The organism is Paenibacillus barengoltzii G22 (assembly GCF_000403375.2).
GTDB lineage: Bacteria > Bacillota > Bacilli > Paenibacillales > Paenibacillaceae > Fontibacillus > Fontibacillus barengoltzii.
In genome coordinates this window covers 245,757-303,427 of sequence record NZ_KE159654.1, presented here as the reverse complement: position 1 = coordinate 303,427, position 57,671 = coordinate 245,757, and the positions used below count along the sequence as shown (strand labels likewise).

42 protein-coding genes and 1 riboswitch (1 of these 43 only partly in view) are annotated in these 57,671 nt (G+C 53.3%); of the genes, 31 read left to right on the top strand and 11 right to left on the bottom strand.

Going from position 1 to position 57,671, the window contains the following annotated elements; translation table 11 throughout:
• Positions 1 to 18: 18 nt before the first annotated feature.
• Positions 19 to 879, top strand: coding sequence for a helix-turn-helix domain-containing protein (locus tag C812_RS16330; protein WP_016313755.1), 861 nt, complete (start codon positions 19 to 21; stop codon positions 877 to 879).
• A 46-nt stretch (positions 880 to 925) separates the two neighbouring features.
• On the top strand, positions 926 to 2,851 hold the full coding sequence (locus tag C812_RS16325; protein WP_016313754.1) for a beta-N-acetylhexosaminidase: 1,926 nt from the start codon (positions 926 to 928) through the stop codon (positions 2,849 to 2,851).
• An 8-nt stretch (positions 2,852 to 2,859) separates the two neighbouring features.
• Here C812_RS16325 and C812_RS16320 read toward each other — a convergent pair whose 3' ends face one another.
• The gene (locus C812_RS16320) at positions 2,860 to 3,819 is read right to left on the bottom strand and encodes a helix-turn-helix transcriptional regulator (RefSeq protein WP_016313753.1); all 960 of its coding nucleotides are present in this window, start codon (positions 3,817 to 3,819) and stop codon (positions 2,860 to 2,862) included.
• A 149-nt stretch (positions 3,820 to 3,968) separates the two neighbouring features.
• Between C812_RS16320 and C812_RS16315 the strand changes: the two genes are divergently transcribed.
• The 4 genes from C812_RS16315 to C812_RS16300 all read left to right on the top strand — a co-directional run bounded on the left by C812_RS16315 (position 3,969) and on the right by C812_RS16300 (position 7,011).
• Positions 3,969 to 4,391 carry a VOC family protein gene (locus tag C812_RS16315; protein ID WP_016313752.1) on the top strand — a complete coding sequence of 141 codons (423 nt, stop codon included), beginning with the start codon at positions 3,969 to 3,971 and terminating at the stop codon, positions 4,389 to 4,391.
• A gap of 121 nt (positions 4,392 to 4,512) precedes the next feature.
• Positions 4,513 to 4,857, top strand: coding sequence for a thioredoxin family protein (locus tag C812_RS16310; RefSeq protein ID WP_016313751.1), 345 nt, complete (start codon positions 4,513 to 4,515; stop codon positions 4,855 to 4,857).
• Positions 4,858 to 4,950: 93 nt separating this feature from the next.
• Positions 4,951 to 5,928: an AAA family ATPase gene (locus C812_RS16305; protein ID WP_016313750.1), complete on the top strand. Its 978-nt coding sequence runs from the start codon at positions 4,951 to 4,953 to the stop codon at positions 5,926 to 5,928.
• A gap of 3 nt (positions 5,929 to 5,931) precedes the next feature.
• Positions 5,932 to 7,011: a DUF58 domain-containing protein gene (locus C812_RS16300; RefSeq protein WP_016313749.1), complete on the top strand. Its 1,080-nt coding sequence runs from the start codon at positions 5,932 to 5,934 to the stop codon at positions 7,009 to 7,011.
• A gap of 80 nt (positions 7,012 to 7,091) precedes the next feature.
• Here C812_RS16300 and C812_RS16295 read toward each other — a convergent pair whose 3' ends face one another.
• On the bottom strand, positions 7,092 to 7,877 hold the full coding sequence (locus C812_RS16295) for a GNAT family N-acetyltransferase (RefSeq protein ID WP_208855764.1): 786 nt from the start codon (positions 7,875 to 7,877) through the stop codon (positions 7,092 to 7,094).
• A gap of 597 nt (positions 7,878 to 8,474) precedes the next feature.
• Here C812_RS16295 and C812_RS16290 point away from each other — a divergent pair.
• The 7 genes from C812_RS16290 (at position 8,475) to C812_RS16260 (ending at position 16,951) form a co-directional block, all read left to right on the top strand.
• A complete protein-coding gene (locus C812_RS16290; protein ID WP_016313747.1) occupies positions 8,475 to 9,746 on the top strand; it encodes a glycosyl hydrolase family 28-related protein in 1,272 nt (423 codons plus the stop codon).
• Positions 9,747 to 9,882: 136 nt separating this feature from the next.
• Positions 9,883 to 10,941 (top strand): polysaccharide deacetylase family protein, encoded by a 1,059-nt coding sequence (locus tag C812_RS16285; protein WP_051134999.1) that lies wholly within the window; start codon positions 9,883 to 9,885, stop codon positions 10,939 to 10,941.
• Between the two features lie 11 nt (positions 10,942 to 10,952).
• Positions 10,953 to 11,639, top strand: coding sequence for a YveK family protein (locus C812_RS16280; RefSeq protein WP_016313745.1), 687 nt, complete (start codon positions 10,953 to 10,955; stop codon positions 11,637 to 11,639).
• Between the two features lie 33 nt (positions 11,640 to 11,672).
• On the top strand, positions 11,673 to 13,088 hold the full coding sequence (locus C812_RS16275; RefSeq protein WP_167669327.1) for a lipopolysaccharide biosynthesis protein: 1,416 nt from the start codon (positions 11,673 to 11,675) through the stop codon (positions 13,086 to 13,088).
• Positions 13,085 to 14,326, top strand: a complete 1,242-nt coding sequence (locus C812_RS16270) for a glycosyltransferase (protein ID WP_016313743.1) — start codon at positions 13,085 to 13,087, stop codon at positions 14,324 to 14,326. The genes C812_RS16275 and C812_RS16270 overlap by 4 nt, the downstream gene beginning before the upstream one ends.
• Positions 14,323 to 15,549: a glycosyltransferase family 4 protein gene (locus C812_RS16265; protein ID WP_016313742.1), complete on the top strand. Its 1,227-nt coding sequence runs from the start codon at positions 14,323 to 14,325 to the stop codon at positions 15,547 to 15,549. The genes C812_RS16270 and C812_RS16265 overlap by 4 nt, the downstream gene beginning before the upstream one ends.
• Entirely contained in the window at positions 15,527 to 16,951 is a 1,425-nt protein-coding gene (locus tag C812_RS16260) for a sugar transferase (protein ID WP_016313741.1), read from the top strand. The genes C812_RS16265 and C812_RS16260 overlap by 23 nt, the downstream gene beginning before the upstream one ends.
• A 1-nt stretch (position 16,952) precedes the next feature.
• Here C812_RS16260 and C812_RS16255 read toward each other — a convergent pair whose 3' ends face one another.
• Positions 16,953 to 18,260, bottom strand: coding sequence for a glycosyl hydrolase family 28-related protein (locus C812_RS16255; RefSeq protein ID WP_016313740.1), 1,308 nt, complete (start codon positions 18,258 to 18,260; stop codon positions 16,953 to 16,955).
• Positions 18,253 to 19,329, bottom strand: coding sequence for an LCP family protein (locus C812_RS21615; RefSeq protein WP_016313739.1), 1,077 nt, complete (start codon positions 19,327 to 19,329; stop codon positions 18,253 to 18,255). The genes C812_RS16255 and C812_RS21615 overlap by 8 nt, the downstream gene beginning before the upstream one ends.
• A 250-nt stretch (positions 19,330 to 19,579) precedes the next feature.
• On the opposite strand from C812_RS21615, the gene C812_RS16245 reads away from it, so the two are divergent.
• From C812_RS16245 to C812_RS16230, 3 genes are all read left to right on the top strand, one after another.
• Positions 19,580 to 20,548: an NAD-dependent epimerase/dehydratase family protein gene (locus C812_RS16245; protein ID WP_016313738.1), complete on the top strand. Its 969-nt coding sequence runs from the start codon at positions 19,580 to 19,582 to the stop codon at positions 20,546 to 20,548.
• A 218-nt stretch (positions 20,549 to 20,766) separates the two neighbouring features.
• The gene (locus C812_RS16240) at positions 20,767 to 22,266 is read left to right on the top strand and encodes a DUF4129 domain-containing protein (protein ID WP_016313737.1); all 1,500 of its coding nucleotides are present in this window, start codon (positions 20,767 to 20,769) and stop codon (positions 22,264 to 22,266) included.
• Between the two features lie 151 nt (positions 22,267 to 22,417).
• Positions 22,418 to 23,562, top strand: a protein-coding gene (locus C812_RS16230; protein WP_157274712.1) for an IS3 family transposase whose coding sequence is annotated in 2 segments (ribosomal slippage) — positions 22,418 to 22,691 and positions 22,691 to 23,562 — 1,146 coding nt in all. Because the reading frame shifts where the segments join, the coding sequence is not laid out codon by codon here.
• A gap of 75 nt (positions 23,563 to 23,637) precedes the next feature.
• Here C812_RS16230 and C812_RS16225 read toward each other — a convergent pair.
• Positions 23,638 to 24,942, bottom strand: a complete 1,305-nt coding sequence (locus C812_RS16225) for a hemolysin family protein (protein ID WP_016313736.1) — start codon at positions 24,940 to 24,942, stop codon at positions 23,638 to 23,640.
• Positions 24,943 to 25,197: 255 nt separating this feature from the next.
• Positions 25,198 to 25,297, top strand: a riboswitch (purine riboswitch).
• 67 nt (positions 25,298 to 25,364) lie between these two features.
• Here C812_RS16225 and C812_RS16220 point away from each other — a divergent pair.
• The 8 genes from C812_RS16220 to pulA all read left to right on the top strand — a co-directional run bounded on the left by C812_RS16220 (position 25,365) and on the right by pulA (position 38,781).
• Positions 25,365 to 26,801 carry an NAD(P)/FAD-dependent oxidoreductase gene (locus C812_RS16220; protein WP_016313735.1) on the top strand — a complete coding sequence of 479 codons (1,437 nt, stop codon included), beginning with the start codon at positions 25,365 to 25,367 and terminating at the stop codon, positions 26,799 to 26,801.
• Between the two features lie 199 nt (positions 26,802 to 27,000).
• Entirely contained in the window at positions 27,001 to 30,441 is a 3,441-nt protein-coding gene (locus C812_RS16215; protein WP_016313734.1) for a DUF6359 domain-containing protein, read from the top strand.
• A 147-nt stretch (positions 30,442 to 30,588) separates the two neighbouring features.
• On the top strand, positions 30,589 to 31,581 hold the full coding sequence (locus tag C812_RS21610) for a LacI family DNA-binding transcriptional regulator (RefSeq protein WP_016313733.1): 993 nt from the start codon (positions 30,589 to 30,591) through the stop codon (positions 31,579 to 31,581).
• A gap of 34 nt (positions 31,582 to 31,615) precedes the next feature.
• The gene (locus C812_RS16205; RefSeq protein WP_016313732.1) at positions 31,616 to 33,343 is read left to right on the top strand and encodes a glycoside hydrolase family 13 protein; all 1,728 of its coding nucleotides are present in this window, start codon (positions 31,616 to 31,618) and stop codon (positions 33,341 to 33,343) included.
• Positions 33,344 to 33,355: 12 nt separating this feature from the next.
• On the top strand, positions 33,356 to 34,639 hold the full coding sequence (locus tag C812_RS16200) for an extracellular solute-binding protein (RefSeq protein ID WP_016313731.1): 1,284 nt from the start codon (positions 33,356 to 33,358) through the stop codon (positions 34,637 to 34,639).
• A 64-nt stretch (positions 34,640 to 34,703) separates the two neighbouring features.
• Positions 34,704 to 35,573 carry a carbohydrate ABC transporter permease gene (locus C812_RS16195; RefSeq protein ID WP_016313730.1) on the top strand — a complete coding sequence of 290 codons (870 nt, stop codon included), beginning with the start codon at positions 34,704 to 34,706 and terminating at the stop codon, positions 35,571 to 35,573.
• Positions 35,574 to 35,585: 12 nt separating this feature from the next.
• Positions 35,586 to 36,410: a carbohydrate ABC transporter permease gene (locus C812_RS16190; protein ID WP_016313729.1), complete on the top strand. Its 825-nt coding sequence runs from the start codon at positions 35,586 to 35,588 to the stop codon at positions 36,408 to 36,410.
• A 346-nt stretch (positions 36,411 to 36,756) separates the two neighbouring features.
• Positions 36,757 to 38,781, top strand: a complete 2,025-nt coding sequence (pulA, locus tag C812_RS16185; protein WP_084770809.1) for a type I pullulanase — start codon at positions 36,757 to 36,759, stop codon at positions 38,779 to 38,781.
• Between the two features lie 388 nt (positions 38,782 to 39,169).
• On the opposite strand, the gene C812_RS16180 is transcribed toward pulA, so the two are convergent.
• The 4 genes from C812_RS16180 to C812_RS16165 form a co-directional block, all read right to left on the bottom strand.
• Positions 39,170 to 41,476 (bottom strand): glycoside hydrolase family 65 protein, encoded by a 2,307-nt coding sequence (locus C812_RS16180; RefSeq protein WP_016313727.1) that lies wholly within the window; start codon positions 41,474 to 41,476, stop codon positions 39,170 to 39,172.
• Between the two features lie 73 nt (positions 41,477 to 41,549).
• Positions 41,550 to 42,215, bottom strand: a complete 666-nt coding sequence (gene pgmB, locus C812_RS16175; protein WP_016313726.1) for a beta-phosphoglucomutase — start codon at positions 42,213 to 42,215, stop codon at positions 41,550 to 41,552.
• A 117-nt stretch (positions 42,216 to 42,332) separates the two neighbouring features.
• Complete coding sequence (locus tag C812_RS16170) at positions 42,333 to 43,370, bottom strand: LacI family DNA-binding transcriptional regulator (protein WP_016313725.1); 1,038 nt, start codon at positions 43,368 to 43,370, stop codon at positions 42,333 to 42,335.
• 255 nt (positions 43,371 to 43,625) lie between these two features.
• Positions 43,626 to 45,368, bottom strand: coding sequence for an alpha-glycosidase (locus C812_RS16165; protein WP_016313724.1), 1,743 nt, complete (start codon positions 45,366 to 45,368; stop codon positions 43,626 to 43,628).
• Positions 45,369 to 45,965: 597 nt separating this feature from the next.
• On the opposite strand from C812_RS16165, the gene C812_RS16160 reads away from it, so the two are divergent.
• The 4 genes from C812_RS16160 to C812_RS16145 all read left to right on the top strand — a co-directional run bounded on the left by C812_RS16160 (position 45,966) and on the right by C812_RS16145 (position 51,730).
• Entirely contained in the window at positions 45,966 to 47,291 is a 1,326-nt protein-coding gene (locus C812_RS16160; RefSeq protein ID WP_016313723.1) for a sugar ABC transporter substrate-binding protein, read from the top strand.
• Positions 47,292 to 47,388: 97 nt separating this feature from the next.
• Entirely contained in the window at positions 47,389 to 48,693 is a 1,305-nt protein-coding gene (locus C812_RS16155; RefSeq protein ID WP_016313722.1) for a carbohydrate ABC transporter permease, read from the top strand.
• On the top strand, positions 48,690 to 49,535 hold the full coding sequence (locus tag C812_RS16150) for a sugar ABC transporter permease (RefSeq protein ID WP_016313721.1): 846 nt from the start codon (positions 48,690 to 48,692) through the stop codon (positions 49,533 to 49,535). The genes C812_RS16155 and C812_RS16150 overlap by 4 nt, the downstream gene beginning before the upstream one ends.
• 119 nt (positions 49,536 to 49,654) lie before the next feature.
• On the top strand, positions 49,655 to 51,730 hold the full coding sequence (locus C812_RS16145) for a methyl-accepting chemotaxis protein (protein ID WP_016313720.1): 2,076 nt from the start codon (positions 49,655 to 49,657) through the stop codon (positions 51,728 to 51,730).
• Between the two features lie 357 nt (positions 51,731 to 52,087).
• Here the strand turns inward: C812_RS16145 and C812_RS16140 are convergent, their stop codons facing one another.
• Positions 52,088 to 53,794 (bottom strand): alpha-amylase family glycosyl hydrolase, encoded by a 1,707-nt coding sequence (locus C812_RS16140; RefSeq protein WP_036625658.1) that lies wholly within the window; start codon positions 53,792 to 53,794, stop codon positions 52,088 to 52,090.
• 541 nt (positions 53,795 to 54,335) lie between these two features.
• On the opposite strand from C812_RS16140, the gene C812_RS16135 reads away from it, so the two are divergent.
• The 3 genes from C812_RS16135 (at position 54,336) to C812_RS16125 (ending at position 57,444) form a co-directional block, all read left to right on the top strand.
• On the top strand, positions 54,336 to 55,727 hold the full coding sequence (locus C812_RS16135; RefSeq protein WP_016313718.1) for an L-cystine transporter: 1,392 nt from the start codon (positions 54,336 to 54,338) through the stop codon (positions 55,725 to 55,727).
• A gap of 347 nt (positions 55,728 to 56,074) precedes the next feature.
• Positions 56,075 to 56,509: an NfeD family protein gene (locus C812_RS16130; protein WP_036625656.1), complete on the top strand. Its 435-nt coding sequence runs from the start codon at positions 56,075 to 56,077 to the stop codon at positions 56,507 to 56,509.
• Complete coding sequence (locus tag C812_RS16125; RefSeq protein WP_016313716.1) at positions 56,509 to 57,444, top strand: SPFH domain-containing protein; 936 nt, start codon at positions 56,509 to 56,511, stop codon at positions 57,442 to 57,444. The genes C812_RS16130 and C812_RS16125 overlap by 1 nt, the downstream gene beginning before the upstream one ends.
• Positions 57,445 to 57,587: 143 nt before the next feature.
• Here C812_RS16125 and C812_RS16120 read toward each other — a convergent pair whose 3' ends face one another.
• A protein-coding gene (locus C812_RS16120; RefSeq protein ID WP_016313715.1) for a PspA/IM30 family protein crosses the window boundary here: on the bottom strand, positions 57,588 to 57,671 show its end. The gene runs 591 nt beyond the window's last position; only the last 84 of its 675 coding nucleotides appear in the window; the start codon falls outside the window, past its right edge; it ends in the stop codon at positions 57,588 to 57,590.

Below are 57,671 nucleotides of genomic sequence, written 5' to 3'. Positions count from 1 at the left end.
AAAGGGAGAATGTTCAGGATGACAAAATATCTGGATTATATGATCAGTCCTGAGCCAATTCGTTTGTTTAATCCCGCGGTGGATGCGAGCCGGCGCAAAATCCAATCGTTATCCGTCGTGAACGCCGGTCATCTGCCCGGGCGTACGATGCAGCGTGCGGACGCGAGGTTCCGGTACTGGGCATTTGTGGTGATCACGGGCGGGAGCGGGTACTACCAAGCTGGCAACGCGGAAAGGCAGGAGGTTACGGCAGGCTCCTGGTTCTGTCTGTATCCGAACGAAACGTTTCAGTACGGTCCACACGCGGAAGGGCATTGGGACGAATATTATTTCACGGTGGAAGGTTCAAGGGTGGAGGAATGGCTGGGCAGCTGGTTGCAGCACCCCGAGCAGGTGAAAAAAGCAACGATCGATGAATCCCTCATTAACCGGATGGAGCTCATGTTCATGTTGATTGACAGCGGCGTGCCAAGCAATCTTGACCGGGCTTCCCTCATGCTGGAGTCGTTCCTGTACGAGCTGGTATCGCAGGCGGATCAAGCGGAAGCGGGAAACCGGGGACGGTTCGTGATGAAAGTCATCGAGGACATTGCCGCTTCCCTGTATGCCGGTCCAACACCGGAGGAGCTGGCGGCGCGGCATCATATTTCGATGTCCACGCTTCGGCGGATCGTGCACGAATATTCGGGTTATCCGCTGAATGAATTCATTCACCGGCTGAAGGTGGCTGAGGCCAAGAACGTCCTGATGAACACGGAGAAAAGCGTCAAGGAAATCGGCGAATCGCTGGGGTATCAGGATACGTTTTATTTCTCGCGTGTGTTCAAGCGAATTACCGGATGTTCGCCGCGAAGTTATCGGCGCGAAGGTGGACAGTGAGTCTCTGGGCGCAGGGGTTTACACATTTGAGGAGGAGGTTCACGGGATGAAGCTTTTTTTTCAAGGATGGGATGAGGAATTAGTTCATGGTGTGAAAGAATTGGAGGCTCAACTCGGATTCCAAATGGATCCTTCGGGATTACCGGTGGAAGTCGTACGATTGTCTCCAGATGCGGGACAGCTGCGTGTTACGCTGAGCGGCGGGAAAGGCCGGATTGAATATGTGGAGAAGATTCACTTCTTCCGCGCCTTAGGGTTGTTTGTGGAGCACACCAAGACGAAAGAATCGTTTGACCTCACGGAGCGGCCGAGCTTCGATTACAACGGAGCAATGCTGGACGCATCGCGCAACGCGGTAATGCGGGTGGATGCGATCAAGCAGATGCTGCGTTACATGGCGGTGATGGGGCTGAACGGGCTGATGATGTATACCGAGGACACATACGAAGTGCCGGAACTGCCTTACTTCGGGTATATGCGGGGGCGTTATACTGCGGAAGAACTGCGGGAATGTGATGATTATGCGGCATTGTTTGGCATCGAAATGATCCCGTGCATTCAGACGCTGGGGCATTTATTTCATGCGCTGAAATGGCAGTACGCCGAGCCGTTGCGCGACCATCCGGACATCGTGCTGCCGGGCTCGCCGGCCACGTATGAATTCCTGGAGCAGTCGATTCGGGCAGCGTCGGCGCCATTCCGGTCGAAGCGGATCCATATCGGCATGGACGAAGCGTTTCAAGTTGGACTGGGTCGGTATTTACGGGACAACGGCTTCCGCGATCGGTTCGAGGTTATGAACGAGCATGTCGGCCGAGTGATGGAGATCACCGGGAAGCTGGGGCTGGAGCCGATGATCTGGAGCGATATGTATTTCAACCTGTTATCAAACGATGTGCAGGGCGGGTTGTATAACATGGAGGCGGATTTTTCCGAGGAAAATATGGCCAAAATCCCGAAAGGCCTCCGGTTCGTGTACTGGAACTACTGGGGCACGGATGAGAATGCGTACAAAGAGGTGTTTAATAAGCACCGGTTGCTCGGATCGGAGCCGATCTTTGCCGGGGGCATCCATATGTGGAACCTGATGGCCCCGAACCACGGCAAAACGTGGTCGTCCATGCACCCTGCGCTGCGTGCTGCCAAACGGAGCGGCTTGCGGGAAGTGTTTGCGACCGCGTGGGGCGATAACGGGAACGAGGCGAGTCATTTTGTGATTTTACCGGGTCTGCAGCTGTTTGCTGAATATGGGTACCATGACGGCGAGATCACGGACGAGCATCTGCAGAAGCGGTTAGCCGCTTGCACGGGGCTTGATTTGTTTGGACCGCTCGAAGCGTTGAAGGGGATGGATGAAGTGCCGGAGGTCCATGAAGGGAATTATTACGGCGCGAATCCGTCGAAGTTCCTGCTCTGGCAAGATCCGCTGATCGGCTTGTTCGACAAGCATGTGGAAGGCATGGAAAAGACGCTGCCGGACTATTATGCCGGGTTGGCTGAGAAATGGCAGGGTTACCTTGCCGGAGAGGGAAGCGAATGGACGGAGCCGTTTACCGCGATGTTTGCTTTCTATGAAAAGCTCGCCGCTGCGCTGTCCGTGAAGTCGACGCTAGGCGTAACGATCAAGCGCCTTTACGATGCCGGCGACCGGGATGGACTGCGGCGGATCGCCGACGAGACGCTGCCGGAGCTGCGCCGCCGGGTTGACGAGTTGCGTGTGGCGCACCGGGAACTGTGGCTTGGAACGTACAAGCCGTTTGGCTGGGAAGTACTCGACATCCGCTATGGCGGAGTACTCAGCCGCGCTGCGTCGGCGCGTGACCGCCTTTTGGACTACGTAAATGGCCGGGTGCCGCAGCTGGAAGAGCTGGAAGCTGAGCGTCTGGTGTTCAACCAGAACAACGTGTTTGGCACGCTGGATGTGAACGGCTTGTACCATCAGATTGTGACGGCAGGCTCGCTGTCGATGTAATTTGCCGCTTACGAGTACTTCTCCAACAGCTCGCTTAATGTCCGCTTGATCGAATCCACGAGCTCCGGCGGTTCAAGGACGGTGGCCTCCTGGCCAAGGCCAATAAAGAACGTCGCGAGGTATGACAGCTCGCTGGCTGGGAACGGCCCTGCCAGCCGGCCGGAGCCATCCTCACGGATGTGAAGCAGCAGGTGGCGGCGGATGAACTGGCCTTCGCAAGCCTCAACGCCCAGCGGGGTAAGCTCCACTGCGCAGTTCAAGAGCGCTGGCTTGCGGCTGAGATGCTCCTCCCAGTTGCCGAGATGGACGTCGCGCAGGTCAAGCGGTTCCGGCGCGTCGGGCCCTGCAGCAGCCTCGGCTGAGGTGATGCGATCGCAACGGAACAAGCGGAAATCGCGCCGCTCGAAGCAATAAGCCGGGCAGTACCATAAGCCGTCGCTGGCGTATATGCCAACCGGCTGGATCTGACGGCAGGTGGAGACGCCGCGCCGCGATTCGTAGTTTATCCGGAGGACTTGCTGTTGGATAGCGGCTTCCAACAGCAAGCCTAAATACGGAAAAGCCGATTGCCGCGTCGGGGCCACAAAGTCGACGCGGTTTTTCATTTGGTCGATCCGATCTCGGACATCGCTGGACATATAGTGATAGAACTTGCCCAGCGCTGAGGATGTTTCCGTTTCAAACGGAAGAAATTGATAGTGGCGCAGGGCATGGCTGGCGAAGAAGATCGACACCGCCTCTTCTTCGGTAAAGGCGATCGGCGGCAGAACTCGCTCGTTCAGCACCTGATATCCGCCATGCGGCCCAACTTCGGAATACAGCGGCACGCCAAGTTCGCTAAGCTCCTGCAGGTCCCGAAGGATCGTGCGGGGGGAGACGCCAAATTCTTGGGCGAGTTCCTTCACGGTGAACCTGCGTTTGCGATTCACCGTCATCATCAGTTCCATGAGCCGTTTCGATTTGGACATGTGACTTAAAGCTCCGTTCGTGATTTTTTTAATTACGACAATAGTTGTCACTATTATGAGCTACACTGAGTACAAAGTCCAGTGAAGCGGACTTGAACCTGCGCCGATGCGTGCGGGGGAAATGATGAGGATAAAGGAGCGGATCGAAGATGATTTTAACGGCCAGCCCATTAATTGCGTTGAACGGAGAAGCGGCGGAGGCGATTGCCTTCTATGAACAAATGCTGGAGGCGAAGGTAGTCTTTAAGGAGACGTTTGGCGAAATGCCGGAGCCGAAGCAGCCGATGAGCGAGGAGCTGCAGAAGCGGATTTCCCATTCCGTACTGAAGCTGGGAGACACCGTGATGTATGTGTCGGATAAGTTTCCCGATGAGCCGCACACCGTCGGCAACCAGGTGACCGTGTGCCTCACCATAGACACGGCGGAGCACGCGAAGCGGATATTTGATGGTTTGAAGCAAGGGGGAGAGGTGCACCAGCCGCTGCAGCCGATGTACTTCAGTCCGGCGTACGGTGTTGTGACCGACAAGTTTGGCGTCACCTTCTGCGTGTTTACGAAACGCCCGGCATAAAAGCCGGATTCGGAAGCGGCCTTTTCGTTTTTTGACGAAAGGGCCGTTTTCCTATGCTATGATAAGAGATAACAGTTGCATCAAAGAGATCTAGAGACCAAGAGACAGGAGCTGGGGACCTGTGAGCATACGTGAAATTACGGAGCAGGAATGGCTGATGCAAGCGGAGAAGAGAAGGGAGACTAAGCAGACGGGGAAGGAAGTTGGTACGGGCAGGGAGGCTTTATTTTTCGTTACGACGCTTTGCGGGACCTGCCAACTGGCGGAAAAAATGCTGGAGATCGTCCTGGCGTCCGGCCCTTGTATTCCGGTGTCCAAGCTGAACATCAACTATACCCCGATCCTGCGGGAACGATGGCGAATCGCCAGCGTCCCTTGTCTGATCGTACTCGAAGACGGGGTGCCGGTCCGTCAGGAGTACGCGATGCGTTCGGTGGTGGACTTAAGCGAGTGGCTGCGGGTGTAAGGCTGTCAGACCGTCTAGGCCCTCCTTTGGGCTATAGCGTTTGGAAAGCGGTAACAACGCACGACTAATTTTGCGATGAAGGTGGTTTTTCCTATGGAACTTCGGGAAGCGGTAGAGATGATCGGGCGGATTCGCCGCAATATCGGTGAGGTGGTGGTTGGGAAGGAGAACGTGGTGGATTTGCTGCTCGCCGCGTTGCTTGGGAACGGACATGTGCTGCTGGAGGACGTGCCGGGGACCGGCAAAACGCTGCTGGCCAAAGCGTTAGCCAAATCGCTGGGCGGCGAGTTTAAACGCATCCAGTTTACGCCGGACCTGCTGCCATCCGATTTGAGCGGCATTAATTTCTATAATCAAAAGACCGGCGATTTCGAGTTCCGCTCGGGGCCGGTGTTTACCCATGTGCTGTTGGCGGACGAAATTAACCGGGCGACACCGCGGACGCAGTCCAGCTTGCTGGAGTGTATGGAGGAACGGCAGGTGACGATCGACGGGGTGACGCATGAGCTGGCGGCGCCGTTTTTCGTTATGGCGACGCAGAACCCGGTGGATCAGCAGGGCACGTTCCCGCTGCCGGAAGCCCAATTGGACCGCTTCCTGATGCGGATTGCCATGGGGTATCCAACATCCGACGAGGGCGTGTCCATTCTGGGACGCTTCAAGGAGCATCAGCCGCTGGCCGAGCTCCTTCCGGTCGCTTCGGCTGCGGAAGTGGCGGAAGCGCAGCGGTTCACGCAGACCGTCCGCACAGCGGAGGATCTGCTCGTGTATATCGTGGCGATTACCGAGGCAACCCGTAAGCATCCGGAGGTCAAGCTGGGAGCGAGCCCACGGGCGAGCATGAGTCTGCTGCGCGCCTCGCAAGGATTGGCGTTGATTCGGGGCCGTGATTACGTGACGCCGGACGACATCAAGGCGGTGGCCGTGCCGGTGCTGGCGCATCGACTGCTCCTTCGCCACAGCTTGCGCGGTGCGGATAACCCCGGGGCCGAAGTGGTGCGCCAGGTGTTAGAGCAGGTGGAGGTTCCGGCTGAAGCGGTGCTGGCGGCACAGGGCAAGCGGGGGGACTGACCGATGTTGCCTTGGCTCCTGATCAGCGCCGTAGGGATCATCGCGGCTTTGGCGCTCATTTACCGCTGGAGAGCTTTGAAAGGCGTTCGTTATCGGCGTTATTTTACGGAACGGGCGGTGTTTGAAGGGGATACCGTCGAAATGGTTGAGGTAATCTCGAACGCCAAGCTGCTGCCATTGCCGTGGCTTCGGCTTGAATCCAGCATCGCTGTCGGCCTGACGTTTGGCCGGCAGAGCAACTTGAACATCCATGCCGGGGAGATCTATCAGAACCACAGCAGCTTGTTCCATCTGCGGCCGTACCGGCAAATCACGCGGCACCACCAAGTGATCTGCTCGCGCCGGGGATGGTACCGGCTGGAATCGGCCACGATGACGACGGGGGATCCGTTTGGAATGAACGCCGAGGTCAAGCGGTTCCCGCTGGATCTTGAACTGCTAGTGTACCCGCGAATTCTGGAGCTGCAGGAACTGCCGCTGCCCAATCACAGCTGGTTGGGGGAACTGCCTGTCCGGCGTTGGATCGTGGAGGATCCGTTCCTGACCGCGGGCACCCGCGAGTACCGGGCTGGCGACCCGCTGGGCAGCATCAACTGGAAGGCGACGGCTCGCACCGGCAAGCTGCAGGTGCATCAACGTGATTATACAGCCGACCATCGGCTGATGATTTGCCTCAACCTGGAGACCAGTGATTCGATGTGGAAGACGGTCATCGATCCGGAGCGCATTGAGCTGGGAATCCGTTACGCGGCGACTGTGGCCGAGCATGCGCTCCGCAGCGGTCTGGCGGCGGGATTCGCCTGCAATGCATGCTTGGCGGACGGGCCAAGGGAGCCGATTCGGATTGCACCGTATGCCTCCGCAGACCAGTTCACTTTGCTGCTTGAGACGCTGGCCCGGATGGTGCTGGACAAAACCGTCTCGATGATCCGATTGCTGGAAATCGAGCTGGAGGCAGGCACAACCGATACCGATTATCTGATCATCTCCTGCCACCGGGGGGAGAAGCTGGTGGAAACCGCCGAACTGCTGCGGCAAAACGGCAACGGTGTAGAGTGGATGGATATTCCTGCGGTGGTGTAACAGCTGCAAGAGAATATAAGAATATAGAAGAAGCGCTGGATATAAAGCCGGCGCTTCTTCTTTTTACTGCTTCCCATTACCTACAGCGGCTGATGGGAGTTCCGGATAAATCGCAGCCAGTGGAGCCCAGCGCGTAAGATCTCCTTCATTCCTGGCGACCGGATGAGATAGTACGGGGTGACCTGGCCCCCCCAATTTGTTTTGGAATAGGCGATGGTAGGGATATTGGCCCCTGCGAAATCGAATTCGGCGAAGCCTAAATTAGATAAGTCCTGAAGGGCTAAGCTTTGCGATTGTTGGACTACGCCGTAGTTCAGATGTTCCGTTTTGCTGGCTGCGATCCAACCAAATGCCCGGCGGCCATCCAGCGAGACGATGACGCTGGTGCTGACCGGCTCCCCATCGGGTGCATAACAAACATAGGCTCGGAAGGCCTGATCTCCGAGCAGACTTTGGGCCAGTTCGAGATCTTGACGTGTGAGGTGGTGGCTGAACCCCTGACGTGTTTCCGTTCCCTCCAGGCACTGATAGACCTCGCCCATGTCCTGGGTCAGCGCTGACCGGTAGCCGGCGGCAGTCGCTTTTTTGATTTTCGCACGGATCTCCGTGCTGGCCTGATCTAGCGAGTAAGGGAGCTTCACGATGAAGGTATACTTCACCTCTGCAATATAGCCGCTCCATACAAACGGACGAACATCGGTAATATCAGGGGGAAAGACAAAGCTGGTAATGCGCTGGGCCTTTAGCATTTCGAGGATCATTGCTTTGGCGGCCTCATGCCACTGTCGATTCAGCTTATACTGTTTATCTGTTGGTGTTGGATAGAAGGAGAAAGGGTGGTAGGGATTCAAGGGTGGTAAGTACAAATGGCCCTTCCGATTAAAAAATACCAATGCTTCACCCCGTGCGGATGAGTTAGGAGCTTCCCAACGAGCTACGCGTGTGTCACAGCCCCACTTCTGGGCATGGAAAACGGCCCATTTTTCCCATAAATTTAACGTCTCCATATAGGTTCCCTCTGTTTACGTTATTAAGTGCCTTTCGGGCTTTAGATCAGCATTAGAACATGTCATCCCAACAGGAACGGATGACACAAACAATAAGCAGCAGAGGAACGGCCGTTTCTCCTCAAGATCATTGCTAGAGCACATTATATTCCATTTTACAAAAATGGGAAAGTAGGAATTTTCAGGAATGGATTCTACTTCTTGCAGTTGGAACACATCTGGAAGAATCATCGTAAAAACGATATTTTGGGTGTGGATGTCAGCACATTTTATATCATCTGTGATGTTCCTCATGTTACGTCAATAAGGCATAAAATGCCTTATTATCTGCATTTGAGCTTGTCCCTCCACATCAGAGCGAGCGATCATGCGTCGCGCGGTGTGACGGCTTCTGCCGCTCCCTCTCACAATAACTTGGCATTCTATATTATCAACCAACGAAAAGGAGGGAAGTTTATGATAAATGTAAAGAATTTTGGTGCTAAGGGTAACGGAGTTGCGGATGACACGACGGCGATCCAGCAAGCGCTGAACCAGGCAGCAAAAACCCAAGATACGGTCTATTTTCCCAAAGGGGTCTATCTGGTCAATCCGGCTAAGACGTTAAGTGTTGGAGGGAACACCACGCTAAAAGGTGATGGCAGTACGTCGATCATTCGTGCGGCATCCAACAGCTTTGGTTGGGAACTAATGCGGGTGTCGGGGTCAAACATTTTATTGACCGATTTGGTTATTGATGGTAATCTGCGAGTGAACCGGGTTCTTACAATCGCTGGGGGGAGTAAGAAGGTGACGGTTCAAGGTCTGCTCGTCAAAGGGGCAACCCATAGCACTGACCGGCGAAGTGAGTATTATACAGGGGTCGTGTCGGGCATCGTGGTGCTCGGGAATACCGAATCGATTACGATCCAGGGAACAGAGATTGCTGACGTCCTTGCTCTCAACGCGGGCGGAGCGGGTCTGGTGGCTCGAGGAATTTACGTCACGACAACCTGGGGCAGCAAGGAACGGGCGGCCCGGCAAGTATCGATCACCGGTTGTTTCATTCATCGAATTGGGCCAGCCGACGACGGAGACGGAATATATTATGAGGACCCGGCGATGGACGAGAACCGCGCTACGGGAGTTGCCAGCTTGATTGCCGACAACCGCTTTGATGAATGTGCCAAACGGGCGGTGAAGGTGTATGCCAAAGGCGTTACGGTCCGCGGCAATACAATTAACAACCCTTACCTTAACAACAATTACTATAAGGGAACCAATAAAAGCAGTTTGGCACCGGACATGTATTCGGCAATTAGTATCTATGGCGGCGATAGCGTCGTAGAGGGAAACAAAATCTCAGGCAAAGGCAGCTTCTACGCAGCGATTGAGGTCGGAGCAGGTGATTTTGTCAAAAACGTTTCCATTCTGGGGAACTCCGTCACCATGGGCAGCCAAAGCGATATTAAAGGAACGACATCGATTCGCCTTGGAAATATCCGCGATTTTGTAATTCGCGGCAACGAGCTGAACAACGGCGAACGCGGGATCTGGACCTGGCAAGATGCTGATAAAGGAAAGATTGAAAATAACATCATACGCATGCCGAAGGGCAGCGGAATTGACCTGACGACCTATTTGAAAGGGTATACGCAAAAAAACATTACGTGCACAGGGAACAAAATTACAGCAGCTACGGCCGTCAGAACCTCGTCGTCAACTAATAAGAATGTGGTAGTTCGATAGAGATTCTAGAAGTACGACAAGCTTTTTTTACAATTTCAGCTACTAAAATGGGATCACTTTGAATATAAAACGATATAGCAATCAACTTGGTAGACGGTAGAACATGCAGCTTGACCCGAAGTGAGGTGGAAAGATGGTGGGGAAAGCGGGGATTTTAGTTATCTCGCTCGATTTCGAATTATATTGGGGAGTCCGTGATCTTTATACGAAAGCGGAGTATGGCTCGAAATGGTTGCAAGAAAGGGAATGGATTCCTCCCATGCTGAAGATGTTCAAGGATGCGGGTATCCATGCGACTTGGGCGACGGTGGGGATGCTGTTTTTTGCAAACCAGCGTGAGCTTCTGGAAGGCATACCGGAGCTTAGACCGAATTATATGGACAGTCGGCTGTCCCCCTACGCCGAGATCGAAGCCGGTACCGTAGGGGAAGGGGAGATAGAGGACCCCGCTTCCTTTGCCCCATCATTGATTGAGCAAATCCGCCAGACTCCGGGTCAAGCGATCGGTTCACATACGTTCTCCCATTATTATTGCAGCGAAAAGGGACAAACGGCAGAGGAATTTTACAGTGACCTTCAAGCCGCGGTCGCCATCGCCCAAAAAAGGGGGATTTCCCTTCAAAGCCTGGTGCTTCCGCGCAACCAGCTGCGCCGCCAGTATTTACACCGACTGCCGGAGCTCGGCTTCATCACGTATCGGGGGAATCCCCGTCACTCCCTTTACCGTGAAGGATATTCAACGTCCGATCCCTGGTTCCGCCGGGTGCTGCGGCTGGCCGACAGCTACGTGAACCTGACGGGGCACCATACGTATTCGGTAGATTCGATATCGCCGCGGCTGCCTATCGATCTGCCGGCAAGCTTCTTCTTCCGAACTCCGCCCGTGACGCTCAAGCGGCTGGAGCCGCTTCGGTTAAAGCGGATCAAGGACGGAATGACTTATGCTGCCCGGCAGGGGCAGGTGTACCATTTGTGGCTCCATCCGTACAATGCGGCGGATGAGGATTTATTCCGCTCGCTGGAGAACGTCATTCACCATTACCGTCATTTGGCTGAGCGATATGGAATGATTAGCCTGAATATGGAGGAGCTTGGTGAACGAGTTTTGGCGGGAGCGGGGCAACCGGCAGCGGAAATCCCGGAGGAAGCCGAGGAAAATGCCGAAAAACATAACTTGCAGGCATTAATCGAATGAGGTGAACAACGATGGATATGGTTGATATGTGGAATGCGGTGCGGCGACATGCTCTCGCCTTTTCGATCGTCTTGGCGGTATGCGTCGGACTGGCTGTGCTACTAAACGAAGTGGTGGCTCCATCGTACAGGGCTAACGTGAGTCTGGTCGCCAATCTCGCCTCGAATCCAGAATCGAGTACATATAACGAGTTCCTAGCCAGCCAGATGCTGACGAAAACGTATGAAGATACCATTCAAAGCCGCTATGTTGCCACAGAGGTGAAGAAGAAAGTATCCACTCCTGACTCGGTTACTCAAATGCTGAAGAAGATCAAGGTCCGCACGGATCCAGGCACATTGGTCATCATGTTGTCATACACGGGGGATGATCCAAAGCAGGCGGTCGCGATCGCCAACGCCTTCGCTGAAACCTTTATCGCCAAATCCAAGGAGATTGTGGCGGGAGCTAACGTTTCGATTCTCGACTTAGCCAGCCTGGAGGAGACACAAAAACCGGTCAGCCCGCGCAAAACAATGAATATCGCCATCGCTAGCTTTATTGGTTTTTTTGCAGGTCTCAGTCTGGCTCTGATCCTGGACGCTCGGCATATCCGCAGCCGAAAAAGACGCCAAGCGCAACGGCATCTGCCGAAGGATTACCCGGAGCTGAGTGAAGCCTTGTTTCGGATCGAAGACAAATACAAAGTGCAGGGCTAATTCATATGATCAAAGGACGATTTTATGCCAAATATGATCAGAACAGTCTTCTTCCATTGTCTTCGCCGTATCAGACAATTTGGTGAACGGCTGCGGCTCCAAAACGTGTCCAGCCAGCTTAGGAAGCTCAAACATGACGGCTTCCTAAAGAGCGTGGCGGTGTTGGCCAGCGGAACGGTCGTCAGCCAGATTCTCGTGATAGCGACGCTGCCGGTGCTGACGCGCCTCTACTCGCCAACCGAATACGGAACATACTCGATGTACCAATCAATTATCGGGATCTTGCTGATGGTGATTTCCTTCTCCTATGAAAATGCCATCACCCTGCCGGAAGACGATCGTACCGCTTCCAATGTGCTAAATCTATCCCTGCGCATCTGTATCGGAGTCAGCATTGCCAGCGGCCTCGGTATTCATATCCTGGAGGAGCCGCTGTCAGAATGGCTGCACGAATCTTATTTGACGCACTATTATTTGCTCTTTATCGTCAGCTTGTTCGGCGCCGGGTTCTACCAAATCCTGAATTACTGGTCGATCCGTAAAAAGTACTTTAGGCAGCTGGCACGGACGAAATATACGCAAAGTATTAGCCAGATTTCCTCACAAATTGGCCTCAGCTTATTTCACCTCGGGCCGTTAGGATTGATCATCGGCGATATCATCGGCCGATTCGGCGGATTATTGCCGCAATGGAAGCTCTGGCGCCGGGATGTCAAAAGCCAGGCCATCATATCAGGGTGGGCCGATTTGAAGGAGAGCGCCTACCGTTACCGACGGTTTCCATTCCTATCGATGACCGCCGGACTGCTAAACAGCGTGGTCTTGTACATACCTACGATTCTTCTTGCTTCGTTTTACGGCCCGCAAGTGGCCGGATGGTTTGCGCTTTGCCAGCGGATTCTCGGCTCGCCGATGACGCTGATCATGACCTCCGTCCGCAGCGTGTACTTGGCGGAATCCGCCGACTCCATGATTAACCACCCTCACAAACTATATCCCTTATTCCGCAAAACGGTACGCAACGTTTTTCTGTTCGGCGCATTAGTCATTTTGATCATCGTTGGGGTAGGTCCCTACGTGTTCTCGTTCCTATTTGGCGAAGAGTGGGCCCGGTCAGGCAGCTTTATCCGTATTCTCTCGATCATGTACTTAAGTCAGTTTGTCGCTAATTCCGTGGGATCGACGATTGATGTGATGGAACGACAGGACCTGCATTTGTATCGGGAGATCATTCGGACGGTGCTCATATTGGGCTCTATGTATTTTGCCTGGCATACGCAGCAATCGGCAGAGATGGCCATCTGGCTGTTTAGCGCTGCATCCACGTTAGGATACTTGCTGCATCTGGGATTGTCGTGGCACTCGGTGCGGAAATATCAGGGGGCGAAGCGCAAAGGATTTGAAGCTGCTGCCAGTCAAGTAACGGGAGGGAGTGGAGAACCAACGTGAAAATCTTATTTGTGATCACCGGATTCGATTATGCAGGGGCGGAAAACCAAGTGCTGATGCTATGCCGCGAACTTCGGGCGAGGAGCTGTGAGGTCCGCTTGGTTACGATGATCCCGCCGGTAGCGCACTTGGAGGAGTTGAAGGAGCTAGGGATTGAAGTCGTCAGCCTCGGTATGAAAAAAGGAGTTCCGGACCCTCGGGCGATCTTCCGGTTAGCCGGCTTGATTCGGCGGATGCGTCCCGATGTGGTCCATAGTCATCTGGTGCATGCGAATATTTTGGCGCGAGTCACGCGGTTGTTTGTGCGTATTCCGTTTTTGATCTGCACGGCACACAGCGTCAACGAAGGAGGCTGGCGGCGGGAATTGCTGTATCGGATGACGGATCCGCTGGGAGACCTGCTCACCCAAGTCAGTCAGGAAGCGGTGCGCATCTATACGGAGCGCAAAATCGCGTCTCCTCGTAAACTCCGGTTGATGGAAAATGGCATCGATCTCAGCCGCTTCGCAGAGGATCCCCAGCAACGCCGACAGCTGCGGACGGAGCTTGGCGTGGAGCTAAGGGTGGAGGAATCCGGGGAGAGCGTCCGGGCCGGAACAGCTGCAAAAGGGGAGCGAGCTGTTGTGGAGCGCGCGGGGCCTCCGCAGGAGCCGTTTGTCTGGTTGGCGGCAGGGAGGTTCGTTCCGGAGAAGGATTACCCGGCTATGCTGTTAGCCTATGCCGAAGCGAGGCAGCGCTTTGCGAACAGCGTGTTATGGATCGCTGGAATCGGGCCGGAACGTCCGCAGGTCGAACAGCTGGCGGCGGAATTGGGCTTATCGGCGTACGTGCGCTTCCTTGGTATTCGTACAGACATACCGGCTCTGATGCAAGCCGCAGATGGATTTGTCCTGTCCTCGAAATGGGAAGGGTTGCCGATCGTATTGCTGGAGGCTTGCGCCAGCCGGTTGCCGATCGTCGCTACCGCTGTAGGCGGCAATGCCGAAGTCGTGCTGGACGGCGTAAATGGCTACTTGGTACCGGCGGAGGAGCCGAGGGCGTTAGCCCAGGCGATGGAGCAGTTGATGGCCTTACCCCCGGAGGAGCGGCGAGCCATGGGGCAGCGCGGGTGGGAGTATGCTGCGGCTCATTATGACAATTCCCGTGTCACCGGGAAATGGATCGAGCTATACGAGCAGGCATCCGGCCGGAGGCTGCCTTCTGCCCGGATGTTGTCCAAGGAGGCGCATGAAGGATGACGAAAACGCGAAAAGTCGCTTATATCGCAACGGTATACGCCCATTTGGCAGCGTTCCATCTGCCTTTTATGCGCGATCTGCGGGATGCCGGGTTTACCGTCCATGCCTATGCCTCCCCGGATCACGGTCGGGAAGAGGTGGACGCTGCCGGTTTTACGTGCCGGGATCTTCCGTTTAGCCGCAGCCCGCTGGCCTCCAGGAATGTTCGGGCCCTTCGAACACTCGTGGGCTGGATCCAGCGGGAACGGTATGACCTGATTCACGTGCATACGCCTAATGCAAGTGTGGTCTGCCGAATCGCCGCCCTGCTGGCAGGCCGTCCGTATCCTAAAATCGTTTATACCGCGCACGGTTTTCACTTTTATACCGGGGCGCCCTGGATGAATTGGCTTTTGTATTATCCGATGGAGCGTTTCTTATCTCGGTGGACCGATCTTCTCGTGACGATCAATCGGGAGGATGCCCGGCGGGCGGAGGCTTTTCCAGTGCGTGGCCGCAGCGTCTACGTGCCCGGGGTTGGCGTCGATCTGACCTTGTATTCGGACGCGGCCTTGGGGGATGAAAATCGCGAGCAGCAACGCCGCAAGTTAGGCTTAGCCCCTGACGATTTCGCCGTGCTGTGCATTGCGGAGCTGAACCGCAACAAAAATCAAGCGCAGCTGATTGAGGCGATTGCGGAGCTTCGGCGCCGCGGCGTTCCGGCCGTGCTGATGCTGGCCGGAGTTGGTCGAGTCGAAGCGTGGTATCGGCAGCTCGCCGCGAAGTCCGGCTTAGCCGAGGCTGTACGCTTCCTCGGTTATCGCCGCGACGTGCCGCAGCTGCTGCAAGCTGCGGACGTCCTGGCGCTCGTGTCGCAGCGCGAGGGCTTGCCCAAAGCGCTGCTGGAGGGGTTGTCCGCCGGCAAGCCGCTGGTAGCTACGGCGGTGCGCGGCAGCCGTGATCTCGTCGCCCCTGGCCGCAATGGCTACCTCGTTCCGGTGGGGGACGTGCCTGCCACGGCCAAGGCGCTCGCGCGGCTGCAGCAGGACGCCGGACTGCGGCGGCGTATGGGCGAGTACAGCCGCAAGCTGGCGCAGCTGTACGATCTGGAGCAAATTCGCCGAGATGTGGCGGCGATGTATGCGCAGCTGGGGGTGCTTCAACAGGAAGAAGCTTGGGAGGATCAGCCGTGTTTGGTGAACGCGGAGGGGGAAGAGATTCATGGTCAAGCTGTTTCGGAATAACGGGATGAAGGCGGGGCTTCTCCTGCTTGATCTGCTGGCGATATACGCCAGCAACTGGCTGGTTACCGGGTTGCTGCTGCAAGGGAGTTGGAGCCAGCCCGGCACACTGGGGGATTCACCGTTCCGCAGCGCGCCGTGGATAGGGATGCTAACGGTGATGACGTACTATTTTTTTAACTTATACGATTTGGCAGGACGGCGAAAGCCGGCGCAATTTCTATGGAATCTCATACTAGCCCAGTTATTCGTTGCTGCGGAGCTGATTGTGATCAGTTATGCGAGCCAATGGTTCAGCTTGCCTCCGCGTCGGTTGCTCTTCACATTTGCCGCCCAACTGCTGTTATCCTTTGGTCTTCGCTTGCTGTTGTTTTACATCCAGAGCAAAGGATTTACCCGCAAAAAGACGCTGGCCGTGGTCAGCGCTGAAGCCCCTGATGAAGAAGTGCTGGGCCGCATGCTGGAACAAGGCAAGCCCTGGTTCCGCGTTGAGCGGATTGTACGTGCGGATCGTGAGGGGACGGGCGAAGGAATGCCGGAGCAGACATGGGCAGGGATGGAGACGCTGCTCATCGGGCCGGGATTGCCTCCCGAAACGAAAGCAGCCTGGGTTCAGGCCGCGGGGAAGAGAAATATGGAAGTGGTCATCGTTCCTGATTTTTATGAGCTGTATCTCGCCGATGCCGAGCCGCAGCAAATTGGCGACTTGCTGGTGTATTCACTGCTGCCGCCGCAGTTGACGCTGCCGGAGCGCCTGTTCAAGCGCTTGTTTGATTTGACGGTGTCTTCGCTACTTCTGCTTGCCGCATCCCCTGTGATGCTTGCGATGTTCCTGCTCATCCCGCTGACGTCGCGAGGGAAGGCGCTGTATGTTCAAGAGCGCATTGGGTTGCATGAAAAGCCGTTCCCGTTATACAAGTTCCGCAGCATGGTGGATGGCGCAGAAGCCGCGACCGGGCCGGTGCTGGCCGGGCGCAACGATGCCCGGGTGACCCGATTGGGCCAATGGATGCGCGCCACCCGGATTGATGAACTGCCTCAGCTGTTTAATGTGCTGCTTGGCCATATGAGCTTGGTTGGGCCGCGGCCGGAGCGGGCGTTTTTTATTAACCAGTTTAAAGAGGAACTGCCACATTACACGTATCGGCTGATGGTGAAACCGGGGTTAACGGGTTATGCCCAAGTGATGGCGGGGTATGCCACTACTCCTTGCGACAAACTGCGTTACGACTTGATGTACATCAAAAGATATTCGCTATTGTTCGATCTGAAGATTCTGTTCCAGACGATCCGGGTCGTTCTTCAACGGGAGCAAGCCAGAGGAGTGGAGGGTTGCGTTGTTGCCACGCCCATGGCAGCGGGGATCGATCGTGAAAATGCTTCCACCGGCCTCCAAATGAAATGAATTACTTGGCAGTATTGTCTGTCAGCGTTCCTTCCCCTGATGCCAGCGCGGCCTTGGCCTCCTTCGACAAGCGGATGGGGGTTTCCGCGCCGGTAATGACGTTTCCGGCGATGCGGAAGCTGCCGATTTGGTCGAGGCGGATCCCGCTTGAACCGGGGAAAGGCTGGCCATCGCTGCTTTCGATGAGGTTGCGCTCGATGACGATGCCGCCGGACGATTCAACATTGGCTTCAATCGCAGCATAGAAGCTGCCAGGCCCACCAATCGTATTGTCCGATACGGTCACATCACCGGCATATACAGATATGGCGGCGTACATGTCCTGCGGCAGTTGGTCATTGGGCGTAACGAGATAGTGGTTATCTCCGGAGTAAGGGTTAAGGATGCGATTGTTTTTCACAAGAACGCCTGGGGCGGAGATTTTAATGCCGCGTTTGGCGGTGTGGTGGAGGATGTTCCCCGAGACGACCGAATCTGATCGCGGCGAAGAAGCAGGCGGCTGATCAAAATAGATACCGTCTGCATCCTCTCGCGGGGTAATATAAGAGATTAGGTTGTCTGTAATACTAACGCGGCGGGCGATCGTGCGCCCTGGTTCGCTCCAAACCATGATCCCCCTTGCGACGGGGGAGGTTTCTCTCGCGGAGATTCCGGTGATTGTGGAGCCAAGGATGCTGATGTCCACGGTGTCGCCATAGATCATAATGCCGGCGACGACGGTCGTGGACAGCGGGTGCTGGCGATCAGCCGGCTGGTTCAAGTCTTGGATCGTACTATGCACAATTTGCACGTTCGATGATCCGTGGTGCACGCTGATCCCACGGGTCAGCCGTGAACCGCCGTCGATTACGATGCCATCGATGCGGATTTTGTGCCCCTGGACAGAGATCGCTTCAAAGCCGTACCGGGCTCCGGTGATCGCACGGAATTTCAGGACAGGCCGGCCCAGACCGCGCAGGGTGACGCCGCTGTAAATCGGCAGCGGCTCGTCCAGAGCGAGCAAATACGTACCAGGGGGGACGAGGACGGTCGTGTGATGACCGGTCGCCGCGGCCTGTCGAAGAACGCGCAGAAAAACAGCAGTATCATCTGTGAGGCCGTCGCCTTTGGCACCGGCTTCTTTCACGTTGAAGGTAGGAGCGGGGAAAGGATAGTTCGCTTCCCAACGCATCAGCAAGGCCCAACACAAGGCCAAAACTAACAGAGCAAGGAGCAGCCACCGGCTCTGACGCCGACGCCGCGGATGACCGCCGCGTCGATTGGGGCGAAACGGGCCGTTGGGATAGGGCCAGGGTGATTTTTTACTCATCGATCTCATCCCCCAGAAGTTGACCAGATATCTCGGACCAGGCCGTCATATCCGGAATCCAGTAGTACAGCTCAGCACCGACCAACGGATCCTTCGCTTTCCCGCTGTTCCCCGGAAACTGCACAAAATACATCTCCTCCGGGTCAATACTGCGAACCATCCAGGCCAGGCTGAGCATATCGGTATCGGTCAGATTGGTGTCCAAAATGTCTTCCTTCACTTGTCGGATCAGCTCGGGCAGACGGGTCAGGTTATCCGGAACGAGCAGCTTGCGGGCAATCGCCTGCAAAACAAGCGCCTGATTACGTTGTCGAGCGTTGTCGCCGTCTTCCAGAGATTTGCGCTCGCGGACGAAGTTGAGCGCCGTCTCACCGTCCCAGTGCTGTTCTCCGGCAGGCAGAGTCCGATCATTGTAGGTCAGCTTAACGGGAGCCTCCAGCTTCACGTCGATGCCGCCGATCGTATCAATGAAATGCTCAAATCCGCTGAAGTTCGTTTTGACGTAATAGTTGATGGTGCAGCGGCATAAATTGCTGACGGCCTGAATTGCAGCGAGGGTGCCGGCGTGGCTCCCTTTGCCGTTGGCTTCCGCCATCGCATGGGCATGATTGATCTTGGTCAGCCCAATGCCGGGAAGATGAACTCGGGTGTCGCGGGGGATGGATACAAGGTTGACGGTGTTGTCCTCCGGATTGACATGGGCGAGCATCAGCACATCGGTGCGCGAAGCTTCCTCTGCCCGGGCATCGGTGGCGAGCAGCAGCAGGTTAAAGCTGCCCCGGGCTCCACGAATCTCCGCGGAGGAAGGGTGCGCCGCAGAGGCTTTTCCGGCCGTCTCGTTGTCTTTCACACCGGTTTGTCCAGAGCTTGTCGTATCGCCGTTAACAGCTTCCTCCGTATCTGCCCCCCCAACTCCACTGATCTGTTCTGGTGTAGCCAATACCGGGATGTCGGTGCCTCGAAAATGCCGTGAAGGCTCGTATTTCAAATAGGCGGCCAGCAGTCCGCAAGCCGCAAGGAGCAGAAGAAATGCCGGGATCACCACTTTTTTGGGGATTTTGAATTTCATTCGTTTTTCCACTCCGTCTCTATCAAATCGAGTAGATCTCGTGAAAAGGTTTCATAGCAGTATATTCGTGAAATCCGCACGGTATGCTCGGAACGAAAGGATCTGCCAAGCCACCGTCAAAGTGCCTGATCCGCGTGCAAAAATAACGGGCTTCCAGTATTTTACCAAGTCTATTTTGGACTTGACCTACATAAGGTGGTGGAAATGGGGCAAACGCCGATATTTCTTAGGGAATAGGAGAGTCGAAGCGATGAAAGTGCTAGTCACCGGAGGAGCGGGGTTTATTGGGCGCCACACCGTCAAGCGGCTGCTGGATCAAGGGGATCAGGTGGTGGTGGTCGATACCAGATTGTCCGGGAATCTCAGGAAAAAAGACGATCTGGTTACATACTATCCGACGGACATTGTATCTGATGATTTGGAGTTGATCTTTGCAGAGGAGCGGCCGGATGCCGTCATTCACCTGGCAGCTCAAACGAGTGTCCAACGCTCGTTGCATCACCCCACGGCTGACGCGGAAACGAATATTCTGGGGACGGTCCAGCTGCTGGAGCAATGCGTGCGTTACGGTGTACGGCGGATTGTCTTTGCGTCATCGGCCGCGGTGTACGGTAACCCCGACCATTTGCCGATCAAGGAATCGCAACGAACGGAGCCTTTATCCTTTTACGGCGTGTCCAAACGAGTTTCCGAGATGTATATTCAATCCTTCCATGAACGCTACGGGCTTGACTATTCGATCCTGCGGTATGCCAATGTGTATGGGATACGGGAGCGGCGTACCGGTGAGGATGGGGTGTTAACTGCATTCGTCGAGCGACTGATTGCGGGCCTTCCACTGGAGGTATATGGAGACGGTTCGCAGACGCGGGATTTCGTTTATGTCAAGGATATCGCCGAGGCGAACGTGCAGGCGCTGCGCTGCACAGGCAGTCAGATTTTGAATGTCAGCAGCGGCCGCGGCATCTCCCTTCTGGAGGTGCTAGGGGTCTTATCGGAGATCTTCGGCCGCCAAGTCCAGCCGTATTTCCGTCCGGCTCAGCCGGGGGATATTGACCAGAGTGTACTCGATAACGGCAAAGCCCGCAATATCCTCTGGTGGGAGCCGAGATATTCGCTATATGATGGTTTGGTAGAGATGATGGAATTCGAAATGGAAGCGAGAAAAAATCCGCTGCTTATTGAACGAACGAACTACGTTGAACCATCGGTCATATAGGTCATTTGCGGCGCGCTTGCTTCGCCAAGTCCCGTCTGTCCCGTTTCTCTTCATGAGAAGCGGGATTCTATTTTTGAGGGACACTGAGGATAAACGACGCCCGCAGTCCTCACCTCTGTGATATGATGAAGATTAGAAGAAGGAGAGCTATCGTTCGGATTAAAGTGTGAATAGGGTCCGGAGCCGGCTTTCGGAGGAAGATCGGGAGGGATGACGGGATGAACGACAAGGGCGAATACGGGGATCCGCATCAAAATGAATCCGCTTACCTGAGGCAGACGTTGCGGTCAGGCCTCGCTTGCCTCATGGAATATGTGCTGCTGCTGCCGGCATGGATTCTGTTCGCGGCGTTCCTTCGGCCGCCGGAGTTCCCGATAACGGGGCTTGGCCTGCTGCCGTTACTCTCGCTCCTTGGAGTCCTGCTTGGTACCCGGCTGCGCAAGCTATGGCAGCGCGGGGCGGTTGCCCTCGCCGTTGGCGCGGTTTATACCGCGGCCGCTTTGGCTTGGGCAGGGGGCGTGAGCGCGCTTGGCTTAGGTAACGCCGCATCGGCTACCCAGTTAGCCTCCACCGTCGTTGTGCTGCTGCAAACCGCCGCGCTGTTTGTCGCTGGTGTGTTTTGCTCGCTGCAAGGGCTGACGGTTCGGAATCGTCAGAGCCATTTTCGGCTGTACTGGGTGGGGCTAGGCCTCTATTTCCTAGCAGGGATCTTCTTCCCGCGAATCGAAGCGCTGCAAGCGACGGTCCCGTTGATCACCTGGGCCGGCGTATTCAGCTTAGCCACGGCCCTGTTCGTGACGAACCATCAGTTTCTGCGCTACAGTTCGCAGGCCGGTGAATCGGGAGAGCGGCTGCCGGCGGGGCTTCGTCGCCATAACCGGTTATTTGTCGGCTTGATCGTTGTGGCTGCTGTGTTGCTGGCGGCCGGTGTGGGGCGCTGGATTGGCAGCCTGCTGTGGCGAATGCTCCAAGCGATCGTGCGTTGGTTAACCCGCCCGCAGGAGCCTGTGCTGCCGCCGACGGAAGAGCCGGAAGCGGCAACTCCGCCGCTGGAGCCGATGTTGCCGGCAGAACCCCAGGAACCGGGGCTGCTGTCGGAAATTTTGAACTATGCATTTTATGTGTTTGGCGGATTGCTTCTAGCGGCTTTACTGGGGTTCGTCCTCTATTGGCTGTACAAGAACGCTGGGGAATATTGGCGCAAAGCCATCCATCGCCTGCTTAACTTGCTGCGCCGGGAGAGCGCCGCACCGGAGCAAGCTGCTTATCGCGATGAGGAGACGAGCTTGTTGACTTGGGAATCGGCCCTGCAAGGCTGGCGCAGGATGGGCGCTCGTTTGCTTCGTACCGGGAAATCTTCCGAACGTTGGGAGGACATGCGGGATAACCGCGAGCGCGTTCGCTTTTTATACCGACTATTTTTGCGAAAAGAACGTCAGCGGGGCTTCTCGCTCAAGCCTTATTTGACCCCGAGGGAATTGGTAGAAGAGATCAGGCTGGAGGCTGCCCAGCGGGAAGAAGCGGTCCAATCGGCCCGAGGCGGCAAGCGAAAGCGGGTTGGCGGCACAGGGGGAGCCGAGAAGATCGGAGAGGCAGCCCGGGGCGAGCTGGAAGCTATAGTCGATCCGTTGCTCCAACTGTACTATGAAACGAGGTATGGGGAAGAGCAACCGGGAGACGAGGAGGTGGCGGAGCTGCGGCGACGCCTTGCGCGGTAAGGTGAATGTAGGTGTGTTCCGAAACAAAAAACGCGAGATAGCAGAGAATGAATCGGAACTGACCCCATAGTGTGAGACAAATTAAAAACACCTTCAAGAGAATGCAACCATGTCGTATGATATGGGAGACAACCTTGGAGGTGTTTTTTCGTTGGCAACCCGAGTAAGCTACCCAAAAGAGATTAAGATGAAGGCTATTGAAATGAGAATGGCTGGTATCCCAGTGAAAGAAGTTATGGAGCAATTGAACATACGACATGATTCTCAAGTGAGAACATGGATGCGATGGTATCGTAACGGAGAAATACATCGGTTTGAGCAGCCTGTAGGTAAACAATATAGCTACGGCAAAGGACCGGAATATACGTCAGAATTAGAGAAAGTAAAGGCAGAGAATAGGTTTTTGAAACAGCAGCTAGATCTCCTAAAAAAGTACAACGAGATGGAAAGGGGGTATCCTCAAAGATTGTAGTGGAATGGATCAAATCGATCCAAGGAGAAGTTAGCGTGGCACAAGCCTGTGCCTGGGCGGGACTCTCTCGTGCTACCTACTATCGCTGGAAGGATAAGTATGGAAGCAGGGATGCCGATCCTGTGGTAGAGAAAATCCGCGAACTCTGTTTGCAGCATAAATTTCGTTATGGATACCGTAAAATCACCGCTCTACTTCGGAAAGAACAAGCGATTAACCATAAACGAGTGCAACGGATTATGCAGCGTGAAGAGCTGCAATGCCGTGTCAAAGTCAAGAAACGCAAACCTACAGGGCAGCCAGCCTATATAGCAGAACACTTGCTAAAACGCCAATTTGAGGCCGATCAACCTATGCAAAAACTCGTTACGGATATTACGTATTTACCGTTTGGAGGAAGAATGTTGTATCTATCAAGTATCCTAGACTTGTTTAACGGAGAAGTTGTGGCATACAGTATAGCTGACAAGCAGGACACTGCGTTCGTACTGGACACACTCCGTCAGCTGCCCAATCTACCAGGTACGATACTTCACAGCGATCAGGGGAGTGTCTACACTTCCCAGGCGTATCAGGAAGCTGTAAAGGAAAAGGGCATTACCATGAGCATGTCCCGCAAGGGAACGCCCGCTGATAATGCCCCCATCGAATCGTTTCATTCCACGCTAAAGTCTGAAACGTTCTATCTCGAAGGTTTAACGAGTACAACGACAGCAATCGTTGAACAGGTCGTTCGAGACTACATTACTTACTATAACTCAATTCGCATTCAAACAAAACTAAACAACCAGTCACCGATTGATTATCGACAACTGGCTGCTTAACTTGCAAGGTGTTTTTGATCCCTGTCTCACAAACGGGGGTCAGTTCCATCTGCTGGCTCGCGTTCTTTTTTTACATTAGGAACTATGTTTGACGATTTCGAGTTTCTTGAAGCGGTGTGGTTCCTTCTCCAACAGCTTGAAGGTTAAATCCTCATGCTCCAGCGTGTCTCCAACATCCATCGATGGATTTCTGCCATAGAGCCAACCGCCGATGGTATCCACTTCTTCTGTGCTCAGGTCGGTTAGCAGCACTTCGTTGATCTGATTTACCGTCACGGTGCCAAGGGCTACCACATGCGATTCGTCCAGCTGGACAATCGGATCTTCCTCTTCTTTATCGAACTCGTCGCGGATTTCCCCGACAAGCTCCTCCAGAATATCTTCCAGAGTAACGAGACCGGCGGTTCCTCCGTATTCGTCGATCAGGATCGCCATATGGGTGCCTTCCTTCTGCATCTTCTTCAGCAACTCATTCACTGGAGTAACCTCGGAGACAGCCATCACCGGCTGCAGCAGAGCGGAAAAATCCAGATTTGGATTGTGATCATAAGCTAAGAAGAACTGTTTCGTATTTACGATCCCGATGACGTTATCCTTGCTGCCATCCGCAACCGGAAAACGGGTGTATTGTTGTTCCCGGATGATTTCCAAGTTCTCCTGCCGCGTCTTGTCCGTATATAAACACACCATATCGGTGCGAGGTACCATGATTTCCTTGGCGAGCAAATTATCAAATGCGAAAATTCGATTCACGTAGCCAAATTCGCTTTGATTAATTTTGCCGCTTTCGAAGCTTTCGTTAATGATGATCTGCAGTTCTTCCTCAGAGTGCGCTTCCTCATGCTCGGAGGCCGGCTTGACGCCGAACAGGCGCACGAGCTGGTTGGCAGAACCGTTTAGGGCCCAAATGAAAGGGCGCATGACTTTCGTAAAAAGAATTAAAGGCTTGGCTGTAATCATGGCAATTTCTTCAGCTTTGCGGATCGCCACGGTTTTAGGGGCCAACTCACCTACCACAACGTGAAAATACGTGATGACGACAAACGCGATAATAAACGAAAGCGCGCTGCCAACTGCCTCAGGTACGTTCAGGCTGTGGAACAGGGGATGCAGCATGCTCTCCACCGTTGGTTCTCCCAGCCATCCGAGTCCCAGCGCGGTGATCGTAATCCCGAGCTGGCAAGCTGATAGAAATCCGTCCAGGTTTGAGGTGACCTGCTTGACGGCAACGGCACCCTTCCGTCCTTCCGCCACAAACTGATCAACCCGGCTTCCCCGGACCCGAACGATCGCAAACTCTACCGCGACGAAAAACGCCGTTAACGCGATAAGTAAAACGACCAAAACCACATTCAAAACCAAATACCTGTCACTGTCCATTCGATGCATCTACTCCTCGATAATTTAATATAATGACGTGAATCTATCACTATTATACAATAAACTCCCTTCTTCATGCGAACCTGCTCATAAGGTAGATAGGGTATTAATGTTCGTGTTTTCGGTGCGGGTTGTGAAATTATCCACGTTTTTATCTTTTGTTTTGTTTCAAAACACGAATATTTGATTTAATTTTATCTTGACTTATCCGTTTATCGCGCTTATACTCAGGTTGTTCCAAAACACAAACAAGTCCATAGAAATAGAGAACAAGTTCGTATATCCTCAATAATATGGATTGAGGGTCTCTACAAGGAACCATAAATTCCTGACTACGAATAGGGTGCATACGCATACCTATGAGAGGTCAGGAATTTTTTTTATTTATCATGTGAATGATTAACCATCTCAGGAGGATACAGATGAGCAAATACGATGTCATTGTAGTGGGAGCCGGCCCTGCCGGAATTTTCGCCTGTTACGAACTGACCCGGAAAGCGCCGCATTGGAAGGTGCTTCTGGTGGACAAGGGGCACGATATCTATCGCCGCCGTTGCCCGATCTTAGAGGAGAAGATTACGCTTTGCCCGCCTGCGGCCGGGCGTAAGGAATTTGCCGGTTGCTTGCCGGCCTGCTCGATCACGGCTGGATTTGGCGGGGCTGGAGCATACAGCGACGGGAAATTTAATATTACCACGGAATTCGGCGGTTGGCTGAACGATTACATTGCGCCGTCCAAGGTGCTGGATTTGATCAAATACGTCGATACGATCAATCTGGAGCACGGAGCGACGACCACCATCACCGATCCGATGACCGAAGCGGTCCGACAAATCGAGCAACGCGGATATGCCGCCGGGCTCAAGCTGCTGCGAGCGCAGGTGCGCCATTTGGGGACTGAGCAGAATCTGGAAATCCTGAAATCGATCTACGAATATCTCAACACGCGCATTGATATGCTGTTTAAGGCCGAAGTGGAAGACCTAATCACGGAAAAAATCGAGGGAAGCCACCAAGTCCGAGGGATCACGCTGAAGAACGGCGAAACGTATGAGGCCGATCTGGTGATGGTCGCTCCAGGCCGGGACGGTTCTGCGTGGTTAACCGAGATACTGAAGAAGCGTCGCCTGAAAATGACGAACAATCAGGTAGACGTTGGCGTTCGCGTAGAGACCTCCGATGTGGTGATGCGGGAGATCAACGAGCATTTGTATGAGGGCAAATTTATTTTCAACACTTCGGTTGGTACGCGGGTACGCACGTTTTGCAGCAATCCTTCCGGACATGTCGTGGTCGAGAACCACAGCGGCGTGATGGCGGCCAATGGCCACTCCTATAAAGATCCAGCCTTGGGTTCGCAGAATACCAACTTCGCGCTGCTCGTATCACATCGGTTTACTGAACCGTTTGATAAACCTAACGAGTATGCGCGGGAAATTTGCCAGCGGGCCAACGATCTATCAAACGGCGGGGTCATCGTGCAAAAGTACGGTGATATCCTGCGCGGACGCCGCTCTACCGCTGCGCGGATTGCCGAAGGCTTCCTGGAGCCAACGCTGAAGGAAGCGGTGCCGGGTGATCTCGGCCTGGTGCTGCCGTACAATACGATGAAGAGCTTGATCGAGATGGTCGAGGCGCTCGATAAAGTGACGCCGGGGATTGCCTCGGAGCATACGTTGTTCTACGGGGTAGAGGCGAAGTTTTATTCGGCCCGTCCGAAGCTGAGCGAATCGCTGGAAACGGAAATCAGCGGCCTGTTCTGCGGCGGCGACGGCGCAGGAATTACTCGCGGCTTAGCTCAAGCGGGAGCAGCTGGAGTATGGATCGCCCGCGGAATGATCGAGAAAGCAGGAGTATAAGACATATCGTCATACGGGTACAGTCCTTGAAACAGAGGGGCCGTACCCGTTTTTCTTTCATTGTGAAGCGTTGAGGTTTATAAAGAGAGGAATGATTTTACATAATTTTAATCGACAGGAAATAATGCTCAATTTTAAAATAAGTATGATGAGGAGGTAGTCCATCAAAAACAAGCGCATGGGGAGGAATCGATAATTTATGGGTAAGGGCAAGGCGAACGCTTGGCGCAGGAAATGGTTAGGTTTCTTATTAGCCGGTGCTTTAACCGTAACCGGGCTGCCGGGATGGGCGCTGCAGGCGGCAGCACAGCCTGCCGATGTGGCAGTGGATGTATCGACGGCCGGGACAGGAGCAAACAGCAGCGAGGCCTTGCTGCAAATCGCTGCCGCTCCGCTCAGCGTTGCGGAGGCGATTGCCAAAGGGAACAGCGGCGAAGTTGCGGAAGTGGCCGGCATCATCGTGGGCCATGCGACAGGATCGCTTACGGCGGACTTTGAGGCGCCCTTTGGCAACGATTTTAACTTCCTGATTGCCGATACGGCTGGGGAACAGGATAAGACGAAGCTCATCGACGTACAGATTCCTTCCAGCTTCAGAGCGGAGTTCGGCCTGCAAAGCAACCCGGATTTGATCGGGAAGTCGGTGGTCGTATCGGGTTCACTGGCGGCGTACAACAATTTTGCGGGATTAAAGAATGTAACCGAGATTTCATTATCCCAAGACCAGCCGGGAGAACCGGGTGAAGACCCTGGCGAGGATCCCGGGGAGGACCCGGGTCAAGATCCAGATCCGGGTGACATCCCCGAGCTTCCGGACGGCAACGGCAAGAAGGTGCTGTTTGACAACGCCCACGGCCAAACCGCCGGAGCAGCGGATTGGGTCATTGACGGAGGGTTCTCTGACTTTGCCGATGGGCTGCGGGCGGCCGGTTTTACGGTAGAATCGCTGGACCGCCCAATCCCATATACGTTTGGGGAAACGGCGATTACCTACGAAACATTGGAGCCTTATGACGTCTTTGTGATTCCTGAAGCGAACATTCCGTTTAAGACCGCTGAGCAGGAAGCATTGGTGCAGTACGTGGAAAATGGCGGCGCTGTATTCTTCATCTCTGACCATTATAATGCTGACCGTAACAAAAACCGCTGGGACGCCTCTGAGGTGTTTAACGGTTATCGCCGCGGGGCCTACGAAAATCCGGCGAAAGGGATGACAACCGAAGAGGCCAATTCACCTGCGATGCAGGGGGTGAGCAGCTCCGACTGGTTAGCAGACAACTTTGGCGTTCGCTTCCGCTATAACGCGCTGGGTGACGTGAATGCAACGGATATCGTCAGCCCTTCGCAATCGTTTGGCATTACGGCGGGCGTAGATGCGGTCGCCATGCATGCAGGGTCAACCGTGGCCATTCTCGATCCGCAGAAGGCCAAAGGACTTGTTTATGTCCCTACCGGCGTTCCGGCCTGGGGGAATGCTGTTGATGAAGGCGTCTATAATGGCGGCGGCCGGGCGGAAGGCCCTTATGCAGCCATCGCCAAGCTGGGGCTTGGGAAGGCCGCGTTTATCGGCGATTCTTCGCCGGTGGAAGACGCAACACCCAAGTATGTACGGGAAGAAAACGGCCAGAAGAAAACGACGTATGACGGCTTCAAGGAAGTGGACGACGGACTGTTCCTGGTGCAAACCGTGAAATGGCTGGCATATGACGAGAACTATACTTCCTTTGATCAGGTGCCGGGACTGGTGCTGGATACACCAACTGTGCTGGACGCAGACGAGGAGCCCGCGGCCACAACCGAGCCGCAGCCGGAGCCGTGGGCACAGCCTGCACCCGGATACAAGTGGTATGATCCGGCTACGTTTAAGCCGGGTTCGTACGGTTCGTCGCAAGCACCGGAAACAGAGCCGACGTTTGCCTTTGTCCATCAAGCGCAGTTGCCAAGCCAGCAAGAATTTCAGATCCGCGTGACTGCAGACGGCTTAACGCCGGGGCAGACGGTATCCGATTTGCGGGTAGGCATCTACCTGGCCGGCGGCGAGCAGATCGCCCGATTCCAGAATGCGGACGGCAGCTGGTCGGATTACAATTACAGCCCGGCGTTTTCGCTCACAGGCGATTCCTTGGGTCATGCATCTAAGGATTTGACCGTTCAGTTGAAGCCGGGGGTAACCGCCACAAGCGCTAACTTACGTCTGAAAAAAGGCAGCGCGAACGAGCTCACGAAGCAGGTGGAGATTGCAAATGTGGATGCCGAGCCGTTGCCGGGCGACCATCCGCCGGTGCCGGAGCTGAGCACGATTGCCGCAGCGCGTGAGGCAGCAGAAGGAACGGTTGTCACGGTTCGAGGAGTGATTATTTCCGAACCGGGGGTATTTGGCGGTCAAGGCTTCTATTTGCAGGACGAGACAGGAGGCATTTACGTCTTCCAAACGGCAGCGGGATATCATGCCGGTGACCTGATCCGGATCAGTGCAACCCGCACATTGTACAACGGGGAAGTGGAACTGGAGAATCCGGTGCTGATCGAGAAGCTGGGAACGGCCCCGCTGCCGCAGCCGCAGGTTCAGGAGGCGGTGACAGAGGCGAACCAGGGTCAGCTAATCACCCTGACTCATGTCGTAGTGCAGGATGTGGTTGCGGCTACTCCGGCAGGTTCCTTTGAATTTAACGCCGTTCGCGAAGATGGCAGCACGACCCGGGTGCGGTTTGACGGCCGCACCGGAGTGACGATGGATGCCTTTGTGGCGCTGTACCCGGAAGGTACGTCTGTGGATATTAGCGGGGTCGCCTCCGTCTATCGAGGAACCTACCAGTTGAAGCCGCTGGCCTTGGCTGATGTCGTGCCGAGCACCACCGAAGCGGATATGACGGCTCCAGTGACGGAGCGCGATGTCGCAGGGATTGAGGGCGCAGATGTCTATAATCAGACGGAAGTTACGGTTGCTTTCAACGCAGAGGATGAAGGCGGCAGCGGTTTGGACCGGACGGAGTACCGGGTGGATGGCGGGGAGTGGATTCCGTATACCGAACCGCTGGTACTTTCAGACGATGGGAGGTATACGATCGAATATCGCTCCGTGGATCGGGCAGGTAACGAGGAAGCGCCTAAGACGCTGTACATTAACGTAGATCGCCTGGCGCCAGAAGTGACGTTCACCGGGGATCAGCAAGTGCTGCAGGTTGCTTCGAGTGTTCCATTTCACGTGGCTGTCAATGACGCGGTCAGCGGGCCAAAATCAACGGCTTACCGGCTTGACGGACGAACCATCACAGGGGTTGCGGAAATCGTTCCGTTCTCGCTGTCGGTTGGTACACACAAGCTGGCGGTCCAAGCAACGGATGCAGCGGGACATACTACGTCAGTGGAATTTACGTTCCAAGTGACCATCGACATTGCGCATTTAGATGAGCTGGTGGACATGGGCAAAGATCACGGTTATTTCTTAACGAATGGCACGGCCACCAGCCTGCAAGCCCAAATCGCCTCGCTGCAAAAGGCCAAAACTCCACTGGAGCGCGACATCAAGCTCAAGGCGCTGAAGATAACGATCAGCGTCCAAAGCGGATTAACCATCAAACAGAGCTTCGCAAATCTGATGCTGGAGGATTTGGAGTATATCGGGGGAGAGGCGGCTTAAGCGGCGGGCCTTGGCTAATAATAAGTCGTTCAGAATGGTCCATTCTGAGCGACTTTTTGCTTATTACAAAAAAGCAAGCTTGCTAAGATTGTAAGCGTTTTGTATAATGAGTTATGCAACCGGTTGCAGGTTAAGGAGAGATCATTCGTGTCGAAGATAACTATTCAAGAAATTGCGATTTTAGCGGGTGTTAACAAGGCGACCGTATCCCGAGTGATCAACGGGAATCGGAACATTTCCGAGAAGACTCGGAAGAAAGTCGAAGACATCATGAAGCAGTATAACTATGTCCCCAACTCCATTGCGCGCGGATTGGCGACGAAGAAGACACTTACGGTTGGTTTTTGCTTTGATTACACCAATAAACAGGCCTATGCTAACCCTTATTTCTACAAAGTGCTTCAAGGGATTGAAGAGGTTGTATACAATCACGACCACATGTTTCTCATGATGAGCGATCATGACGGGAAGAATGGCAGATCAACGTTCGAGCGGGTGGTGGTTGAGCGCCGGGTTGACGGTGTTATTATCCCCAATACGCTGCTAAATGAACGGAATTATGAATTGCTGATCAAACATAACATGCCGTTTGTCGTAACCGGTGAAAATACATTGAAGCAAGTGGACGCACCTTGGGTGGATATCGATAACGTTCAGGCCGGTCGGATTCTGACCGAGCATTTAATCGATTTGGGCTGTCGCAACATCATGATGTATGCCGGCGGTGCAACCGCCCAGCGGGACAAATTTCTGAGTGACCGCCTTAATGGCTACCATGAAGCGATGCGTCAACACGACTTGGAACCTCAAGTAATCGAGCATGCTGATGTTCTGAAGAGGCTGTACGATTCCCCTAGATCTGGATTGGAAACGCAACGGCCTGATGCTCTGATCTGCTGTACGCATGAACAGCTTTTCGAAATTTTAGACTGGGAGAATGGAAACCCTCTCTTGTCTGAACTAGCTTTAGCTACATTTGACAGCTTTCCGATGTCTAAATACTTGAAATACCCGGTGCATTTCGTAGAGATTGACCTGGAAATGATGGGGAAGCAAGCGGCGCAAATGCTGTTCTCTCGGATGAATAAAGAAGCGGGGGTACCACCGTTTATCTCAATTCCAACCCAAATTGGCAAATAATTGAACAAACTAAACATAATGAGGTAATAAGTTGATGACCCAATATCTGTATCACGACCCGGTAGTAGATGCTACCCTCATTTCTTTGAATGAACTGGAAGTACGCTTAAAGCTACCAGCTGATGTGAATCGAGTCACGCTAAACTATTGGAATAAATATAAGCAGGACTATGGTATTCGGAAACAAGCGATGACATTATGGGCGGAATCGGGTGAATTCAAGTACTATCGCACGATATTGACAGGTATGGAATCTCGCATTCGGTACCTTCAATATAATTTCGAGTTTGCTGCAAAGGGGGAATCCTATTGGCTGGGTGCTGAGGGATTACGTAAGACGGAGGGAACCAAAGGCGGCTATTCGTATGCCTATGCGGGAGATCGCGACATGGTGAACACTCCGGAATGGATTGGAAACCGGGTATGGTATCAAATCTTCCCCGAACGCTTCTGTAACGGGGATCCCGGGAATGATCCGGAATCTGTGGAACCTTGGGGGAGCGTGCCAACGCGGGACAATTATATGGGAGGTGATCTTCGAGGAATCATCAAGCAATTGGATTACCTGAGCGGGCTAGGCATCAATGCATTGTACTTAAATCCAATATTTGCGGCTACGTCAAATCATAAATACGACACCGTGGACTACTTTCAAATCGATCCGCAATTCGGGACGGTACAAGATTTGCAAGAGCTCGTCCAAAAATGCCACGAACGCGATATTAAGGTGATTCTCGATCTGGTCATTAATCATTGCGGGTTCTATCATCCCTATTTTCAGGACGTTGTTAAAAATGGAGAAGCTTCGGTATATAAGGATTGGTTCTATATTAACCGGTACCCGGTTCACCGAAGCGAAGACGGATACGACTCCGTGGGTTATTATCAATGGATGCCTAAGCTGCGGACATCGAATCCCGAAGTTCAGCAGTACGTATACGATATCGTTTCCTTTTGGCAGAAGGAGACGGGCATCGACGGCTGGAGAATCGATGTCGCAGATGAGGTGGAAATCAGCTTTTTGCGGGAGCTGAAATCCTGTGTCAAGAAATTAAATCCTAACGCTATCATTATTGCAGAAATCTGGGATGATGCCAAGCGCCTGATGGCGTCTGGCGGCGTGGACAGCGTGATGAACTATGAGCTGCGAACGATTCTGTTCGATTACTGTCTGGATCGTTCCATTTCGCTTGCAGAGTTCCATTCCAGACTCGTGAGTTTACTCCATCGTTATTCTTTGTCAGAACTTAATCAAATGTTTAACCTGCTGGGAAGCCATGACACGGAACGAATCTTGACGCGTTGCGGAAATGATGAAAGCAAACTTCGGCTACTGCTGGCCCTTCAATTCTTCCTGCCGGGGAATCCTACCGTATATTACGGGGACGAACTGGGAATGACCGGGGAGAATGACCCAGGGTGCCGCGGGAGCATGCCTTGGCAGCTGGCCTCGGCAGAGCCGCCGTTGTTAAGAGAGTTCCGCACTTGGATTCAGCGTAAAACTACCGATTCGGTACTGCATCACGGCAATACGGAGCTTAGATACCGGGAAGACTCGGAGTGTTACGTCATCCGGCGCTACACCGAAACCGAAGAAGCGGTGCTTCTAATTAATTTCTCACAGGACCGGCAAGCTTTGGACGCTGTGATGAATCGGTTTGACTTGATTGGTACTTATACACTGGATCATTCGCAGGATACCGGGAACTTGCCTGATTTTATCGGTCCCGGAGAGACGATGCTTTTCCAAAAACGGAATTAAGGAGATCAACCTATGTTAAATAAATGGAGCAAGTTATTGCCGATTCTACTCGCCTTGACCCTGGTTTTGGCGGGCTGCGGTTCCAAGGGGAACCAAGAGACGTCGAACGGGACAAACTCGGATGCGAAACCGGGCAAGGAGGTCACGATAACGTTCTGGCACCACTACAGTACCGCATCTCCGGAAGAGAAGACGTTAAAAGAAGTGCTGATTCCGAAATTTGAACAGGAAAATCCCGGGATTAAAGTGAACCCTGTTGCCTTTACCTGGGAGGACCTGCATAAGAAGTTGCAGATCAGCGGCAGTGCCGGCGATTTGCCGGACGTCGCCCGGTTGGACATTATCTGGGTGCCGGAGTTCCAAAAGAGCGGGATGCTGCAACAGTTAGACGCCTTTGAAGATTTTGACGAGGTTGCTGGCAGCTTGCTGGAAGGCCCGTTGTCCACAGCGAAGGTAGGAGACCACTATTACGGACTTCCTCTCAATACGAATACCAAGGTGTTGTTCTGGAACAAAGAGATGCTGTCCCAAAGCGGTGTAGAGCAAGCACCTCAAACGACGGAACAGTTCTTCGAGGCTTTGGGCAAAATCAAAAGTAAGTATGAAAAAAGCTGGGGATTCGGCGAACCGGCCCTTCAAGGTTGGAATGTCTTGCCGTGGATTTGGAGCAACGGAGGGGATGTGCTCTCGCCTGACTTTACAACGGCGGACGGATATTTAAATAGCCCGGCTTCTGTAGAAATTTTGACGAAGCTTAAAAACGCTTACAACGCTGGTCAAATTTCTGGATTTAAGCCAGGTGATGTTGCGGTCACGGAAGGCCATGCGAGCGGAAGCTATGCCATGATGGCGGAAGGCCCGTGGGCAGTCGCTCAATTTCAGTCGCAATTCCCTGATTTTGACGTCGAAATGGCTTCATTCCCGGCGGGATCAGCGGGTTCCATTCAAGTGTTAGGCGGAGAGGATATCGGGATCTTTAGTAAAGACAAGCAGGAGGAATCCTGGAAATTTGTGAAGTTCATGGTGTCGGAAGCGGCTCAGATTGAGATGGGCAAAATTGGACAAATTCCGGTGAATCTCGCCTCGATGGAGAATGCCGATGTCAAGGCGATCGATTATTATCCACCGTTTCTTGAACAGTTAAAGACGGCGAAGGCTCGCCCGCCGGTAAGTGCTTGGCCGCAAATTGACGGTGTGATTAATGATGCGATGAGTAAAATTTTCATGACGGATGCGGATGTAAAAACGGAGCTGGATGCGGCAGTTGTTGCCATCGATGCTTTGTTGAAGGAGTAGTCCATTTTCAGGAGAGCGTTTTCCGTAAGGGAGGCGCTCCCTTTTACGAAGGAGTCAACATGACATGCGCAAAAAAAACGGAGCAGCTGGTTACTTGTTCTTTTTGCCCGGATTTTTATTTTTTGCCTTATTTATTCTCTACCCGTTGATCCGGAATTTGATCTACAGCTTTTATGATTTTCGGCTCACGAATATTAATCAACTTAAATTTGTTGGATTGGATAATTATAAGCATGTGTTCGGGGACGAAGTATTCTGGATTTCGATACGGAATATCTTTATCTACGGGATCATTTCTGTACCCGGCCAAATGATTTTGGGCTTTCTGGTCGCCTATGCACTTTACCAGAACCGTCCCGGCACCAAGACGTTCCGAGTGCTGTACTTCTTACCGGTGATTACGTCTTGGGTCGTTGCCTCGTTAATCTTTAAGTATGTTTTTGCCGATCAGGGATTTTTGAATTACGCCATTACGGATATCCTTCATCTGTCGGATCGGACGATCAGTTGGTTAAGTGAACCGGGCAAAGCCTTGATCGTGCTTGGAATCCTTGGGATCTGGAAAGGGGTCGGCTGGGCGATGGTGATCTACATGGCCGCCCTGCAAGGGGTACCCAAAGATCAATATGAAGCGGCTTCTTTAGACGGTTGCAATGCGTGGAACCAGATTCGATATATCACGCTGCCGTCGATTCGGAGCACGACATTTTTTATCCAAATGATGTTAATTATCGGTGCGTTTAATGTATTTACTTCCGTGTATCTCATCACCAACGGCGGACCGTTGCATCAGACTGAAGTGATGTTAACGAGAATGTATCAAAAGGCGTTCTCCGAATATGATCTGGGTTACGCTTCTGCGTTGTCCTATGTCTTTGCAGTGATCATTGCTGGATTAACGGCTGTGCAGTTCCGTCTGAACAAACAGGAATAGGGGGCGAACCATATGCGCTCGCTGAAAACATTTTGCACTTACGCCCTGCTTGTCGCAGGCGGAGTAGTATCGATTTACCCTTTAGTGTATATGCTGCTAACTGCTCTCAAACCTATGACGCTGTTGTTTGAGTTTCCGCCTCGCTTTCTGCCTTCGGAAATGACCTTATCCAATTTCAGAGAGGCGTGGGGAAGTCAAAACTTCGCGTTATATTTGTTGAATAGCCTGCTGGTGACATTGGCAAGCTTTGCGCTTATTTTTCTGCTGTCGTCTATGTTAGCTTTTGCTTACTCGCGGTTTGATTTTAAGGGAAAGCGCCTCAGCTTTGCGATTATTATGGGAGGCTTGGTGATCCCTAGTCTGACGTTGCTGATTCCCCAGTTCGTCTTGATTCGTCAACTGGGTTTATTTGATTCACGGTGGGGGCTAATCGTTGTCTACGCCGCAGGGTCCATTCCGTTTACAACGTTCTTGCTTAAAGGCTTTTTCGATTCCATCACTCGGGATATCGATGAGTCGGTGGAGATGGAAGGGGGCGGCGCCTGGACGTTATTTGCTTCCATCATTTTGCCTCTCTCCAAGCCGGCGTTTGTTCCAGCCACGATCTTTAACGCGCTGACCGTGTGGGAAGAGTTCCCCTGGGCGCTGACCATCATTAATGATCCGCTGAAGCGGACGTTGCCGATTGCCTTGGCCAATTTCCAAGGGCAATATACGACGCAATGGGGGATCGTGTTCGCTGGTTCACTGATCGCCGTGATCCCAATTATCTTACTGTTCCTGCTGCTGCAGCGCTACTTTATCGCCGGCATTACAGCCGGAGCAGTGAAGGGGTAAAACAAGCGAAAAAGCTTGAATTCAGCCTTTTGTGCAAACGATTGACCAAGCTTTCGAACCGATGATATAATCCAGCACATAACGCCCGTTGTCTATGAATATTTGAAACCGCCTGTGGGGGAAGATGATTACATGTTCCTGACACAGCTTGTGGAACGTTTCGGGGAAAAGTAGCCATATGATGAATGAGTATACCCAGAGGGCGAGGGATTCAGCGGCATGGACAACAGGTTTTTACGGGGATTTGTCTGCATCGGGCTTAGCTTGTTAACTTTGTGCGGGCGAAATTCTTCGGACTTCAAATGAAAAACGTGCTGCTGAATTTAACGGGATTGGAGTGAGGATGTTGTCGGTACAAAAAGAGTTTCACGGTACCATCGATTACGGAGATGTGACAGTCACCGGGGGAATCTCGGTGTTTGATGCGAAGTTTGACGAGATGTATGTATACGATGGTGATGATTTAGGTGCAGTATATGCTCCGGAAGAGACTCGTTTTCGTCTGTGGGCCCCCACCGCTTCCGAAGCCTTCGTCGTTCTGTATGAAACGGAGGACGGAACGCCGTTCAAAGAGCTGCCCATGAAGCGGGATGTGCAAGGAACGTGGACCCTGACGGTAGTGGAAGATTGCGGGGGATTATTCTATACGTACCGTGTGAAGGTGGGGGAGCAGTGGAACGAGGCTGTTGACCCTTACGCGAAGGCGGTGGGCGTGAACGGGACAAAGACGACGATCCTCGACTTGAGCCGCACCAATCCGGAAGGATGGGCGAACGATCAGAAGCCGCCGCTCGCTTCACCGACGGATGCGGTGATTTATGAGTTGCATGTTCGAGATCTGTCGATTCACCCGCAAAGCGGCATCCGTGAAAAAGGCAAGTTCCTTGGACTAGCCGAGGAGGGGACCCGTGGGCCTAACGGCATTCCCACAGGGCTTGACCATATTGCCGGGCTTGGCGTCACGCATGTACAGCTGCTGCCGATCTTTGATTACTCGCAGGAAAGTGTGGATGAGAGCCGTCTGGATGAACCCCATTACAATTGGGGATACGATCCTCAGAATTATAACGTGCCGGAAGGCTCCTACTCGACGGACCCCAGAAATCCGGCTGCACGGATTCTTGAGCTGAAGCGTCTCATCCAAAAGCTGCACGCCCGCGGACTTCGCGTGATTATGGATGTGGTGTACAACCATGTTTACGATGGCTATCTGATTCATTTCACGAAGCTTGTGCCGGGTTATTACTTACGGTACAAGTCGGATCGGACGTTCTCCGACGGAACATTTTGCGGGAACGAGTGCGCCTCCGAACGGCCGATGATGCGAAAATATATCATCGAGTCGATCCTGCACTGGGTGCGGGAGTATCATATCGATGGGTTTCGTTTTGATTTAATGGGAATGATCGACATCGAAACGATGAATGAAATCCGTCGGCGGTTAGACGAAATCGACCCTGCGATTCTGATGATCGGGGAAGGCTGGATGATGGAGACAGTGCTCCCCAAGGAGCTTCGGGCCAATCAGGACAACGCTGAGAAACTGCCGGGCATCGGCATGTTTAACGACGGGATGAGGGATGCGGTGAAAGGGGATATTTTTATCTTTGACCGCAAAGGCTTCATCAGTGGCGGTGACGGGTATGAAGAAGGGGTGAAGCGCGGCGTAGCCGGGGGAATTCACTATGGGGGGCAGCTCAGACAGTTCGCGGTCGAGCCGATTCAATCGGTGAACTACGTGGAGTGCCATGATAATCATACGTTATGGGACAAAATCGAGCTGTCCACACCGGGCGCTTCGGACGATGAACGCCGGGCGATGCACCGGCTCGCCTCCGCCATCGTGCTGACGAGCCAGGGCATTCCGTTCCTCCACGCCGGTCAGGAATTTATGCGTACGAAGGGCGGCGTGGAGAACAGCTATAAATCGCCCATCGAGGTCAACTGGCTCGATTGGGAGCGCTGCGCTGCGCATCAGGACGATGTGTCCTATATGCGCAGCTTGATCGCCTTGCGCAAAGCGCATCCCGCGTTCCGCCTGAAGACGGCGGACGAGATTCGCGCGCATTTGCGCTTTGAGGCAGCGCCGCCGCACGCCGTGGCGTTCACGCTGCGCGACCACGCCGGTGGCGATCCCGACCGCCACCTGTACGTGCTCTACAACGCGAACCCGGGCGCGTTGTCGCTGGAGCTGCCCGCCCTCGGACCGTGGGAGGTCCGGTTTGGCGGCGAGCACGTGCTCGCGCTGGAAGCGGGCGCGAGCGGTGAAGCTGCAGCGGCGGCGCCTGCTGCAGCAGGGGGGCCTCCAGCCGGCGGAGCACGGCTGGAGGTGCGCGGGGTCGGCGTCGTCGTCCTCGCCGTCCCGCGGTAATCGCGCAAGGGCGAGGGGCACGAGCCCCGTTGCCCTTGGTTTAGCGCCGCGGCCGGGTGAGGATCGGCCGGGCGCTAGCGGGCTACGCGGAAATAAGGGTCAAAAATACCCTTATTTCCGCGTAGCCGCCCCATTTGAACAAAATAGCGGTATTTGATGGCCTTATTCTCCGGCAGGAGCCCCCAAATGGGGCTTTTTGCTCCTGCCGGACCGAAATAAGGCCATTTTTTACCGCTATTTGTTCAAATGAAGCTCAATCGCCGGAAATAAGGGAACTTATTACCGTTATTATTCCCTGGGGCCCCCGCAACGCCGGGCGCCCCCAAAAACCAACCCCCACGGCAAAGCCATGGGGGTTGGTTCAATAAATTCAGCTCAGCGCCGCAGATTACTGGCGCTTCGCTTGCACTTGGCTGTTCGCATCGACCGTGTAGCTTTGGTCGTAGATGCGGATCGCTGCTGGCGTATCGGATTCGTTCGTGACGATGATGCTGTCGGCAGTGGCGTTGACTTTCAGCCGAGCGCCGCGGAACATCACCTTAAACGAGAACGAGGTCCAGTGCGACGGGATGAACGGGCGCAGCACCAGCTCGTCTTCGTGGACGCGCAGGCCGCCGAAGCCTTGCACGATCGCCATCCAGGTGCCGGCCATACTGGTGATATGGCAGCCGTCTTCGGTGTCGTTATTGTAGTTGTCGAGGTCCAGGCGCGCGGTGCGCAGGTACATCTCGTAGGCCTTCTCCTGGTAGCCCAGCTCGCAGGCAAGAATCGCATGCACGCAAGGGGAGAGGGAGGACTCGTGAACGGTCATCGGCTCGTAGAAGTCGAAGTTGCGTTTTTTCGTATCCAGGTCGTACCGGTCGCTCAAGAAATACAAGCCTTGCAACACATCCGCTTGCTTAATGAAGCACGAGCGCAAAATCCGGTCCCAAGACCAGTTCTGGTTCAGCGGCAGATGCTTCGGATCCAGATCCTTCACTTGAATCAGTTCTTTATCCAGGAAGCCGTCCTGCTGCAAGAATACGCCGCGCTCCTCATCGTACGGATAATACATATTGTCGATGATGTGCTGCCATTGCTTCGTTTCCGCTTCTTGAAGCCCCAGCTTCTCCACAAGCGCCGCATAGTGCGCAGCATCTTGGGCTTTGAGCTCTTCCAGCACTTCCAGCGTGTATTCGAGCGTCCAGGCAGCGATCCGGTTCGTGTACCAGTTGTTGTTGACGTTGTTCTCGTATTCGTTCGGGCCGGTGACGCCAAGCATCACGTATTTGCCCTTCACTTGCGAGAAGTTCACGCGTTCTTCCCAGAAGCGGGAGATTTCAACGAGGACTTCCAGGCCGTATTCGCCCAGATAGGCTTTATCCCCTGTATAGTTAACGTAGTTATAAATCGCATATGCGATCGCCCCGTTCCGATGGAGCTCCTCAAATGTGATTTCCCATTCGTTGTGGCATTCCTCGCCGTTCATCGTTACCATCGGGTAGAGCGCGCCTTTTGTGAAACCAAGCTTTTGGGCGTTCTCTTTGGCCTTTTCCAAATGCTTATAGCGGTAAATCAGCAGGTTGCGGGCGATATCGGACTCCGCTGTGCTGAGGTAGAATGGCAAGCAATAAGCTTCCGTATCCCAATAGGTGCTGCCGCCGTATTTTTCACCGGTGAAGCCCTTAGGCCCGATGTTCAGTCGGTCGTCCTCGCCGCTGTAGGTTTGGTTTAATTGAAAAATATTAAAACGAATCGCCTGCTGCGCCGCCACGTCACCTTCGATGATGATGTCGCTCATTTCCCATTTCTTCGCCCAAGCTTCTGCTTGCTCTTTCTTCAGCGTATCGAAGCCGGCCTCTTTCGCGGAGTGCAGGGCGGCCGTGCCCACTTTCACCAACTCGCCAAGCCCATGATCGCGGGAGGTCACATTCGCAACATATTTGTACAACGTTACCGTCTCACCGGAAACGGCGGGTACCGCGACTTCGGCGGAGACAAACTTCTCTTGCTCGTGGAACGCAGGGGTGAGCTCTAGGCGTTTTCCACCTTGCTCCACATCAAATGCCATCACCGAGGTGACGTGGAAGTCGAGCTTCTTCGTCTTGACGGTTAAGTAGGAGACGTCGGTACCGGCGGATTTTTCCACCTCAAGCCAGAATTTCTCATCATAGTTGGAATCCTTATTCATGACGTCGCCGTCGAGATAAGGCGCGAAGCGCAGTTCCCCGTTGAAGTTGAGCGGCGTTACCGCGTAACGGATGGCCCCGATCTCATGACGTACGATGCTGACGAATCGCAGTGCTTCCACAGCCAGTTCCTTGCCGTCCTTCATCACGGCGGTAAAGCGGCGGTAGAGGTAACCTTCCTTCATGTTCAACTCTCGAACGAAATCCTTCACCTGACATTCGGCCAAATCCAGCGCGACGCCGTCTACAAATACGTTAATGCCAATCCAGTTCGTGCTGTTCAGCACTTTGGCAAAATATTCGGGATAACCGTTCTTCCACCAGCCCACCCGGGTTTTGTCCGGATAATACACGCCAGCCATGTAGCTGCCTTGCAGAGAAGGGCCGCTGTATTGCTCCTCGAAATTCGCACGTTGACCCATATAACCGTTGCCGATACTGAAGATACTTTCCGAAATTTCATGATTCGCCGGATCAAACGATTCTTCCAGAATGGACCAGGGATCCACTTTCAAATACTGTTTCACATTAACCGCTCCTTTAGTCATTTCAAATAGATTAGTCTGTAAAAAAAGAACGAGAGGTATTCACACTTGGGGCTTATTCCGCACTCGCGGCGATTTGCTGCAGCAGGGCGACCGAAACATCGCCCAGCGAGGAGACAACCCGATCCGCTTGCCCCAGCGTATCGGGCGAACCGATGCCAACGCAGCGCATACCCGCACGACGGGCCGCTTCGATGCCGGCCTCCGCATCCTCGAACACGACGCATGCTTCGGGGGCGACGCCCAGCTCCGAAGCGCCTAGCAGGAACACTTCCGGGTCAGGCTTGGCACTGGTGGTGCGGGTGCCGTCGATGATCGCGTCAAAATATGGGGTCAGCCCGGTATTCCGCAAAATGATCGGGGCGTTCTTGCTCGCTGAACCAAGCGCGGTCTTCAATCCGTTAGCCCGGCATTGCTGCAAGAACTCCAGCGCTCCCGGCAAAATTTCCGACGCGTCCATTTGGGAGATGTACTCGACATACCAGTTGTTTTTGCGTTCAGCTAGCTCTTGCTTGACGTGGTCTTCCAGTTGAAGACCGCCTACGCTAAGCAAGATGTCGAGCGAGGCCATGCGGCTGACGCCCTTCAGCTTCTCATTGTCCTGTTCGGTAAATTCGAAGCCGAGCTCGGCGGCCAGCCGTTTCCAGGCGAGGTAGTGATATTTCGCGGTATCCACGAGCACGCCGTCGAGATCAAATAAACAAGCTTGAATGGGATTCATAATGAACCTCCTCTATGTTGAATATTAGTGCAAACGTTTGAACAAAGCGTGAAAAATAAAGGAAGCATGTGCTTCCGTTTATTTTTTCGTAACCAATGTTTAATGCAGCCTGTTGCCTCAAAGCTTCTTGGGTACCGAATACATCGACGACTCGCGAACCATCAGCCGATGCGGAATGATCTGCCGTTTCGGATAGGCCTTGTCGTTGTTGTTCTGCACCGCTTGAATCAGCACTTGCGAGGCCGTGTAACCCAGATTGTAAATGCCGATATCCATGCTGCTCAGCGGCGGGGTTGAGAGCTCGGACAACGGGATGTTGTTGAAGCTGACCAGACATAGGTCTTCAGGTACCTTGTACTTCAACTCGTGCAGGCCGCGAAGCACGCCAAACGCTACGACGTCATCAATCATGACCAAGGCCGTCGGACGGTCTGGCAGATTCATGAAGAACGACATGGCCCGATAGCCGCTGTCCTGCAAAAACTCACCTTCGACAATCCATTCCGGACGGCTTTCCAAGCCCGCATCTCTCAGCGCATCCTGATAGCCTTTCAACCGGTCTTTGGAAACGACGAGCTCCGGCGGTCCGCTGACGAACCCGATCCGTTCGTGTCCCAACGCGATCAAATGCTTCGTGGCATCGTAGGACGCCTGGATATTATCGTTATCCACCGTTAGAATATCGGGATATTCTTCGCTGCGCCCAATGAGTACAAACGGATGACCACCTTGATGGAGAAACTCAATCACCGGATCGTTCTGCCGGGAATACAGCAAGATGACCCCGTCCACCCGGCGGCCGTTCAGCAGTCTGGATACACTTTCGACTTCCTCTTTCTCATTGGCTCCGGAGCTGATCAGCACGTCGTAGCCCAAGCGGCTGGCTTGGGTGACAATGCCGCGGATCAGTTCCATGAAGAAGAAGTTAGAGAACAATTCCTCGGCGGACTTTGGCAGCAGGATACAAATGCTATTTGTCGTTTTGGAGACCAGACTCTTGGCCATAATGTTAGGGTGATAGCCAAGCTGGTCCATAATGAGCTTTACTTTACGCGAGGTTTCCTCGCTGATTCTAGGATGATTGGACAGCACCCGGGACACGGTAGAGGGCGATACGCCGGCCTTTTTGGCAACATCCTTAATGGTGACAGCCATAAAAAACCTCCTCTGTGGAACCGTTTGCTTTACACTGTAATATTAATCTAAAGAATTCTGAAAGTAAATAGAGAATCTAGGGGTAACCCCTTATAGCACCGCAGGATTCAGCTTTTGTTCTCTTCGAAAATGGGCGTCAAATACAGGGATTTCATGTGATTTTTGCGCAAACGTTTTACCTGTAAAAAAGAATGCAGCCGGCCCATTCTCTCCTCGAATTCGGGCCGACCGCAGGTATAAAAAGCTGTTTGATCATTAGGCTTGCGTTAAAACGGCATAACCGTAGGCCGGGAGCTTAACGGCAAGCTTACCGTCTGTGGTGTTGTAGGTTTGACCGCTGAAGGCATCGCGCCACGTGTTCCCATCCGCAGGGATCGCAAAGGTCTGTCCGGCATCGTAGTTGTTCAGCAGGACAAGTACTTTCTCCCCGTTCAGTACGCGTTCATAAGCGAGCTTCGAGCCGCCTTTCTCGGCGAGCAGGAATTTCAGGCTGCCGGTCCGCAGTGGAGCCAGCTGCTTGCGAACCTTGATCAGCTTCTGATAAAACGCGAACAAGTCGTGATCTTGGCGCTTCGGATCCCATTCCATACATTTACGGCAATCCGGATCTGGTCCGCCGTCGAGGCCGACTTCGTCGCCATAGTAAATGCAAGGCGTTCCACTGTACGTAAATTGGAACAGGGCGGCCAGCTTCATTTTGGCTTTGTTGCCATCGCATAATGTGAGCAGGCGCGGTGTGTCATGGCTGTCCAGCAGATTAAATGCCACTTCACTTGCTTGGAGCGGATAACGAGCCAGCTGCTTACCAATCGCATTGGCGAAGCCCTCGGCATCCAATGTGCCGCGTACGACAAAGTCCAGCACGGCTTCGGTAAACGGATAGTTCATCACAGCATCAAATTGGTCCCCTTGCAGCCAGGCGGAGGACTCATGCCAGATTTCGCCCAAGATATAGGCGTCCGGGTTGGCCGCTTTCACCACTTTACGGAAATCACGCCAGAAGGCATGATCCACTTCATTGGCGACGTCCAGCCGCCAGCCGTCGATGCCCACTTCCTTAATCCAGAACTCCGCTACTTTCAACAAGTATTCTTTAACTTCCGGATTTTCCGTGTTCAGCTTAGGCATCAGCGGCTCGAAAGCAAATGTATCGTAACTTGGCACGCCGTCCTTAACTTGCAGCGGATACTCGCGCACATGGAACCAGTCTTTATAGCGGGATTTTTCACCTTTCTCCATCACGTCAACGAAAGGAGCGAAGGTTTTGCCGGAGTGGTTAAATACCGCGTCGAACAGCACCTTGATTCCGCGCTCATGGCAGGCTTGAACCAGCTTCTTGACCGTGGCAATGTCGCCGAAATGAGGGTCAATCTTCATATAGTCCGCGGTATCGTATTTATGGTTGGTCGTCGCTTCAAACAACGGAGTAAAATAGATCCCGGTAATGCCAAGCTCACTTAAATGATCGAGATGATCGATGACGCCTTGCAAATCCCCGCCAAAAAAGTTGTCGCGCTCCGGTTTGCCGCCCCAAGGCAGTACGCCTTTTGGATCGTTGCTTGGATCGCCATTGGCGAAGCGTTCAGGGAAGATTTGATAGAAGATGGCGTCCTTCACCCAGGCCGGCGGCGTAAAGACATCAACCGGATTGATGAACGGGAATTCGAACAGTCGCTCAGGACCGGAAGGGCGCTCTTTCGTAAACTCGCTTTCTGTCATCCAGACTTGCTCGTCGCCGGACTTTAGCAGAAAGCCGTATCTCGTTCGGCGCAGCGGCGGTTGATAGGTACACTCCCAATAGTCGAACATCTCGTCGCTGATCATCAGGGTCATCGGAATCAGTTCTTTGCTTTGATCCCACATATATTTGTCCCCCACAAAGGCGTAGACCTCGGTGAGATCGTTCTTCTTCGCGCGCAAGCGCAGATGAAGCGTTTTGTGGTCGTAAGCATAAGTCCAGTTCAGCTTAGGGCGATGATAGACCGCTTCAAGTAACATGATGAATCCCTCCTAGTGGATTGTGGACAGCTTTGTCCGCCAGGCCCCCGTATCCACTTGCTTTGGAAGCAAAAAAAGCACATCCAAGCCGAAGAAACGGGCCGAGGATGTACCTTTCGATAACAGTGCCTTCAAATTGTGTAACCGAACGGCAAAGCTAGTATTGCTCTCATTGATCCGGATTATAACACTGTTCAAACCATTGCACAAGATGATTAAGAAGTCATGTTTCTGTAAAGCTGATGATTGAGGATAAACTTAGCGGCGACATAGGAGAGTGTCCCGAAAATCACGAAAATTTTGCGCAAATATGCAACGTTTCCTTGTCTCAAAATAAAGTTGCGCAATTACAAAAAATGCGAATTTCGAAGCAAACAAAAGAAAAACGGAGAAAGTAGATGATTAACCCGTGTTCACCCTTTGTGCAAACGTTTTTACAACTCTCAGAGCATGATGTATCATGGGGGCGTGGATAAAGCGCTTTCGGGCGGGAAATACTAAACTATCCCGGGAAGATGCTGCGGAGGAGTCATAGTTTCAGGTATTTTCTGAAAACGTTTGCGCGTCACGTCTTTAAAATTAGGAGGGGTTATAGTCATGAAGTTCAAAAAGGCATTGACCTTGATCGCAGCGCTGTCCTTGGTTGTTTCGATCACTGCTTGCGGATCGGGCAACAATAACGGCGGCAACAACGGAAGTGCGAATGCTCCGGCGAATCAGACGGAAAATACGGGGAATACCGGTGCTGGGGAGAACGCTTCCGCTGATGTGATTGTTCCGGAAGAGGGCGCTGAGCTCCTCATTTGGGAAAGTAAAGAAGAGAAAGTATTCACTGAAGAAATGGCCAAACAATTCACTGAAAAATACGGCGTACCTGTAAAAATTGAAGAAGTATCGCCAACCGACCAAATCGGGAAGCTGACGCAAGACGGACCGTCCGGTCTGGCAGCCGACGTGCTGATCGTCCCTCATGACCACTTGGGGAACGCAGCGACTTCTGGCTTGATTCTGCCAAACGATGCCTTCGCCGAAGAAACGACGAAGAGCAACACGGAAGCTGCTATCCAAGGTGCCACCTATGACGGCGTTCTGTACGGTTATCCAAGAGCAGCTGAGACGATGGCTTTGTTCTACAATAAATCGCTCATTCCAGAAGCACCTAAAGACTTTAAAGACGTTCTGGAATTCAGCAAAACGTTTACCGACAAATCCAAAAACAAATACGGCATCATGTGGGAAGTCGGCAACATGTACTTCAACTATCCGTTTATCGCGAGCACCGGCGGTTACCTGTTCGGCGATAACGGCACAAACCCAGACGATATTGGTTTGGCTAACGATGGCGCAATCGAAAGCTTGAAAGTGTTCCAAAGCTTGAAGGAAGCTCTGCCGATCAACAGCGGCGACATCAACCCGGACATCAAACGCAGCTTGTTTAACGAAGGCGACGTTGCGATGGACATCAACGGTCCTTGGGAATTGGCAGGATACAAAGCCGCTCTCGGCGACAACCTGGGTCTTGCTCTATATCCTTCCATCAACGGCAAAACAGCGATCACCTTCTCCGGTATTAAAATTTGGGTCGTAAACTCCTTTACGAAATACCCGAATGCAGCTAAACTGTTCGCTCATTTCGCTTCTACGAAGGATGCGCAGTTGCTGCTGAATGAAAAAGTCGGCGCTGTACCGACGAACCTGGAAGCGCTGGAAACCGATCAAATCAAAAACGATCCTTTCGTATCCGTATTTGCTGAGCAAGCGAAGAACTCCCAGCCGATGCCTTCCATTCCGGAAATGGCTAATGCTTGGGCTCCTGTTAACGCTGCGCTTCCGGAAATCTGGAACAACAATGCAGATCCAAAAGCCGCAATGGAAAATGCCGTGACACAAATTCGGGATTTGAACCAAGGGGCAACGGAGTAAGGCAGAACGAACTGTCACCCAGTGAGGGAAGGTTGAGCCCGCCGCTGATCGCGGCGGGTCATCCTTAATTTCCCAAGGGAGAGGAGTAGGAAGGGAAATGGACCGACACCAACATCGGGATCGGGCGACGCTTTTGTCGATACTGTGCATGGGCCTGGGACAACTCTACAACCGACAATATATCAAAGGGTTGTTGTTCGTCCTTTTTGAAGCATTTAGCGTGATCTATTTGATCCGGAACTTAGGGTTTGCGCTCTGGGGAATCGTTACGCTTGGCGAAACGCCAAGAACCGGAGCCAATATGAACGGCAACTGGGATCACTCGATCTTCATCATGATCCAAAGCTTGATTACGCTGCTGTTTGTGGCGGTTTTTGTCATCGTATATATTATGAACGTTCGCGATGCCCGCAACATTGGGCTGGAACGGGACAAAGGCAAGACGCCCAATAACTTTAAACAAACGATACGTTATGTACTGGATTACAAGTTTGCTGTTGCATTTTTGAGTATTCCCGCCCTCGGGATTTTATTTTTCACCGTAATGCCGATTCTGTTCATGATTCTGCTTGCGTTCACCAACTATTCGGCGCCGAAGCACATTCCGCCGGCCATGCTGGTCGATTGGGTTGGCTTCGAGACCTTTAAAAACCTGGTGGCGCTCAAAACCTGGAGCCATACCTTTTACGGCGTATTGACCTGGACGATTATCTGGGCGATTTTGTCCACGGTAACGACTTATTTTGGCGGTATGCTTGTCGCGTTACTGATTAATCAGAAGGGCATTCGATTCAAAGGGTTATGGAGAACGATCTTAATTCTTCCTTACGCAATTCCGCAGCTGATTTCGCTGCTTGTAATGAGAAATATGTTTAACGGCCAGTTTGGTCCAATCAACCAGTATCTTGGTTATTTCGGACTTGGCGGGTTGCCGTGGTTAACCGACCCGTTCTGGGCGAAAGTGACCGTTATCGTCGTGAATATGTGGGTGGGGATTCCGGTCTCCATGCTGCTGATTCTGGGCGTACTGACGACGATTCCTAAAGATTTGTACGAGGCAGCGGAAGTGGATGGAGCAACCGGGTTCCAGAAATTTAAGATCGTTACGCTGCCGATGATTTTGTTCACGACGGCACCTACGCTGATCACCCAATTTGCCGGCAACATCAACAACTTTAACGCCATCTTCCTACTAACGGGCGGCGATCCGGTGAAGGGCGATTATCAATATGCCGGTGCGACCGACCTCCTGGTGACGTGGCTGTATAAGCTGACGTTGAACCAGAATAAATACAACATGGCCTCTGCGATCGGGATCATCATTTTCATCATTATCGCTTCGTTCTCGATTTACAACTACCGCAGAACCAAGTCGTTTAAAGAGGAGGATATGATCCAATGAGCAGACGGAAAATCCGAAATGCGATTCGTCTGGGCGCCAGCTACATTGTGCTGATCCTGCTGTGTATTGCCGCCGTCTACCCTGTGCTTTGGGTCGTCTTCGGTTCGTTGCGGCCGGGTAAATCGCTTTACAGCAAAACGTTGATTCCGGAGAAGTTTACGTTTGAACATTATCAAGAACTGTTTACATCCCAGACCTATCTGTTTGGCACCTGGTACCTGAATACGCTGAAAATTGCGGTTTGCTCTATGATTCTGGGCGTGCTGCTGACGCTGCTTACGAGCTATGCGCTCTCCCGGTTCCGGTTCCGCGGACGCAAAACGGCGCTTTCCGGTCTGCTCGTGCTGGGGATGTTCCCGGGATTCATGAGTATGATCGCCATCTATCTGCTGCTGCGGGAGATGCAGCTGCTGGATACGCATTTGGCTCTGATCATCGTATATGCGGCGGGGGCCCCGCTGGGCGGCACGTTTATCGCCAAAGGCTTCCTCGATACGATTCCTCGATCGTTGGATGAAGCGGCACGGATCGATGGAGCGAGCAACTTCCTGATCTTCCGGCGCATCATTCTGCCGTTGTCCAAGCCGATGCTGACGTATATGGCGCTAACCCAATTTGTCGGTCCTTGGGTTGACTTCATCTTTGCTCGGCTCGTCCTGCGAACGAAGGAAAACTGGACGCTGGCCGTCGGGATGTGGGATATGGTCAGCAGTAATCAGAACAGTAACTTTACGCTGTTTGCCGCAGGGGCGGTTCTGATCGCACTTCCGATCACGATCTTGTTCATGTTCCTGCAGCGGCTGCTTGTTGACGGCTTAACTTCGGGCGCCAGCAAAGGATAATGCAGCAAGAGATGAGCGACACCTGGGTATAGCCTCAGTTAAGTGGGGTTATACCCTTTTTTTTATAATGGGGGCTTGCTTGAATCCTATATATACATAAATCAAAAGGGGATGCGGAAATGAAGAAGCTTCGCGGTGGGCGGCACTGGAATTCCGTGGGCCTAAAGATGTTTGTCGTCGTATTTGCAGCAGTCGTCGTGTTGTCCGTCGTGTTAGGGTTCAGCTCTTATCGGGCATCTCGGGAGATTATCCGGGAACAGGTGGCTTCCGCCTCCACTCAGGCGGTGGAGCAGGCGGCGGACAAGCTTGACTTCTTGTTCCAGCAATATGAGGCCACGTCGCGGCAATTGGCCGTGGATCAGACGCTGCGGAGCGATCTGGAGACGGTGAACCAACCGGGAGTTGGAACCGTTGTGAAGACGCAAGCTGAGGATCGGATCCGCAAGAAGCTGGATGCCTTGAAGAGTGCGGATGAACGCCTCTTGGGTGTGCGTCTTGTTTCGAAGGGCCTGGAAGACGTGAAATCGTACAAGTCTTCGGGAGTCAGCTCGGTGCGGACGGATGAGGCGGTGGAAAGCCGGGTAAAGAAAGTATTGGATGCGACAGGCGAGCCCGTGTGGTTCCCAGCGTTGCAGAGGGGCTTCTTTAACGCATATACCGAGCCTACGGTCACGATGGCCCGCTTGCTGCGGAATATCAATCACCCAGAGGCGGAGTATATCCTGTTGTTTGAGATTAAGGTGCAGGCACTGGGGGATATTTTAGGCAACCTGCAGATCGGGAAGACCGGGCAGGTGCGGGTGCTTACTGCGGATAACCGGATTGTCCATGCGAATGATCCGGCTCTTCTGGAGACGGAATCCGTTATTAAAGTGGATGCCAAACAGGCGGAATCGGGAGAAAGCTCGTTCCAGGCGGCAGATGAGCAAGGAGTTCAGCAACTGGTCGTGTTCCGACCGTTGAAAACGGTGAACTGGAGGATTATCGGATACGCTCCGGAGAGCGACTTTCTAAGTGCAGCGGACCGGCTGCTCGTCGTCATGTTGGTCGTGCTCCTGGGCGCTGTGGTTGTTGCCGCTCTGATCGGCTATTTCCTGGTGCGCATGGTCGGCCGGCCTTTGGAGAAGTTGTGCCGGTTAATGGAGGAAGGCGAGCGCGGGAATTTGCAAGTGCGTACGCACTTTAAAGGAAATGACGAAATCGGCAGGCTGGGGCACAGCTTTAACCGGATGCTCGAGCAAATTTCCCGGCTCGTGGAACGGACTAATGAATCCGCCGTGGAGCTGCTGGCTACGGCGGAGAATTTAACGAGGGCGTCGCGCGATACGTCGCAGACCGCCGCCGAGATCGCGCAGGCGACTGGAGAGATCGCGGCCGGAGCTGAAAGCTTGGCCGTGGAGGCGGACAAGGGCACCGAGACAGCGGAGCGGATCGGCGATCAAATGAGCCGAGTGGCTCGTCTGAACGCGGCGATGGACGAATCCGCCGGTCGTGTCATCGAGGTCAGCCGCAATGGGGAAGCGCATATGGAGGAGCTGGTGGAGAAGACGGAAGCCGTGTCGCAGATGACAGCGCTGTTGGAGGAGAATTCGGCGAAGCTCAGCCGAAGCACTCAGTCGATCCGCTCGATCCTTGCCCCGATGGTGGAGATGACCAAGCAAACGAACATTTTGTCGTTAAATGCTTCGATTGAAGCGTCCCGTGCCGGGGCAGCCGGCAAAGGGTTTATGGTCATCGCCGGGGAAATTCGTGAGCTGGCAGCCGCTTCAGGGGAATCGATCCAAACTGTATCGGCGATTACCGAGGAAATCCAGGACGCGATCGGCCAAACGGTGGAGGTGCTGACGGGGATCGCGCCGCTGTTTGTGGCCCAAACCGAGGCGGTCAAAGAAGCAGCCGGCATCTTCCAGAATGTCAAAGGGGAGATGGAGAAATTCATAACGGAGATCCGGAGTTCGTCGGCCTCCGTTCAGGAGCTGCTGCAATCGCAAGCGACCCTGCAGGATTTTGTGGACACAGTGAGCTCGGTGGTTGAGCAAACCAGCGCCTCCACCGAAGAGGTGGCCTCCATGTCTCAAGAGCAACACCGAGTCAGCGCGGAGCTGGTACATCTGTCGGCTCGTTTGGAGGATCTGGCAGGACAGCTGCAGCGCTCGCTCAGCGCATTCCAAGGTGAAGGTACGGCAAGTCAATAACACGAGCCAATAACAGTTGGACGTTTGGTTGGCGCGTGGCGCTCGTGCTTCTCATATGGTTGATGTTAGTGATGTTGCTCATGTGGCTGATGGCTGATGTAGCTCATGTTGTTCGTGTCGCTAACAGACTGAAATGACGTTATATCCGCGAATTAGCGGGTATCTCCAAAACTAACGGACTCAGAGGCCGTTATTGGGTGTTTGGCTTGCTTCACATGCTAGTTTTAGCCCGAATAACGTCATTGGAGTCCGTTAGATTGTTAGATTTTGAAATAGATGCAAAATGGGCAAATAACGTCCATATGGTCCGTTACATTAGAAAGCCCTGCAGCTTTGGCTCAGCTGCAGGGCTTTTATCTACTCTAATACCACCGTTGAATACGCAGGCAGCGTCAACGTGTTTCCGCTGAGGCTTGCGCCTTCACTCGTTTGCGCAAGCAGCTTGGTGAAGCTCTTGCCGTCGGCTTGGTTCGGATCCAAGGAGACGGTGAGTTCATGACCCGTCAAGTTGTGAGCGACAAGTACCGCTTGGTCTTTCGTCAAACGAACAAAGGCTGTAATGCCCGGCTGATCCGTTGCATATTCCTGAATCGCGCCGTCCTTTAATGCCGGAATTTCGTTGCGCATCCGAATTAACTGGCGATAATGCGACAGCAGGGAGGTGGGATCGCCGGTTTGCTCGCTTACGCTGAGGCCTTGGATGCCGGCATTGTTCACGGCAGGCTCCCAGGTCGTTTGGCCTTCACTGTCGTCCGGTGTCCAGCGCATAGGCTCACGTATCAGCTCATCGGGCTTCGCCCCAAACATGCCGATTTCCTCGCCGTAATAGATAAACGGATTGCCGGGAAGCGTGAGCAGCAGGCTCGCAGCCATCTTCGCATGCGGCACATCTCCCTCCAGTTGGGTCATAACCCGGTTCTGGTCATGGTTGGTCAAGAACGTCGCGTCAACGAAGCTGCCGCCGGATTTTTCGCTGTACAGCTTATGCGTTCGCTCCAGCGTATAAGGGATATTGGCGTCCTTTTCATTCTTGACGCTGCTGAGGATCGTTTCGGCCAGGCTGAAATTAAACCCGGAATCCAACGCTCTGTCCAAATAGGAGGAGATCAGCGCTGCGGAAGGGTCCCAGATCTCGCCAACGAGGTAGGCGTCCGGCTTGACTTCATTGAGCCCGCTGCGGAATTCCTGCCACCAAGCCACGTTTTTGTTCGTGGTTTCTTGGCTCTTGTCGGTCAGCAAATCCTCGTAGATATGCTTCGCTGCGTCCAGGCGAAACCCATCTACGCCTTGCTCTAGCCAGAATTGGCCGGTCTTGATCATTTCGTTCCGCACTTCCGGATTATCGAGGTTGAGATCCGGCATCCCTTCCCAGAAGATGCCAAGGTAATGGCTGCCGTTCAGGTTATGCCAGGGGTTGCCGCTTCCGGCGGCACTGGTGCCGGACACCTTCCGGCCTTGTTCCTCGGCCCAAACGTACCAATCCCGATACGGGCTGTTTGGATCCGCAGCCGCTTCGGTGAACCATGGATGCTCTTTGCTAGTATGGTTGACCACCAAATCCATAATGACCTTGATCCCGCGCTTATGGGCCTCATTCAAAAACGTGCGGAAGTCGTCCATCGTCCCGTAATCTGGATGAATGTCCCTGTAGTTGGTGACGTCATAACCGTGGTAGCTTGGCGAAGGATTAATCGGCATCAGCCAGATTCCGCCAATCCCCAGGTCGGTGTCCGTATCCGGGTTCCCGTCATTTAAGTAGTCGAGCTTGCTGGTCAGCCCCTTGAAGTCCCCGATGCCGTCGCCATTCGAGTCCGCAAAGGAACGGACGAAAATTTCATAGAACACCGTAGAGGGTTGAGTATCCACTGTATCTGAGGCGGCTGGATTCCCGCCTGCAGGATCATTTGGACTCGAATTGGTTGTGGTTGCATTGGAGTAATCTTGGGGTTCCGAGGCTGCGCCGTTACTGCTGGGTTTATCCGTGCACCCGTTCAGCAGCATCGGCAGCAGGATCAAGAGCAGGACTGGGATCCGGAGCAGGGGAGGCAGGAGCGGACGGAACATGGGGACAGCGCTTCCATTTTGCCGCAGCTTCAAACGCCGAAGAGGACTTGGGGTTTGCATCGATCATCTCCCTTTCGTAAAGTGCCTTTATTTCACTATCATACCTGAGCTGTACTGAAATTAAAACGTTTGCACAAAGGATAAAAAGCTGAATTTTGGGATTTATGAGCAAATTATACGAAATTTCAAGCGAAATCAATAGTTATCTCTTAAATATTTGGATAAACGCCTGAATATACAGATATTAATTAACCAAATCATGAAGTTTCAAGATCAGAGCGAACCAAAACGATCCAATTCATCCCATTTATGAAAGTTATCAGTGTGCAAACGTTGAGATCAACCATGTCGGGGAGGCACTGCAAAGGTTTACGGAGTCAGGCGGGACAAGCATTTTCATTTCGTGACAAGCCATGTCGAAATTAATCCTATCAAAATACTTGTATATGTGTTATCATACGATTTGTAAATCGTATCTGGGCGTTTGCCTATCCGGGTGCGAACACGAATTTATGGACTATATTCAGGGGGAGATCTGGTTATGGATACCTTGCGTATCATTATTAATGTAGCCGTAATGCTTGTGTTGATCGGCGTTCTGATTTGGATGCAGAAGAAGCACATATCCTTTACCAAGCGGGTGTTTACCGGACTGGGGCTCGGGCTTGTATTTGGGGTAATCCTGCAGGCATCCTACGGCGCCGGCTCTGAGGTTATCGCGAAATCAACCGACTGGTTTAACCTGGCGGGGCGTGGTTACGTCGGGCTGCTGCAGATGGTTGTTATTCCGCTGATCATGGTTTCGATTATTTCGGCCATTATGAATTTGAAAGGTAAGCAAAACTTAGGAAAAATGAGCGCCTTGATCATCGCGGTATTGCTGATTACGACAGCGATCGCGGCAAGCGTCAGCATCGTGACCAGCTTGAGCTTCGACCTGAAGGCGATTGAAATCGAGGCGGGGGATCGAGAACAGGCGCGCGGTGCGGCCCTTGAAGATCGCCTGGGCACAGTGGAAGGCAAGACGATTCCGCAGCAAGTGCTCGACTTCATTCCTACTAATCCGTTTGCAGATATGACCGGTGCTCGGAGCACCTCGACTTTGGCAGTCGTTATTTTCTCGGCATTTATCGGGGTAGCGGTACTTGGACTCGATAAGAAAAAGCCCGAACAAGCGGATACATTCCGCAAAATGGTCGAAGCGGTATACGCTGTAGTGATGCGGATCGTGACGTTGGTTCTGCGATTGACGCCTTACGGGATTCTGGCGTTGATCACGAACGTTGCTGCTACGACTAATGCGGAAGAGATTTTGAAGCTGATTAAGTTCGTCGGAGCTTCGTATGTGGCGCTGATCGTGATGTTTATCATTCACTTGATTCTGTTGGCCGCATTTGGCTACAATCCGATTCAGTATGTACGTAAAGTGTTCCCGACGTTGGTATTTGCGTTCACTTCGCGTTCCAGTGCGGCAACGATTCCGCTCAACGTGGAGACGCAAACGAAACGTCTGGGCGTTCCGGAAGGAATCGCCAACCTGTCGGCTTCGTTTGGTGCAACGATCGGGCAAAACGGCTGCGCCGGGATTTACCCAGCCATGCTGGCCGTCATGATCGCGCCGACCGTTGGGATCAACCCGATGAGCTGGGACTTCATCCTGACGCTGATCCTGGTTGTAACAATCAGTTCGTTTGGGGTTGCCGGCGTTGGCGGCGGGGCTACGTTCGCTTCGCTGATCGTCCTGTCGACGATGAACCTGCCGGTTGCTTTGGCAGGCCTCTTGATTTCCGTTGAGCCGTTGATCGATATGGGCCGGACGGCGCTGAACGTCAATGACTCGATCACTGCTGGCGTGATCACCGGTAAGATCCTGGGCGAGAACGACACCGAGACGTTCAAACGCGACGTAGATTTGGATGCTGTAACTGCTTAATCTCCGTTAATGCCGTATGGCACGGATACATGCAAACGAAAACCGCTGGGCGTATGCCCGGCGGTTATTTTTTTGCGAGGAAATGCTTATGTCAGCCGCCCGCTTCTCGTGATTATCCCGTTGCATCAGGGGGCGATTTCCTGTCCAGATGTTCAGATGTTCAGGTGACCCTCTAATCCTCCGTTTTCGATGCTGCCCCATTTCTGAACGAAAGGGATAATCCTGCAAAAGGGCATCAGAACAGGAGGAAAGTCCCGAAAAGATAAGAAAACAAAATATTCCTTGATACTTTTTGGTATGTTTCCCGTATAAATAACTATAATGCTGAAAGGTGGTGCAACAGGGGGATGGAAATGTGGGCGATTTGGCTCATCGTCGCCGGAATCTTATTGGTACTTGAGATGATGACGATGACTTTTTACCTGCTATGGCTCTGCATCGGCGCGTTGGTTGCGGTAGTCGTAGCTTGGGTGGCCCCCGAAGCTTATTTCTGGCAGGTTGCTTTGGGCTGTCTGGTCGCTATCGTCCTGACGGTGTTTACGAAGCCGCTTTCCAGAAAATTTCGCAAGGCAAAAGGGTTTAAGGACATCGGTACCGAACTGGTAGGGAAGCAAGGCGTCGTTGTGGAACCGATTGAACCCGGTCAATACGGCATCGTGAAAGTTGGAGGAGATTCGTGGAGCGCGAAAGCCTCCGTCCCGATCGGCAGAGATGAGAAGGTTCGGGTGCTGGCGCGAAGCAGTACAATTATCGAAGTAGAAAGATGGGAGGAATTGACTTAATGGAATGGGCAATTATTGCGGTCATTGTAGTTGTTGCTGTTGTATTTATCTCACTGACAGTCAAAATTGTACCGCAACAACGGGTAGGTGTCGTCGAACGGCTCGGTAAATTTAACCGCTTGCTGACACCGGGGTTGAACGTCCTGATCCCGATCATCGACCAGGTTCGGACGTATCATGATTTGCGGATTCAACAGACGAATGTACCGCCGCAAACCGTAATCACCAAGGATAACGTACAGGTGCAGATCGATACGATTATTTTCTATCAGGTGGTCAGTCCGGAACAAGCAACGTACGGCATCTCCGATTTTGTGTACGGGGTACGGAACATTACAACAGCTACGCTGCGTCAAATCATCGGTAAAATGGAGCTGGACGAAACGTTATCCGGTCGGGAGAAGATTTCGACCGATATCCGGACGGCGCTCGATGAAGCGACCGAGAAATGGGGCGTGCGGATCGAACGGGTTGAAGTGCTGGACATCCGGCCGCCGGTGGATATCCAAGAAGCGATGGATAAGCAAATGAAGGCCGAACGGAACAAACGGGCGATCGTGCTTGAGGCCGAAGCTGCCAAGCAGGATATGATCTTGCGTGCGGAAGGTGACAAGCAAAGTAAGATCCTGAAGGCGGAGGGTGACAAGGAAGCTCGGATTCGCGAAGCCGAAGGCTTCCGTCAAGCCCAGGAGCTGGAGGCGCTGGGTCAAGCGAAAGCGATCGAAGCGATTGCCGCCGCCGAAAAAGCGCGGATCGAGATGCTGCGCGATGCGGCTTTAACCGAATCCGTCTTGGCGTACCAATCCTTCGAAGCGTTGAAGGAAGTGGCCAAGGGACCGGCCAACAAGGTGTTTCTCCCGTCGAATGCGATCGAAACGCTGGGAAGTCTCGGCGCGATTGGCGAAGTGTTCAAAGCCGGCAAGGACGGCAAATAAGAAGCTCTCTTGCTCGGTATTGTCCCGGGGTGAAGACGGTTCATCCGCAGATATGCTACCTTGCCGCCGATCCCGGCTCGATGCCGGCCTAAATGAAAGAACCGCCCGATCTTGTTCGGGCGGTTCTTCTATATATGAACGGCTCAGGAATGCCGGTTCGACAATTGCTCCTTCAGACGTTCCAGCTCTTCGTTGACGGCGGCGGACTGGGTAGTGCCTGCATCCGC

Coding starts and splice junctions, on each gene's coding strand:
- C812_RS16330 (WP_016313755.1), top strand. CDS start 19: ATGACAAAATATCTGGATTATATGATCAGTCCTGAGCCAATTCGTTTG.
- C812_RS16325 (WP_016313754.1), top strand. CDS start 926: ATGAAGCTTTTTTTTCAAGGATGGGATGAGGAATTAGTTCATGGTGTG.
- C812_RS16320 (WP_016313753.1), bottom strand. CDS start 3,819: ATGTCCAAATCGAAACGGCTCATGGAACTGATGATGACGGTGAATCGC.
- C812_RS16315 (WP_016313752.1), top strand. CDS start 3,969: ATGATTTTAACGGCCAGCCCATTAATTGCGTTGAACGGAGAAGCGGCG.
- C812_RS16305 (WP_016313750.1), top strand. CDS start 4,951: ATGGAACTTCGGGAAGCGGTAGAGATGATCGGGCGGATTCGCCGCAAT.
- C812_RS16300 (WP_016313749.1), top strand. CDS start 5,932: ATGTTGCCTTGGCTCCTGATCAGCGCCGTAGGGATCATCGCGGCTTTG.
- C812_RS16290 (WP_016313747.1), top strand. CDS start 8,475: ATGATAAATGTAAAGAATTTTGGTGCTAAGGGTAACGGAGTTGCGGAT.
- C812_RS16280 (WP_016313745.1), top strand. CDS start 10,953: ATGGATATGGTTGATATGTGGAATGCGGTGCGGCGACATGCTCTCGCC.
- C812_RS16275 (WP_167669327.1), top strand. CDS start 11,673: ATGATCAGAACAGTCTTCTTCCATTGTCTTCGCCGTATCAGACAATTT.
- C812_RS16265 (WP_016313742.1), top strand. CDS start 14,323: ATGACGAAAACGCGAAAAGTCGCTTATATCGCAACGGTATACGCCCAT.
- C812_RS16260 (WP_016313741.1), top strand. CDS start 15,527: ATGGTCAAGCTGTTTCGGAATAACGGGATGAAGGCGGGGCTTCTCCTG.
- C812_RS16255 (WP_016313740.1), bottom strand. CDS start 18,260: ATGAGTAAAAAATCACCCTGGCCCTATCCCAACGGCCCGTTTCGCCCC.
- C812_RS21615 (WP_016313739.1), bottom strand. CDS start 19,329: ATGAAATTCAAAATCCCCAAAAAAGTGGTGATCCCGGCATTTCTTCTG.
- C812_RS16245 (WP_016313738.1), top strand. CDS start 19,580: ATGAAAGTGCTAGTCACCGGAGGAGCGGGGTTTATTGGGCGCCACACC.
- C812_RS16240 (WP_016313737.1), top strand. CDS start 20,767: ATGAACGACAAGGGCGAATACGGGGATCCGCATCAAAATGAATCCGCT.
- C812_RS16225 (WP_016313736.1), bottom strand. CDS start 24,942: ATGGACAGTGACAGGTATTTGGTTTTGAATGTGGTTTTGGTCGTTTTA.
- C812_RS16220 (WP_016313735.1), top strand. CDS start 25,365: ATGAGCAAATACGATGTCATTGTAGTGGGAGCCGGCCCTGCCGGAATT.
- C812_RS16215 (WP_016313734.1), top strand. CDS start 27,001: ATGGGTAAGGGCAAGGCGAACGCTTGGCGCAGGAAATGGTTAGGTTTC.
- C812_RS16205 (WP_016313732.1), top strand. CDS start 31,616: ATGACCCAATATCTGTATCACGACCCGGTAGTAGATGCTACCCTCATT.
- C812_RS16200 (WP_016313731.1), top strand. CDS start 33,356: ATGTTAAATAAATGGAGCAAGTTATTGCCGATTCTACTCGCCTTGACC.
- C812_RS16195 (WP_016313730.1), top strand. CDS start 34,704: ATGCGCAAAAAAAACGGAGCAGCTGGTTACTTGTTCTTTTTGCCCGGA.
- C812_RS16190 (WP_016313729.1), top strand. CDS start 35,586: ATGCGCTCGCTGAAAACATTTTGCACTTACGCCCTGCTTGTCGCAGGC.
- pgmB (WP_016313726.1), bottom strand. CDS start 42,215: ATGAATCCCATTCAAGCTTGTTTATTTGATCTCGACGGCGTGCTCGTG.
- C812_RS16170 (WP_016313725.1), bottom strand. CDS start 43,370: ATGGCTGTCACCATTAAGGATGTTGCCAAAAAGGCCGGCGTATCGCCC.
- C812_RS16165 (WP_016313724.1), bottom strand. CDS start 45,368: ATGTTACTTGAAGCGGTCTATCATCGCCCTAAGCTGAACTGGACTTAT.
- C812_RS16160 (WP_016313723.1), top strand. CDS start 45,966: ATGAAGTTCAAAAAGGCATTGACCTTGATCGCAGCGCTGTCCTTGGTT.
- C812_RS16155 (WP_016313722.1), top strand. CDS start 47,389: ATGGACCGACACCAACATCGGGATCGGGCGACGCTTTTGTCGATACTG.
- C812_RS16150 (WP_016313721.1), top strand. CDS start 48,690: ATGAGCAGACGGAAAATCCGAAATGCGATTCGTCTGGGCGCCAGCTAC.
- C812_RS16145 (WP_016313720.1), top strand. CDS start 49,655: ATGAAGAAGCTTCGCGGTGGGCGGCACTGGAATTCCGTGGGCCTAAAG.
- C812_RS16140 (WP_036625658.1), bottom strand. CDS start 53,794: ATGTTCCGTCCGCTCCTGCCTCCCCTGCTCCGGATCCCAGTCCTGCTC.
- C812_RS16135 (WP_016313718.1), top strand. CDS start 54,336: ATGGATACCTTGCGTATCATTATTAATGTAGCCGTAATGCTTGTGTTG.
- C812_RS16130 (WP_036625656.1), top strand. CDS start 56,075: ATGGAAATGTGGGCGATTTGGCTCATCGTCGCCGGAATCTTATTGGTA.
- C812_RS16125 (WP_016313716.1), top strand. CDS start 56,509: ATGGAATGGGCAATTATTGCGGTCATTGTAGTTGTTGCTGTTGTATTT.